The 57,671-nt window shown below is 39.2% G+C and carries 53 protein-coding genes and 1 pseudogene (2 of these 54 cut by a window edge); 28 read left to right on the top strand and 26 right to left on the bottom strand.

From position 1 onward, the window contains the following. Window positions 1-575: the 5' portion of a 4-hydroxy-tetrahydrodipicolinate synthase gene (gene dapA, locus J663_RS08875; RefSeq protein WP_002119253.1), read on the bottom strand. It extends 319 nt beyond the left edge of the window; the window shows 575 of its 894 coding nt (coding positions 1-575); it begins with the start codon at window positions 573-575; its stop codon lies beyond the left edge, outside the window. A gap of 328 nt (window positions 576-903) precedes the next feature. Between dapA and pncA the strand changes: the two genes are divergently transcribed. The 3 genes from pncA (at window position 904) to J663_RS08860 (ending at window position 4,060) form a co-directional block, all read left to right on the top strand. Then, window positions 904-1,548, top strand: coding sequence for a bifunctional nicotinamidase/pyrazinamidase (gene pncA, locus J663_RS08870; protein WP_033849174.1), 645 nt, complete (start codon window positions 904-906; stop codon window positions 1,546-1,548). 53 nt (window positions 1,549-1,601) lie between these two features. Continuing rightward, window positions 1,602-2,540 carry a bile acid:sodium symporter family protein gene (locus J663_RS08865; RefSeq protein WP_033849173.1) on the top strand — a complete coding sequence of 313 codons (939 nt, stop codon included), beginning with the start codon at window positions 1,602-1,604 and terminating at the stop codon, window positions 2,538-2,540. Window positions 2,541-2,716: 176 nt separating this feature from the next. Beyond that, a complete protein-coding gene (locus tag J663_RS08860; protein WP_033849172.1) occupies window positions 2,717-4,060 on the top strand; it encodes an MATE family efflux transporter in 1,344 nt (447 codons plus the stop codon). A gap of 15 nt (window positions 4,061-4,075) precedes the next feature. Here J663_RS08860 and J663_RS08855 read toward each other — a convergent pair whose 3' ends face one another. Further along, window positions 4,076-4,546 carry a DUF523 domain-containing protein gene (locus tag J663_RS08855; protein WP_033849169.1) on the bottom strand — a complete coding sequence of 157 codons (471 nt, stop codon included), beginning with the start codon at window positions 4,544-4,546 and terminating at the stop codon, window positions 4,076-4,078. A 528-nt stretch (window positions 4,547-5,074) separates the two neighbouring features. Between J663_RS08855 and hppD the strand changes: the two genes are divergently transcribed. Then, complete coding sequence (gene hppD / locus J663_RS08850) at window positions 5,075-6,130, top strand: 4-hydroxyphenylpyruvate dioxygenase (RefSeq protein WP_002119157.1); 1,056 nt, start codon at window positions 5,075-5,077, stop codon at window positions 6,128-6,130. 71 nt (window positions 6,131-6,201) lie between these two features. Here the strand turns inward: hppD and J663_RS08845 are convergent, their stop codons facing one another. The 4 genes from J663_RS08845 to fahA form a co-directional block, all read right to left on the bottom strand. Then, entirely contained in the window at window positions 6,202-6,981 is a 780-nt protein-coding gene (locus tag J663_RS08845; protein ID WP_005066619.1) for an IclR family transcriptional regulator, read from the bottom strand. A gap of 294 nt (window positions 6,982-7,275) precedes the next feature. Continuing rightward, window positions 7,276-7,824: a VOC family protein gene (locus J663_RS08840; protein ID WP_032036246.1), complete on the bottom strand. Its 549-nt coding sequence runs from the start codon at window positions 7,822-7,824 to the stop codon at window positions 7,276-7,278. A gap of 17 nt (window positions 7,825-7,841) precedes the next feature. Continuing rightward, window positions 7,842-8,474, bottom strand: a complete 633-nt coding sequence (maiA, locus tag J663_RS08835) for a maleylacetoacetate isomerase (protein ID WP_033849166.1) — start codon at window positions 8,472-8,474, stop codon at window positions 7,842-7,844. Beyond that, the gene (gene fahA / locus J663_RS08830) at window positions 8,461-9,768 is read right to left on the bottom strand and encodes a fumarylacetoacetase (protein WP_033849165.1); all 1,308 of its coding nucleotides are present in this window, start codon (window positions 9,766-9,768) and stop codon (window positions 8,461-8,463) included. The genes maiA and fahA overlap by 14 nt, the downstream gene beginning before the upstream one ends. Window positions 9,769-10,125: 357 nt before the next feature. Here fahA and J663_RS08825 point away from each other — a divergent pair, with 357 nt between their 5' ends. The 3 genes from J663_RS08825 to zigA all read left to right on the top strand — a co-directional run bounded on the left by J663_RS08825 (window position 10,126) and on the right by zigA (window position 13,772). Then, complete coding sequence (locus tag J663_RS08825) at window positions 10,126-11,514, top strand: amino acid permease (RefSeq protein WP_033849163.1); 1,389 nt, start codon at window positions 10,126-10,128, stop codon at window positions 11,512-11,514. A 163-nt stretch (window positions 11,515-11,677) separates the two neighbouring features. Further along, window positions 11,678-12,364, top strand: coding sequence for a YcbK family protein (locus J663_RS08820; RefSeq protein ID WP_033849160.1), 687 nt, complete (start codon window positions 11,678-11,680; stop codon window positions 12,362-12,364). Between the two features lie 142 nt (window positions 12,365-12,506). Then, window positions 12,507-13,772, top strand: coding sequence for a zinc metallochaperone GTPase ZigA (gene zigA, locus J663_RS08815; RefSeq protein WP_081404678.1), 1,266 nt, complete (start codon window positions 12,507-12,509; stop codon window positions 13,770-13,772). A gap of 33 nt (window positions 13,773-13,805) precedes the next feature. Here the strand turns inward: zigA and J663_RS08810 are convergent, their stop codons facing one another. Then, a complete protein-coding gene (locus J663_RS08810) occupies window positions 13,806-14,918 on the bottom strand; it encodes an acyltransferase family protein (protein ID WP_033849159.1) in 1,113 nt (370 codons plus the stop codon). 353 nt (window positions 14,919-15,271) lie between these two features. Here J663_RS08810 and hutC point away from each other — a divergent pair, with 353 nt between their 5' ends. The 11 genes and pseudogenes from hutC (at window position 15,272) to J663_RS08755 (ending at window position 28,474) form a co-directional block, all read left to right on the top strand. Next, the gene (gene hutC, locus J663_RS08805) at window positions 15,272-16,024 is read left to right on the top strand and encodes a histidine utilization repressor (RefSeq protein WP_014207981.1); all 753 of its coding nucleotides are present in this window, start codon (window positions 15,272-15,274) and stop codon (window positions 16,022-16,024) included. Further along, window positions 16,021-16,596 carry a HutD family protein gene (locus tag J663_RS08800; RefSeq protein WP_033849158.1) on the top strand — a complete coding sequence of 192 codons (576 nt, stop codon included), beginning with the start codon at window positions 16,021-16,023 and terminating at the stop codon, window positions 16,594-16,596. Before hutC ends, J663_RS08800 begins: the two co-directional genes overlap by 4 nt. Window positions 16,597-16,856: 260 nt before the next feature. Beyond that, window positions 16,857-18,524, top strand: coding sequence for a urocanate hydratase (hutU, locus tag J663_RS08795; protein WP_078210161.1), 1,668 nt, complete (start codon window positions 16,857-16,859; stop codon window positions 18,522-18,524). A gap of 87 nt (window positions 18,525-18,611) precedes the next feature. Further along, window positions 18,612-20,150, top strand: a complete 1,539-nt coding sequence (gene hutH, locus J663_RS08790; RefSeq protein ID WP_000421598.1) for a histidine ammonia-lyase — start codon at window positions 18,612-18,614, stop codon at window positions 20,148-20,150. Window positions 20,151-20,214: 64 nt separating this feature from the next. Further along, the gene (locus J663_RS08785; protein WP_033849156.1) at window positions 20,215-21,627 is read left to right on the top strand and encodes an amino acid permease; all 1,413 of its coding nucleotides are present in this window, start codon (window positions 20,215-20,217) and stop codon (window positions 21,625-21,627) included. A gap of 51 nt (window positions 21,628-21,678) precedes the next feature. After that, complete coding sequence (hutI, locus tag J663_RS08780; protein WP_033849155.1) at window positions 21,679-22,884, top strand: imidazolonepropionase; 1,206 nt, start codon at window positions 21,679-21,681, stop codon at window positions 22,882-22,884. 10 nt (window positions 22,885-22,894) lie between these two features. Continuing rightward, entirely contained in the window at window positions 22,895-23,815 is a 921-nt protein-coding gene (hutG, locus tag J663_RS08775) for a formimidoylglutamase (RefSeq protein ID WP_033849152.1), read from the top strand. 253 nt (window positions 23,816-24,068) lie between these two features. After that, entirely contained in the window at window positions 24,069-25,895 is a 1,827-nt protein-coding gene (locus tag J663_RS08770; protein WP_033849149.1) for a DUF885 domain-containing protein, read from the top strand. Between the two features lie 104 nt (window positions 25,896-25,999). Continuing rightward, entirely contained in the window at window positions 26,000-26,638 is a 639-nt protein-coding gene (locus J663_RS08765; protein WP_033849148.1) for an HAD family hydrolase, read from the top strand. Window positions 26,639-26,661: 23 nt separating this feature from the next. Continuing rightward, the gene (gene murI, locus J663_RS08760; RefSeq protein WP_033849146.1) at window positions 26,662-27,462 is read left to right on the top strand and encodes a glutamate racemase; all 801 of its coding nucleotides are present in this window, start codon (window positions 26,662-26,664) and stop codon (window positions 27,460-27,462) included. Between the two features lie 717 nt (window positions 27,463-28,179). Further along, window positions 28,180-28,474: pseudogene (locus tag J663_RS08755) on the top strand (hypothetical protein). A gap of 231 nt (window positions 28,475-28,705) precedes the next feature. Here J663_RS08755 and J663_RS08750 read toward each other — a convergent pair. The 10 genes from J663_RS08750 to J663_RS08705 all read right to left on the bottom strand — a co-directional run bounded on the left by J663_RS08750 (window position 28,706) and on the right by J663_RS08705 (window position 38,920). Further along, window positions 28,706-29,404 carry a hypothetical protein gene (locus J663_RS08750; protein ID WP_005804366.1) on the bottom strand — a complete coding sequence of 233 codons (699 nt, stop codon included), beginning with the start codon at window positions 29,402-29,404 and terminating at the stop codon, window positions 28,706-28,708. A 1-nt stretch (window position 29,405) separates the two neighbouring features. Beyond that, on the bottom strand, window positions 29,406-30,356 hold the full coding sequence (locus J663_RS08745; RefSeq protein ID WP_005804367.1) for a hypothetical protein: 951 nt from the start codon (window positions 30,354-30,356) through the stop codon (window positions 29,406-29,408). Between the two features lie 301 nt (window positions 30,357-30,657). After that, a complete protein-coding gene (gene glmS / locus J663_RS08740; protein ID WP_017386164.1) occupies window positions 30,658-32,496 on the bottom strand; it encodes a glutamine--fructose-6-phosphate transaminase (isomerizing) in 1,839 nt (612 codons plus the stop codon). A 12-nt stretch (window positions 32,497-32,508) separates the two neighbouring features. Next, on the bottom strand, window positions 32,509-33,873 hold the full coding sequence (gene glmU / locus J663_RS08735; RefSeq protein WP_017386163.1) for a bifunctional UDP-N-acetylglucosamine diphosphorylase/glucosamine-1-phosphate N-acetyltransferase GlmU: 1,365 nt from the start codon (window positions 33,871-33,873) through the stop codon (window positions 32,509-32,511). 16 nt (window positions 33,874-33,889) lie between these two features. Continuing rightward, window positions 33,890-34,405 (bottom strand): phosphatidylglycerophosphatase A, encoded by a 516-nt coding sequence (locus J663_RS08730; protein ID WP_016143831.1) that lies wholly within the window; start codon window positions 34,403-34,405, stop codon window positions 33,890-33,892. Further along, on the bottom strand, window positions 34,383-35,300 hold the full coding sequence (gene thiL / locus J663_RS08725) for a thiamine-phosphate kinase (protein WP_033849139.1): 918 nt from the start codon (window positions 35,298-35,300) through the stop codon (window positions 34,383-34,385). The genes J663_RS08730 and thiL overlap by 23 nt, the downstream gene beginning before the upstream one ends. 16 nt (window positions 35,301-35,316) lie before the next feature. Then, a complete protein-coding gene (gene nusB / locus J663_RS08720) occupies window positions 35,317-35,766 on the bottom strand; it encodes a transcription antitermination factor NusB (protein WP_002119137.1) in 450 nt (149 codons plus the stop codon). Between the two features lie 3 nt (window positions 35,767-35,769). Then, window positions 35,770-36,240 carry a 6,7-dimethyl-8-ribityllumazine synthase gene (gene ribE, locus J663_RS08715; protein ID WP_002119264.1) on the bottom strand — a complete coding sequence of 157 codons (471 nt, stop codon included), beginning with the start codon at window positions 36,238-36,240 and terminating at the stop codon, window positions 35,770-35,772. 11 nt (window positions 36,241-36,251) lie between these two features. Next, complete coding sequence (gene ribBA / locus J663_RS08710) at window positions 36,252-37,373, bottom strand: bifunctional 3,4-dihydroxy-2-butanone-4-phosphate synthase/GTP cyclohydrolase II (protein ID WP_002119278.1); 1,122 nt, start codon at window positions 37,371-37,373, stop codon at window positions 36,252-36,254. A 239-nt stretch (window positions 37,374-37,612) separates the two neighbouring features. After that, window positions 37,613-38,920, bottom strand: coding sequence for a hypothetical protein (locus J663_RS08705; protein ID WP_081404677.1), 1,308 nt, complete (start codon window positions 38,918-38,920; stop codon window positions 37,613-37,615). Between the two features lie 59 nt (window positions 38,921-38,979). On the opposite strand from J663_RS08705, the gene serB reads away from it, so the two are divergent. Continuing rightward, window positions 38,980-40,203, top strand: a complete 1,224-nt coding sequence (gene serB, locus J663_RS08700) for a phosphoserine phosphatase SerB (RefSeq protein ID WP_033849135.1) — start codon at window positions 38,980-38,982, stop codon at window positions 40,201-40,203. A 23-nt stretch (window positions 40,204-40,226) separates the two neighbouring features. Here serB and J663_RS19720 read toward each other — a convergent pair whose 3' ends face one another. Further along, window positions 40,227-40,499 carry a hypothetical protein gene (locus tag J663_RS19720; protein ID WP_025465982.1) on the bottom strand — a complete coding sequence of 91 codons (273 nt, stop codon included), beginning with the start codon at window positions 40,497-40,499 and terminating at the stop codon, window positions 40,227-40,229. Window positions 40,500-40,612: 113 nt separating this feature from the next. Here J663_RS19720 and aciT point away from each other — a divergent pair, with 113 nt between their 5' ends. Both aciT and J663_RS08685 read left to right on the top strand, forming a co-directional pair. After that, window positions 40,613-40,948 carry a ciprofloxacin tolerance protein AciT gene (aciT, locus tag J663_RS08690; protein WP_002119105.1) on the top strand — a complete coding sequence of 112 codons (336 nt, stop codon included), beginning with the start codon at window positions 40,613-40,615 and terminating at the stop codon, window positions 40,946-40,948. Window positions 40,949-41,200: 252 nt separating this feature from the next. Beyond that, the gene (locus J663_RS08685) at window positions 41,201-41,680 is read left to right on the top strand and encodes an SCP-2 sterol transfer family protein (protein WP_033849133.1); all 480 of its coding nucleotides are present in this window, start codon (window positions 41,201-41,203) and stop codon (window positions 41,678-41,680) included. A 43-nt stretch (window positions 41,681-41,723) separates the two neighbouring features. Here the strand turns inward: J663_RS08685 and dtd are convergent, their stop codons facing one another. Continuing rightward, window positions 41,724-42,167: a D-aminoacyl-tRNA deacylase gene (gene dtd, locus J663_RS08680; protein WP_033849130.1), complete on the bottom strand. Its 444-nt coding sequence runs from the start codon at window positions 42,165-42,167 to the stop codon at window positions 41,724-41,726. Window positions 42,168-42,335: 168 nt separating this feature from the next. Between dtd and pncB the strand changes: the two genes are divergently transcribed. The 5 genes from pncB to J663_RS08655 all read left to right on the top strand — a co-directional run bounded on the left by pncB (window position 42,336) and on the right by J663_RS08655 (window position 47,591). Continuing rightward, on the top strand, window positions 42,336-43,550 hold the full coding sequence (gene pncB, locus J663_RS08675) for a nicotinate phosphoribosyltransferase (RefSeq protein ID WP_033849127.1): 1,215 nt from the start codon (window positions 42,336-42,338) through the stop codon (window positions 43,548-43,550). Between the two features lie 148 nt (window positions 43,551-43,698). Further along, the gene (locus J663_RS08670; protein ID WP_033849126.1) at window positions 43,699-44,547 is read left to right on the top strand and encodes a sulfurtransferase; all 849 of its coding nucleotides are present in this window, start codon (window positions 43,699-43,701) and stop codon (window positions 44,545-44,547) included. Continuing rightward, window positions 44,544-45,395 carry an archaetidylserine decarboxylase gene (gene asd / locus J663_RS08665; RefSeq protein WP_032006660.1) on the top strand — a complete coding sequence of 284 codons (852 nt, stop codon included), beginning with the start codon at window positions 44,544-44,546 and terminating at the stop codon, window positions 45,393-45,395. Before J663_RS08670 ends, asd begins: the two co-directional genes overlap by 4 nt. A 425-nt stretch (window positions 45,396-45,820) precedes the next feature. Then, complete coding sequence (locus tag J663_RS08660) at window positions 45,821-47,041, top strand: acetamidase/formamidase family protein (protein ID WP_033849124.1); 1,221 nt, start codon at window positions 45,821-45,823, stop codon at window positions 47,039-47,041. A 130-nt stretch (window positions 47,042-47,171) separates the two neighbouring features. After that, window positions 47,172-47,591, top strand: coding sequence for a hypothetical protein (locus J663_RS08655; protein ID WP_033849122.1), 420 nt, complete (start codon window positions 47,172-47,174; stop codon window positions 47,589-47,591). Between the two features lie 71 nt (window positions 47,592-47,662). On the opposite strand, the gene J663_RS08650 is transcribed toward J663_RS08655, so the two are convergent. After that, window positions 47,663-48,421 (bottom strand): AcfC family putative adhesin, encoded by a 759-nt coding sequence (locus J663_RS08650; protein ID WP_033849119.1) that lies wholly within the window; start codon window positions 48,419-48,421, stop codon window positions 47,663-47,665. Between the two features lie 241 nt (window positions 48,422-48,662). On the opposite strand from J663_RS08650, the gene J663_RS08645 reads away from it, so the two are divergent. Beyond that, complete coding sequence (locus J663_RS08645; RefSeq protein WP_033849116.1) at window positions 48,663-49,859, top strand: alpha/beta fold hydrolase; 1,197 nt, start codon at window positions 48,663-48,665, stop codon at window positions 49,857-49,859. Between the two features lie 68 nt (window positions 49,860-49,927). Here J663_RS08645 and phoR read toward each other — a convergent pair whose 3' ends face one another. The 3 genes from phoR to J663_RS08630 all read right to left on the bottom strand — a co-directional run bounded on the left by phoR (window position 49,928) and on the right by J663_RS08630 (window position 52,932). Next, window positions 49,928-51,286, bottom strand: a complete 1,359-nt coding sequence (phoR, locus tag J663_RS08640; RefSeq protein ID WP_002121907.1) for a phosphate regulon sensor histidine kinase PhoR — start codon at window positions 51,284-51,286, stop codon at window positions 49,928-49,930. 9 nt (window positions 51,287-51,295) lie between these two features. Next, window positions 51,296-52,006, bottom strand: coding sequence for a phosphate regulon transcriptional regulator PhoB (gene phoB / locus J663_RS08635; protein WP_000650776.1), 711 nt, complete (start codon window positions 52,004-52,006; stop codon window positions 51,296-51,298). A gap of 254 nt (window positions 52,007-52,260) precedes the next feature. Next, on the bottom strand, window positions 52,261-52,932 hold the full coding sequence (locus J663_RS08630; protein WP_005066712.1) for a TetR/AcrR family transcriptional regulator: 672 nt from the start codon (window positions 52,930-52,932) through the stop codon (window positions 52,261-52,263). 210 nt (window positions 52,933-53,142) lie between these two features. Between J663_RS08630 and J663_RS08625 the strand changes: the two genes are divergently transcribed. Further along, the gene (locus tag J663_RS08625) at window positions 53,143-53,976 is read left to right on the top strand and encodes an SDR family NAD(P)-dependent oxidoreductase (RefSeq protein WP_002121857.1); all 834 of its coding nucleotides are present in this window, start codon (window positions 53,143-53,145) and stop codon (window positions 53,974-53,976) included. Between the two features lie 59 nt (window positions 53,977-54,035). Here the strand turns inward: J663_RS08625 and J663_RS08620 are convergent, their stop codons facing one another. The 3 genes from J663_RS08620 to J663_RS08610 form a co-directional block, all read right to left on the bottom strand. Next, window positions 54,036-55,403 (bottom strand): MATE family efflux transporter, encoded by a 1,368-nt coding sequence (locus J663_RS08620; RefSeq protein ID WP_033849115.1) that lies wholly within the window; start codon window positions 55,401-55,403, stop codon window positions 54,036-54,038. Between the two features lie 106 nt (window positions 55,404-55,509). Next, complete coding sequence (locus tag J663_RS08615) at window positions 55,510-56,664, bottom strand: pyridoxal phosphate-dependent aminotransferase (RefSeq protein ID WP_033849113.1); 1,155 nt, start codon at window positions 56,662-56,664, stop codon at window positions 55,510-55,512. Window positions 56,665-56,692: 28 nt separating this feature from the next. Beyond that, window positions 56,693-57,671, bottom strand: the 3' portion of a protein-coding gene (locus tag J663_RS08610) for a DUF445 domain-containing protein (protein ID WP_005078711.1). It continues 332 nt past the right edge of the window; only the last 979 of its 1,311 coding nucleotides appear in the window; its start codon lies off the right edge, out of view; its stop codon occupies window positions 56,693-56,695.

Raw genomic sequence — 57,671 nt, 5'->3', positions numbered from 1 at the left:
CCTGAGTACACAGCCATCTTGCCATTTAACGCCTCAATTAAAGCTTTACCACGAGGTACATCACCTGTTGCATCTTTAATACCAACAATATTCGAGATCTCTGCTAAGCGTACAGCTGTGTCGTTTGAAAGGTCTACGCCAGTACGACCAGGTACGTTATAGAGAATAAGTGGTAATTCAACAGCTTCAGCAATCGCTTTATAGTGTTGGTAGAGGCCTTCTTGGGTTGGCTTGTTATAATATGGTGTTACAAGTAAAGCAGCATCTGCGCCAAGCTCTTTAGCAGCTTTAGTTAATTCGATTGCTTCACGGGTTGAGTTTGCACCAGTACCGGCAATAATTGGAATACGTTTATTGGCTACACGAATAATTTCTTTAATAACCTGTGTGTGCTCTTCCATGCTCAATGTTGAGGCTTCGCCGGTTGTACCGACGGCTACAATACTGTTTGTACCTTGTTCTATGTGCCACTCAACCAGCTTCTCAAGACCCTTCCAATCTACACCACCGTCTTTCAACATTGGTGTGACGATTGCGACGATTGAGCCTTGAATGGTCTGTGCTTGCTGAGTCATTTTTAAAAATATCCTATTTATCCATCCGAATCTGAGGTAAGAAAAACAAAATGTGGGATGGTTGCAGTATTTTGATTGTCCAGTTCTAACAATAACAGATTGTTGAATGACAATTATGCAAATTATGACTGATCAGACGCATAAGAACAATACGCCTAACGGATAATCGCGATGTAAACTTGAGGAAAAGATAGGATGTTTTCGTTATTGTGCATTAAGAACACCCACTAAACACAACAATACAGTCGGATTCAGCTGAGCCTTACTTAATATCGGCTATTTTTGTGGCAAGATAGAATGCAATTTCCCAGTTGGGATTGAAGATGACATGAAAATGAATAAACAACCACAAAATGCGGTTTTAATCGTAGTTGATGTACAAAATGGTTTTACACCGGGTGGAAATTTAGCAGTTGCTGATGCCGATAGAATTATTCCAACTATTAACCAACTTGCTGGTTGTTTTGAAAATGTCGTCCTGACTCAGGACTGGCACCCGGATAATCATATCTCTTTTGCAGCCAATCATTTTGGCAAGCAACCATTTGAAACCATTGAACTCGACTATGGACAGCAGGTGCTTTGGCCTAAGCATTGTGTACAAGGTACTCAAGATGCCGAGTTTCATCCTGATTTAAATATTCCGACAGCTCAACTGATTATCCGAAAAGGCTTTCATGCTCATATTGATAGCTACTCGGCTTTTATAGAAGCTGATCACTCTACAACGACGGGTTTAACAGGTTATCTAAAAGAGCGCGGTATTGATACGGTTTATGTGGTCGGAATTGCTACGGACTTTTGTGTAGCATGGACTGCTTTAGATGCAGTTAAGCAAGGTTTTAAAACTTTAGTGGTTGAAGATGCTTGTAAAGGGATTGATCTGAATGGTTCTTTAGAACAAGCTTGGCAAACCATGCAGCAGCAAGGCGTTATCCGTATCCAATCGAATGATCTGTTGAGCGAGTTTTAAGTATATTGCTCTAGTTTTTAACTTTCATATTTTAATTTTTAGGGATAGAAAGTATGGATGCATTCCTGCGCTTTACCCAATTTATTCAAAAAACTTTTGCCCTATGGGTGATTATTTTTGCAGCATTGGCGCTATGGCAGCCTGAACTTTTTGTCTGGCTCAAAGCGTACATTCCATGGATTTTGGGCATTATTATGCTTGGCATGGGAATGACCATGACTGTAGACGACTTTAAAGGTGTATTACAAAGCCCTAAAGCGGTATTGATTGGCGTCGTAGCGCAGTTTGTCGTAATGCCTGGCTTAGCATATGTTCTATGTAAATTATTTAACTTACCGCCTGAAATCGCGGTTGGAGTCATCTTGGTAGGTTGTTGCCCAGGGGGAACCGCTTCAAACGTGATTACCTATATGGCCAAAGGCAATGTCGCTTTATCGGTAGCCTGTACATCGGTATCAACGCTTTTAGCTCCTGTATTAACGCCTGCGATTTTCTATCTGCTTGCTAGTCAATGGCTAAAGATTGACGCAGCTTCGATGTTTATTTCGATTTTGCAGGTGGTGCTACTACCTATTGTAGTCGGTCTAATTTTAAGAACATGGCTTAAACGTCAGGTCGAATCTTATATTCAAGTCATGCCTTTAGTTTCGGTCATTGCAATTGTCGCGATTGTGGCAGCCATTATTGGTGGAAGCAAAGCAGCAATTTTACAGTCGGGGTTGCTTATTTTAGCTGTGGTGATCTTACATAACGGGCTTGGATATTTATTAGGTTTTACCGCGGCACGTTTCTTTAAACTACCTTATGCGGACAGTAAGGCGATCGCTATTGAGGTGGGGATGCAAAACTCAGGTTTAGGTGTTGCACTTGCAGCAGTACATTTTGCTGCTTCTCCGATTACAGCTGTACCAAGCGCAATTTTCAGTCTTTGGCATAATATTTCTGGGCCTGCACTAGCGACTTATTGGGCAAGTAAACACAAACAAGAATAACCGTATAAACAACATACATGACAAAAGAAGGCCAAACGAATAGTTTGGCCTTTTCATTTAAAGCAGATTTTATAGGAGCTTAATTTAGAACTGGTATGTCTTTTGCTTTGGATTGATGCACTAAAAATAACGTGAATATGAGTATAAATCGTAAAGAAAAATAAGGCATTTCCTTGATGAACCAGATTTTTAAATTATTTATTCCCATGCTCTCAAGCAATTTAATTCTAGTTTTAAGTGGATTGGTTGATATTGCTTATGTAGGGCATTTTAGTAACGATCATGTAGCAGCATTATCGGTGACCTTATCTCTATATACAGTGATCTATGTCATTGGTATGGGGATTCTACAAGGTGTGATACTTAAGCTTTCAGAAGCTTATGGTTGCCATGACATACCACGTATTCGTCAAATTTTTATTCAAGGCATTTGGCTGATGTTATGTTCGGCATTGCTGAGTATTGGCTTGCTTTACTTGTTCCGTGATTTGCCCAAATTGTTTGGTGCATCTGAACATGTTGTTTCAATTACTAAAAACTGTATTTGGCTTTTGGTATTTATTTTACCCGCGCATTTATTAATGCGCTTATTTACAGCTTTGTCTCAGGTCACTGAAAATGCGCATAAGGTTTTATTATCAGATAGTGTTTTCTTCATTCTTAAAATTATTTTGTCCTATCTTTTGATTTATGGTGTCGCTTCATTTTCAATTCCGCCACTTGGTGCAATAGGGGCTTTGTTAGCCACTCTCATTGTACGGTGGTTTATGTTGGCTATTTATTACGTATTTTTCTTGGAAAAAGGATACCTCTTTATTGAGCATCCCGAACAGTCGATTGAAGATAGCCGAGAAAGTCTGCGGATGATTTTAAAAATAGGTATCCCGACAGCAATCATGGCATTGATGGACGTCGTTGCATTTTGTTCAGTTGCTATTCTGATTTTACCTTTTGGGAGTGTGGTGTCAGCAGCCCATCAAATTGTCGCGAGTACTGGCGGTTTCATGTTTATTTTCCCTTCATCGATTGCCTCGGCTTATAGCATTTTGGTATCGCGATCTATGGGCAGCGGCAACATGGAAGAAGCAGATAAAATTGCCAGACAAAGTATATGGGTCATTATGGCAGTGAGTGGCAGTCTGTCCCTGTGTTTATGGTTGGAACGGGATTTAATTGTCACTTTCTATTCAGACGATTTGGCCGTGCAGATTTTGGCTGCATCCTTGTTGTTGATTGTGTGTCTGTCTCACTTTCTAGATGGCTTAATGACGTTATTGACCTCTTTGTTGCGCTGTTGGGATGTGTCAATTTTACCGATGCTAATTTTCTTGGTCGTAGTGCTGGGTTGTGGATTGGGCGGTGGTTGGTGGATGGCCTATAAAGGCCTGCATTGGCAGGATATCTCGATTTCTGCGATGGGAATTTATGGTTTTTGGTGGATGGCCGCTCTGAGTTATTTAGTAGCTTGTCTATTGAGTGCCTTTTGTTTCCATTTTAGAAAGCAATTAAGAGGGTTTTGATTGAGCAGACAACCATTAAAGAGGATGGGTTGCTAACCAATCTTCAATCTCATTTTCAGAAATCACTTCAAAACCATGGCGCTGTAAAAGCGCTGTGGTGATTCCAACTCCCGTAATTTTTTCACCTTGAAAAGTACCGTTATAAATTTTTTGACTACCACAAGATGGACTATTCTCTTTTAAAACCAGACAAGTCGCTTTTATTTGCTGTGCAATTTCTAGAGTGCGGTAAGCACCTTTCAAATATAGCTCAGTCACATCTAAACCAGATGAATCGGTAATTTTTGCTTTGCCATCTAGCACATCTTGACCTGTTCCTCCCACAATTTCTGCGGGTAAACGGGGAGTGGTAAAACCACCTAATAGCTCTGGGCATAATGCTTGGGCTTTTTTATTGATTAATAGCTGCTTAAGTAACGTATTTGGACAGGATTTACCATCATATCGAACAGGTTCACCAATTAAACATGCACTGACTAAAAGCATAGTTTTCCAAACTCAAAGCAAGAGAGATTTTTGAAGATAAAGAATCATAAACAGAATATCGAATATGACAATTGATTTTAAAAACAGACAAATTAAAAGATTACTTAAATTATGCAATTCATAATTAAGTTATGTATTGCATAATTTAATTGTTTTTAGTAGCATCTAATTCAAGGTAAATGGCCATTGGAGATCCAACAAGGATGTTGGTCTCCATAAATCTATAAATGATTTTTAGGAAAAGACGATTTTTAAAGGTTTATTGAAAAATCTCAATCGTACTTTTAGATAACAAAGGACAGTGTGTATGGAAAATAAACACCACATGGAACGGAAATTAATCATCAAAGGCTCTACGCTCATCATATCTTCGTTTTAATGACTCGTTTTTTTCTCATAGGATGCGTTGGGTTAAGCCAATTTGACGGTTCAGGTCTTCACCCAATGATGACGTATTCTATAGAGAAAGGAGCTGAGTTCATCAGCAATAGAGATAAACGGAACAGGTAATCACCAGAGGGAAACTAGATGGATATTTTAGAGAACCCATTAGAATTATGCGGTTTTGCATTTATTGAGTTTGTTTCAAAAGAAAATGAATTAGATCCAGTTTTTGAAACAATCGGCTTTTCAAAAGTAGCCAAGCATAAATCGAAAGAAGCGTACTTATGGCGTCAAGGAAATATCAATATTATCCTGAATTATCAGCCAGAATCTTATGCTTCATTCTTCTTTAATGAACATGGTCCATCTGCTTGTGCGATGGGTTTTAAAACACGTGATGCAGCAAAAGCTTTCCAAAAAGCAGTAGAGCTTGGTGCTGAACCAATGTATTCAAAAGTTGGGCCAATGGAGCTTAACATTCCTGCAATTAAAGGTATTGGTGGTATGCCAATCTTTTTAGTTGACCGTGATATTTATGAAAATGACTTTGTTTTCTTTGATGATGCTGAGAAACGTCCAGTAGGGGCAGGCTTAAACGAGATTGACCACTTAACTCATAACGTCTACAAAGGCCGTATGGAGTATTGGGCAAACTTTTATGAAAAAATCTTTAACTTCCAAGAAATTCGCTACTTTGATATTAAAGGTGAATATACAGGTTTAACGTCTAAAGCATTAACTGCACCAGACGGTAAGATCCGTATTCCGTTAAACGAAGACTCTGACAAAGGAAACGGCCAAATTGCAGAGTTCCTATCTGATTTTAATGGCGAAGGTATTCAACATATCGCGTTTATTTGTGATGACTTAATTTCGACTTGGGATAAGTTAAAAGGTCTTGGTCTGAAATTCATGACACCGCCGCCAAATACGTATTATGAAATGCTAGAAGATCGTTTACCTGAGCATGGTGAACCGACTGATGAATTAAAACAGCGCGGTATTTTGCTTGATGGTAATACTAAAGACGGTCAGAAAAAGCTTTTATTGCAAATTTTCTCTGAAAACATGATTGGTCCAGTTTTCTTTGAATTTATTCAACGTAAAGATGATGATGGCTTTGGTGAAGGTAACTTCAAGGCGTTATTTGAGTCGATTGAACGTGACCAGATTCGCCGTGGTGTTTTAGAAACTAAATAAATAAGCTGAGCCTTATTCCTGATCTTAAAAAAACCAAGAGTTTGATCTCTTGGTTTTTTTATGGCTATTCATTAGCGGCTTTTAATATATTGATTGATGAGGTTCACTTCATTTTTTAAGATTTCAATCGTTTTACTATGAGGGTCGACTGGTAAAAACATTTCGCTATCCAGTGCGACAATACAAAACTCAATGCTCTGGTTTGAATTAAATACAGGTAAACCCACCGCATTAATTCCCGTCAGTAAATCACCTTTCGCTGCCGACATTTGTTGCTGGCGAATGGTGTCTTTAAGCTCTGTAAATGCTTGCCAGTTTTGTGGTGCGATGTTTAGACCAAGCTCTTGATGCTTTTGCCATTCTGCTTCCATTAATGGACGAACAAAATGTTCTGGTAGATAAGAAGCAAATAGACGTCCCGCAGCAGAATTGACTAAAGGCATAATCGAGCCGACTTTAGTAACAATCGAAATAGGGTGGTTTGATTCAATCGACTGAACCACGACAGGGCCTTTTGGTGACCATTTACTAATTTGTATACCGCAACCAATTTTGTTTTGTAGGTCGTAAATTAAATGCTGTACCAGCTGTAGTGTGTCGCTATGTTGAACACAGTTGAGACCTAAGCGCCATGCCTGATCACCTAAAGCATATTGTCCATCATCAAGCTGTTTTGCATATTCCATTCGAATAAGGCTAACCAGATAGCGGTGAACCTTGGCAGGATGCATTTCTAGCTTGCTAGACAGATCTTTGAGAATAATAGGTTGATTGTGCTCTAAAAGGGCGTTTAGTACAGATAAACCGACTTCAAGTGATTGAACTCCCCCAGATACTTTTTCTTCAATCATTTAAATACCCTTAATAAATTTACTTCAGCTGTTAAACAGTGACGATCAAAACATAAATTGAAATTGGCGCGTTTTACATCATGCCTGAGCCTAGTGAAAAATAGAAATCACCTTTTTCTATTAGCGAAATTGACATGTTTAATAACCAACAATTTTCTAAAATCACTATGCTCTTATTTATAGCGCAATTTTCTAGAAATTTAGCGGTTTTAAATAATATAAATCGGCATTGATATAGAACTGCTCTTAAAACAATTCTAATCAATGCCGATTTTTTATTACGCTCTTTAAAAATTAGGTTCCTAACTCTTCTTCATGCAAGAAATGAGTGTGGTGTGGAGCGCGTTTGGTTTTGCTCCATTCCTCTAGCATTTCAGTTTTCATTTCTTCAGTAATTTTTGCAATTTTTTCTTCAGCATGAGCATCGTTATAAGTTAGTTCTAAACGATGACCATTTGGATCGAAGAAGTAAATTGAGTGGAAAATGCCATGGTTAGTCACACCTAAGACTTTCACATCATTTTCTTCTAAATGTTGCTTGGCAGCCATCAACGCATTTAAGTCTTCAACTTCAAAAGCAATATGCTGTACCCATTGAGGCGTATTTTCATCTCGGCCCATTTCTGGTTGAGTTGGCAATTCAAAAAATGCCAAAACGTTGCCTTGTCCTGCATCTAAGAATAAATGCATATATGGGTCAAAGGCTTTAGTTGACGGCACATGGTCCTCAGCAAAAGCTAAAATGAAATCCATATTGAGCATTTTTTTATACCACTCAACCGTCTCTTTCGCATCCTTACAACGATATGCAACGTGATGTATTTTTTTAATGGCAAATGTCATATTAAAACTCCTTTTTACTATTCCCAATCTGGTTGTTGTTCTGGCGCCGCGTTATAGAAGGCTGGGATAGACAAACAATGGTGATAAATCGATTCAATTTTTGGAAACGCAGATAAATCAATCTTGAAGCGTTTCGCGTTGTAGACCTGTGGAATCAGACAGCAATCGGCAATGGTTGCTTGTTGTCCAAAGCAAAATTGTCCATTTGAATCTTGAAGTAGCTGTTCGAGATTTTGAAAGCCTTCAATAATCCAGTGCTGATACCAATAATTTTTCTGCTCATCTGAAAAATTTAAGTCATTTTTTAAATATTTCAGTACGCGTAAGTTGTTTAACGGGTGAATATCACAGGCGATTGCTTGGGCAAAAGCGCGAACTTTTGCTCTCTCTTGCACATCTCTTGGAAGTAATTTGGTTTCTGGATATTGTTCATCCAGATATTCCAAAATACTTAACGATTGAGACAAGGTTAAATCGCCGTCAATTAAAGTCGGAACTAGAGCACTACGGTTTAACTTTAAATAGTCTTCGCTTTGCTGTTCGTTTTTTACCAGATGAACTGGAACAGTCTCATAAGCTAAACCTTTAATGTTTAGACCAATCCGTACTCTGTAGGCTGCAGAGCTACGAAAGTAACTATACAGCTTCATAGTCAGGCTCCGAAGTTTCTGCAAAATCGAAATTTAATGCAGGAAGGACTGTATTTCGAACTTCACCGAAGCCAATGCGAATACCATTTTTCTCACAGTGACCTTTCATGATCAGGGTATCGCCGTCTTGCAAGAAACCACGAGTTTCGCCATTGGCAAGTGTTAAAGGCTTGGTGGTGTTCCATGTAAGCTCAAGCAAGCTGCCATACGAATCTGGTGTAGAACCTGAAATAGTACCTGAACCCATTAAATCACCAACCTGAACGTTACAGCCGCCAATGGTGTGGTGAGTAAGCTGCTGAGCCATAGACCAATACATATATTTGAAATTAGTTTTGCAGATCACGTCAGCTTGTGCCGATTTCGGGCTTTGAATTTCAACACTCAAATTAATGTCGTAACTATTCGCGATATTTTCTTGTAAATACGCTAAAGGTTTAGGCTCTTGTTTTGGGCCTTCCACTTTAAATGGCTCAAGTGCTTCAAGTGTGACTACCCAAGGTGAGATGGCACTAGCAAATGATTTTGAATTGAAAGGACCTAGAGGCACATATTCCCATTGCTGGATATCGCGTGCTGACCAGTCATTGAGTAATACCATTCCAAAAATATGGTCCCATGCATTTTCAATTGAGATTGGCTGGGCAAGCTCGGTTGGTTTACCAATAACAAATGCTGTTTCAAGTTCAAAGTCGAGTTTACGCGTAGCTGAGAAAACTGGACGCTCTTCATTTGGAAGTTTAATTTGTCCAGATGGACGCACGACTTGAGTGCCACTGACTACCACAGAGCTAGCACGGCCATTGTAACCAACAGGCAATTCAGTCCAGTTTGGAAGTAAGGCATTTTTAGGATCGCGGAACATACAGCCTACATTGGTGGCATGTTCTTTAGAAGAATAGAAATCGGTATAACCAGGTACTTGAAGTGGTAAATGCAAAGTAACACTGTCTTGCTTAACCAAAACTTCCTGGCGCAATGCTTCATTTTCTTGAAGCGTTAAATTTTCAACCGAGAGAAGAGACTGTAGTGTCTTACGAACTTTTGACCAGTTGGCTTTGCCAGACTCGATAAATTTATTGAGTGTTGGCTGGTTAAAATATGTGTCTTGTTCTGAAAGTTTTAAAAGACCGTGCTTTTCAAGAGCAGCGAGATCAATCACCCAATCACCAATAGCTACACCAACTTGACGCTCACTTTCGTTAGCTCTGCTAAAAACACCGTAAGGCAAATTATGAATAGTGAAATCTGATTGAGGTGAAACTTCAATAAAAGAGTTTAGTTTTTGTTCCATTTTCGCTTCCTTGTCTTTATCTCGGGTCTTATACAAATAAAAGTTCGGTCTAGGACTGAGCTACTCAATAAGTTTTAACCTTTGCTTAGATCATCTTTTGTCTTATGAGTTTGATATAGACCGAGCACAACCAATTGCTTCATGTCTCTATAATACTGAATTCATCAAATTACGCAATACATAATTTAATTACACATTTCATAATAATTGTCATTTCTTGTATTTTCTGTTTTCATTCGCGCTTATGAGAAAAGTCACGCAATTATTTTTTTCATGAATCTCTATGAAAATCTGATCAATTTATGATATACGTAATTTATTGGAAAAAAATTACGTGACACGGATGAGAATAATCATATGTCAGCACAAGAGCAAGGAAACCTGAAACATGGTTTGAGTAATCGGCACATCCAGCTTATTGCATTGGGTGGGGCGATTGGCACAGGGCTTTTTCTTGGTATATCACAATCGATTAAATTAGCAGGTCCATCGGTCATCCTCGGTTATGCCATTGCAGGATTTATTGCTTTTTTAATGATGCGTCAGCTTGGCGAAATGGTGGTTGAAGAGCCAGTTAGTGGATCTTTTAGTCATTTCGCCTACAAATATTGGGGACCATTTGCAGGGTTCATGTCAGGATGGAACTATTGGGTACTCAATGTACTCGTCTGTATGGCAGAACTAAGCGCAATTGGTCTTTACATTCAATATTGGTGGCCGCAAATTCCGACGTGGGCATCTGCTTTAGCCTTCTTTGTCTTAATTAATGGCATTAATCTGCTACACGTTAAGTTTTTTGGCGAAATGGAATTTTGGTTTTCTATTGTCAAAATCTTAGCGATTCTTGCAATGATTGGCTTTGGTTCATATCTACTTGCAACAGGCACAGCAGGTCCACAGGCAAGCATTTCAAACCTTTGGGCACTTGGCGGTTTCTTCCCGTTCGGTGTTGAAGGCTTAGTGATGGCAATGGCGGTCATTATTTTTGCTTTTGGTGGTATTGAGCTTTTCGGTATTACTGCAGCTGAAGCACGTGACCCTGATAAAACTTTACCTAAAGCTGTGAATCAAATTATTTATCGTATTTTGATTTTCTACATTGCGACGCTTTTTGTTTTATTCTCGCTGTTCCCATGGAACCAAATGGCACAAGGCGGAAGCCCGTTTGTAATGGTCTTTGCTTCTTTAGATAGCCAAGGCATAGCAACGTTATTGAACTTTGTGATTTTGACCGCTGCGGTTTCAGTTTATAACGGGACAAGTTATTGCAGTAGCCGTATGTTATTAGGCCTTGCACAACAAGGAAATGCACCAAAAGTATTTGCACGTATTAATAAACGCGGTATTCCAACCAACGCAGTGATCCTTTCTGCGGCAGTCACTATTTTATGTGTACTGTTAAATTATATTTTCCCTGAAAAAGCATTTGGTTTACTCATGATGCTTGTGGTTGCAGCGATTGTAATTAACTGGGTTGTAATTTCATGGACGCATTTAAAATTCCGCAAATATATGCAGCGCCAAGGGCAAACAACGAAGTTCCCAAGCTTTATATATCCGTTTAGCAACTATCTATGCATACTGTTTATGCTGGGTATTTTGGTCGTGATGTCTTTAACACCAGATATGCGTGTTGCGGTCATGATGATTCCTGGCTGGATCTTGTGTTTGATGGTGGCTTACCAATTTAAACGCCGAAAATTAAAAGCTGAGCAGTCTGTACCTGCCTTAGAAGCAGATATTTAATAAATTATTGAGTTGTATCTAAAAAGGGCGTCTGACAGGCGTCCTTTTTTATTTTTAAAATTTAGCAACAGAAATTAAAGGATTTTATTGTTGTTATAATATAACATTTCATTAATTTAATGATGAGCAATTTTCCCATTTTTGGTGAAGATAGAGCATATTTATGAAGCGTTATTTCGGTTTAATTTTATTATCTCTCACAGCATGTAGCACTCAAACACCCAAGCCAACAACCCCTCTGCATACCCAAACATCTTTACCTCAACCTACAAAAGCAGTGGTCAAAATAAGGCATCAACCCGAGGCGTATGTTGCGTGGTTAGCAACAGCAGACCATCGGCAGTCTGTGCAATCTTACAAGCAATTTCTTAAGCAAAAAGGGCTTGCGAATTTAGTGCCAGACCATGAATTATTAAGCTCAGCTCGAGATTGGCAAAAATGTGGAGTTGAGCCTTATGCGGTGCCACCAAGAGAGATTTGGTCCAATATTGTTCCGACGCTTAGCATTTTAAAAGCATTAGTTGATGATGGCGTAATTAATGATTTTGAAGTGACTTCGGTCTACCGAGCGTTGTCTCTAAACCGCTGTGCAGGTGGTGCTGATGCTTCTCGGCATGTCTTTAATGCAGCGCTTGATTTTCGAATTGGCCCAGAACAGCCTACCGATTTAGACCAATTCAGTATTCAGCAAACTAAAACCAAACTTTGTCAGTTTTGGGCCACAAAAGGCCAAGCGCTTAATATGGGACTAGGTGTTTATGCTTCAGGACAAATCCATATTGATAGCCAAGGATTCCGTGCATGGGGGCCTGACCATCACTACAAAACCTCAATTTGTCAGGGGCTATAAAAGCAATTTTTTCAACGACTAAGTAAATTGATTTAAATAAAAGCGGAATAAAAACTTGATCAGTAGTTATGTTATAACATAACATTATTGTGGTTTAGAAATAGATTACGCCTGTGATCTGGCCATACCTAGATGGCCAGCCATGATCAGTTTAAATATTATTCGAAGAGATCAAGCCATGCGCACTGCAATCGCCAACTCATTTGCCAAGCTTCCCGTCACTGTTTTATCAGGCTTTTTAGGTGCAGGAAAAACCACATTACTCAACCATATTTTAAATAATCGTGAAGGCCGCCGTATTGCCGTGATTGTCAATGATATGTCTGAGGTGAATATTGATGCGGCATTAGTACGCGAAGGTGGGGCGGAGCTTTCAAGAACGGATGAAAAGCTGGTTGAAATGAGTAATGGCTGTATCTGTTGTACGTTACGCGAAGATTTATTGGTTGAGGTGAGACGTTTAGCCGACGAAGGGCGCTTTGACCAATTGGTGATTGAGTCAACTGGCATTTCAGAACCGTTACCTGTAGCAGAAACGTTTACCTTTGAAGATGAAGATGGAAACTCACTCAATGAATTCGCTCGACTCGACACCATGGTCACGGTAGTCGATGCTTTTAACTTCTTTAAAGATTACAGTTCAGTTGACTCACTGCAACAACGTGGCGAATCATTAGGTGAGCAAGATGAAAGAACTGTAGTCGATCTTCTCATTGATCAAATCGAGTTTTGTGATGTGATTGTGCTGAATAAAATTGATCTGATTGATCGGGCTCAGCAAGACCAGCTTATCGCCATTTTAAGAACTCTAAACCCGCGTGCCCGAATTGAAATTGCTCAATTTGGAAAGATCGCTTTAGATAAAATTTTAAATACGCAATTATTCGATTTTGATGAAGCTGCCCAAGCACCAGGCTGGTTAAAAGAGTTACGTGGTGAGCATACGCCAGAGACTGAAGAGTATGGAATCAGCAGCTTTGTTTACCGCGCTCGCCGACCTTTCCATCCAGAGCGTTTTTATGATTTGGTTCATGCTGAATGGCCGGGAGTCGTGCGCTCCAAAGGCTTTTTCTGGTTGGCTGCTGAACCGACATTGGCTTATTCATGGTCACAAGCGGGAGCAATGGCTCGGCATGGCTTAGCAGGTTACTGGTGGGCCGCCGTTGCAGAAGAAGACTGGCCGAGTGACCTAGCCAGCATTGAAGAAATTAAGAAAAATTGGGATGTACGCACAGGAGATGCGCGTCAGGAACTGGTTTTAATTGGTATGCAAATGGATGAGCAAGCTTTAATACAACGCTTGGATCGCTGCTTGTTAAGTGATGAAGAAATGGCTTTAGGACCACAAGTTTGGCAGAGCTGGTCTAATCCTTTTAAGCAAGAAGATGAAACCATGTTGATTGCTTAATTAAAGAAGCCCCTATTTTAAAGGGGCTTCTTTTTATGATTTATCTTTAATAAAAATCTTTCGAATGTAGCTGTTGAGCGGTGTCGAATAATATTTTTCAATCGCTGCGCTGATAATAAAGGTCAGAATCAGATAGCCAATTAAAAGCATAATTTTGATGCTAGCGTCGGTTTGAGCCGGAACAAAAGCAACCTTCATAAGGCCCAATACAACCAGATGAAACAAATAAGTTTCGTAACTTCTTTGCCCCAACCAGACCATCACTTTGGTAAATAGGTTATGCGCTTGCGTTTCGGAAGGATGCTGAAAGCACAAAATGAGTAAACCTGTGGCAAAAGCAAATAAGCTGATACCCCATGTACTCACTTCTTTAATTGGCGCATATAAATATAGAGCGGTCATGCTCAAAATAATCAACCACGAAAGAGATTTTTTATAGTGCCAATTTGGCTGATATTTATGAGAGAAAATGGCAGTTAAACAGCCAATTGCTATACCATCAAAACTCGAAAAATAGTGATATAAATAAGCGCCGCTTTCTTCTCCAAAATGCAGAGACCTAAAATAAGGCCCATATAAAATCACGCCAAAAAGTACAGCAATAAAGACCTTATTACTACGTGTAAGTAGACACAATAATGGAAAAACAAAGTAAAAAACTTCTTCTACAGATAGCGACCACAACACGCCCAAAGCGTAGTTTACCCAACCGAATTTAATAATCAGGATATTCATCCAGAAGGTTAAGGCTGCAAATATGGTTAAAGGATAAGAGACCTCAATGCCATTCGGTGCTTGGTTCATAAAGGGTTTTAAGTCAAATGAACCAAGTACACTTATACCTAAAATGAGTAATACCAGACACGGTAAAATACGCGCTGCTCGTCGCATATAAAAATGCTTGAGGTTAATTGCAGAAAATTGTTTGTCTCGTTTTAAAGTGTGATGGGTAATTAAAAAACCCGAGATCACAAAAAACATGGTGACGCCATAATTTCCATTTCTTGCGATGACTGTGCTAAATGCTTCACCTAAAAAATCAAAACCTAACCATGTATCTTTGAGTTTATAGGGAATATTAAAATGATGTAAAAGAACCAAAAGGATAGAAATTCCTCGAAGAATATCTATTTTATAATTACGCATTCGATGTGCTTCCAGTTTTATTAATATACTGTGTGGCAGAAGAATACTATCGATCAGTTATTTTAAATAAAAGTTTTAAGCAGCGTTTCGTAAATTAGAAAAGACGATATTTTTTACATCCTTGAATTGAGCATAGACTTAGCAGACACAACTATTAAATAAATATTGATAAAATCCTAATATATTTGAATTTCTCTAAATAAAACTTTAAATTAGCTCTTACCGAACTATGTTTATTTTTTAAACTTTTTAAAATCTATTTAATTCATAAATTAACATGTTGTATGTGGTTGTATATACATAGCATGTCAACTAAAATACTTTTTTGCCTGCCGCCTTTTTGAGTATTTGTTATGCCCAGAACATCAAAACAAGAACATGCTGAGCTTTCGATTGAAGCTGATAGTCCAGTTCCTCTATACCAACGTGTAAAACAGCTGATTTCACAAAAGATTTATGAAGGCTCGTGGGCTGTAAATAAAAAAATTCCTTCGGAAAGTGAACTCGTTAATCAACTTGGCTGTAGCCGTATGACGGTAAACCGTGCGCTACGTGAGTTAACAACAGAAGGCTTACTCGTTCGAATTCAGGGCGTTGGTTCTTTCGTAGCTGAAGGGCAAGGCCGAACTGCACTTTTTCAAATTAATAATATTGCCGATGAGATTATTGCACGAAACCATAAGCACCACGCTGAAGTTTTAGTCCTAGAACAAGTTTATGCAAATGCAGAGCAAAGCGTGTTAATGCAGACTCGCGAAGGGCAAAGATTATTTCATTCGATTATTGTGCATTATGAAAATGATGTACCTGTTCAGGTCGAAGATCGTTTAGTTGATGCAGCACTGATTCCAGATTATTTAGAACAAGATTTTAAAACCATTACCCCGAATGCTTACCTCATGGCAAAAGCACCTGTGTCAGAAGGTGAGCATATTGTTGAGGCAGTTTTAGCATCTCCTCAAGAGTGTAAGTGGTTAAAGATTACCAAAGCTGAACCATGCTTACTGATCCGTCGCCGTACATGGTCAAACAAACAACTCATTTCAAGTGCGCGTCTGATTTATCCGGGTAGCCGCTACTATCTCGAAGGGAAATTTAACCCATGATTGAATTGATCAGGGCCGATCAATATACAAAAATGCTTTGGAAAAATGGTGCAGGTTTTACTTTAGAAATTGCCAGAAGCCAAGGTGAAGGAGACTTTGAGTGGCGTATTTCGATGGCAGATGTGACCACTTCTGGGCCATTTTCGCTATTTCCCAATAAGCAGCGCATTATTAGCGTACTCGATGGACAGGGCATGGTACTGCATGTCGATGACCTTCCTGCCAAAACGCTGAACCAAGGTGATATTTTTGCTTTCCATGGCGAGAGTCAGGTCCAAAGTGAACTGGTCGACGGTGCAATTCGAGATTTAAATTTAATTTATGATCCTGCAAAGTTTCATGCTCGTTTTCAGTGGTTGAATGATGCAGCGGATCAGGCATTTATCAGTTCGGCAGACCTGATTTTCATTTTTAATCAGGGTAGTGAAACGGAAGTGAACGTTGATGATCATTCCGTTCAGCTTGCTGCTCAAGAAACACTAAAAATTGAGAAAAAATCTGGTGTCACATCAATCAATTTTCCAATAAAACAGCTCAAAAGTTGCTATATCATTGAGTTAATTCAACGTTAAAAAGATATAATTTACTGATTAAAAAGCACATGTCTTGATAGAAGATATGTGCTTTTTTTATGTCAGATATAAAAATAAATTAATTTATTTCAAAAGCTTATTCAATTTTTTTAAAAAAATATAAGCAAGCCTCTTCACGTCGAAAAATATTTGTGTAGTATATGGATGTATATACAAGTTAATACATTACTATACAAATGCAGAGACAAGTGATGTTCTGCTGATGTAAGCTCAAAGGAAGGAGTCCGCCTGTGACAACAATGACAACAAAATTTCGTGATGTAGAAATTCGTGCGCCACGCGGCACTGAATTGACGGCTAAAAGTTGGTTAACTGAAGCTCCATTACGTATGTTGATGAATAACCTTGATCCGGACGTTGCAGAAAACCCGAAAGAGTTGGTTGTATACGGTGGTATTGGCCGTGCAGCACGAAACTGGGAATGTTTCGACAAAATTGTAGATACTTTAAAAAATCTTGAAACTGATGAAACGTTATTAGTTCAATCAGGTAAGCCAGTAGGTGTATTTAAAACTCATAAAGATGCACCACGCGTTTTAATTGCAAACTCAAACCTTGTACCGCACTGGGCAAACTGGGAACATTTCAACGAGTTAGACGCAAAAGCACTTGCAATGTACGGTCAAATGACAGCAGGTTCATGGATCTACATTGGTAGCCAAGGTATTGTACAAGGTACTTATGAAACTTTCGTTGAAGCAGGCCGTCAACACTACAACGGTGATTTAAAAGGCCGTTGGGTGCTTACCGCAGGTTTAGGTGGTATGGGTGGCGCTCAGCCTTTAGCTGCAACACTTGCAGGTGCGTGTTCTTTAAACATCGAATGCCAACAAGCAAGTATCGATTTCCGTTTACGTACGCGTTATGTAGATGAACAAGCGGCTGATTTAGATGACGCTTTAGCACGTATTGACCGCTATACAAAAGAAGGTAAAGCAATTTCAATTGCGCTTCATGGTAACGCTGCTGAAATTTTACCTGAGCTTGTACGCCGTGGTGTACGTCCAGATATGGTGACTGACCAAACAAGTGCACATGATCCACTTAATGGCTACTTACCAGTAGGCTGGACTTGGGATGAATACCGTGCACGTGCGAAAACTGAACCCGAAGCTGTTGTAAAAGCTGCAAAACAGTCGATGGCGAAGCACGTACAAGCGATGCTTGATTTCCAAAAAATGGGTGTTCCAACATTTGACTATGGCAACAACATCCGTCAAATGGCGAAAGAAGAAGGTGTAGCAAACGCTTTTGATTTCCCAGGCTTCGTACCTGCATACATCCGTCCATTGTTCTGCCGTGGTATTGGTCCATTCCGTTGGGCAGCACTTTCTGGTGACCCAGAAGACATTTATAAAACAGATGCCAAAGTTAAAGAGTTAATTCCTGATGATGAACATTTACATCACTGGTTAGACATGGCACGTGAACGTATTAGCTTCCAAGGCTTACCAGCGCGTATTTGCTGGGTAGGTTTAGGCTTACGTGCAAAACTTGGTTTGGCATTTAACGAAATGGTTCGTAGCGGTGAATTGTCTGCACCAGTTGTGATTGGGCGTGACCATTTAGACTCAGGTTCAGTTGCGAGTCCAAACCGTGAAACTGAAGCAATGCAAGACGGATCAGATGCAGTATCAGACTGGCCTTTATTAAACGCTTTGCTTAATACAGCAGGCGGCGCAACTTGGGTGTCTTTACATCACGGTGGTGGTGTAGGTATGGGCTTCTCTCAACACTCAGGCGTTGTGATTGTGTGTGATGGTACAGATGAAGCTGCTGCACGTATTGCTCGCGTACTGACCAATGACCCTGCAACAGGTGTTATGCGTCATGCCGATGCAGGTTATGAAATTGCGATTAACTGTGCGAAAGAGCAAGGCCTACACTTGCCAATGATCACGCAATAAAAATACACGGAAGAACTGGCGGTGCTTTTTGCAATTGTGAAAAGCACCGTCTCAGCAGAATATAGTGCAAAAAATTAGGAAGCCAACATGGAATTATTAATTCAACCGGGAAAACTGACCTTAGCCGATTTACGTCAAGCGTACCTTAACCCGATCAAAGTTAAATTAGATGAAAGTGCTTCATCTGCAATTAATGCAAGCGTGGCTTGCGTTGAGAAAATTGTAAATGAAGGACGTACAGCTTACGGTATTAACACGGGCTTTGGCTTACTTGCTTCAACCAAAATTGCTCCTGAAGATTTAGAAAAATTACAGCGTTCATTAGTTCTTTCACATGCCGCAGGTGTAGGTGAAGCACTTGATGATGCAATGGTTCGTTTAATTATTCTATTGAAAGCAAATAGCTTGGCGCGTGGTTTCTCTGGTATTCGTCGTAAAGTGATTGATGCTTTGTTGGCTTTAATTAATGCCGAAGTTTACCCACACATTCCACTAAAAGGTTCAGTAGGGGCTTCAGGTGACTTGGCGCCACTTGCACACATGTCTTTAGTGTTACTTGGTGAAGGTAAAGCGCGTTATAAAGGTGAATGGTTACCAGCAGTTGAAGCTTTAAAAGTTGCAGGTTTAGAACCTATTTCTTTAGCAGCTAAAGAAGGTTTAGCACTTTTAAATGGTACACAGGTTTCAACTGCTTATGCTTTACGCGGCTTATTTGAAGCGGAAGATTTATTTGCAGCTGCAACAGTTTGTGGTGGCTTAAGCGTTGAAGCAATGCTGGGTTCACGTGCACCATTCGATGCTCGTATTCACGAAGTACGTGGTCAACGTGGCCAAATTGATGTGGCTGCGGCTTATCGTGACCTATTAACAGACTCAAGTGAAATTGCACATTCGCACGAAGACTGTAGCAAAGTTCAAGACCCATACTCTTTACGTTGCCAACCACAGGTGATGGGTGCATGTTTAACGCAAATCCGTCAGGCTGCTGAAGTATTAGAAATTGAAGCAAATGCTGTATCTGATAACCCGCTTGTTTTTGCTGAACAAGGTGACGTGATTTCTGGTGGGAACTTCCATGCAGAACCTGTTGCAATGGCGGCTGATAATCTAGCTTTGGCAATTGCAGAAATTGGTTCACTGTCTGAACGTCGTATTTCGATGATGATGGACCGTCACATGTCACAACTTCCACCGTTCTTGGTGGCAAATGGTGGTGTTAACTCAGGCTTTATGATTGCTCAAGTAACTGCTGCTGCTCTTGCGAGTGACAACAAAGCGCTTGCACATCCAGCAAGTGTTGATAGCTTGCCGACCTCTGCCAACCAAGAAGACCATGTATCAATGGCTCCGAATGCGGGTAAACGTCTTTGGTATATGGCTGACAACGTCCGTGGCATTTTAGCTGTTGAATGGTTAGGCGCTTGTCAGGGTCTAGACTTCCGTGAAGGCCTAAAAAGCTCGCCTAAACTTGAACAAGCTCGTAAAATCTTGCGCGCTCAAGTGCCTTACTACAGTGAAGACCGTTTCTTTGCTCCTGATATTGAGCAAGCAAGTGAATTACTCTCAAGCGGCTGCTTAAACGAGTTAATTATTCCAAAACTACTCCCTAGTTTATCTGAAGTGTGATTGATAAAACGGTCACATGGAGTGGCCGAATCTAACTAAATATCCTCAAGGATTGGAGATTATAATGTCACAAAACTCCACACTACAGCGGGGTTTAAACACCCGCCATATTCGTTTCTTGGCATTGGGCTCAGCAATTGGAACTGGGCTTTTCTATGGTTCGGCAACTGCCATTAAAATGGCAGGGCCTTCAGTATTACTTGCGTATATCGTTGCAGGGATTGCAATTTATATCGTTATGCGCGCATTGGGTGAAATGGCTGTCCATAATCCTGTCTCTGGCTCATTCAGCCACTATGCATCACAGTACATTGGTCCATTGGCTGGTTTTACGACAGGTTGGACGTATGTCTTTGAAATGGTGATTGTTGCAATTGCCGATGTGACTGCTTTTGGTATTTATATGGGGTTCTGGTATCCCGATGTACCACGGTGGATCTGGATTTTATCCCTGATTATGTTCTTAGGTGCCATTAACCTCATTCACGTTAAAGTCTTTGGCGAACTCGAGTTTTGGCTGTCTATTGTCAAGGTGAGCGCCATTGTTGCCATGATTTTAGGTGGAATAGGCTTAATGTTCTACGGCTTCCATGCTGACCATAGCAGTGTAGTTCCGGGGATTCAAAACTTATGGATTTATGATGGCTTTATGCCGCATGGGATTGCCGGCTTAGTTGCATGTTTATCTGTGGTTGTATTTGCTTTCGGTGGTATCGAAATTATTGGTATTACAGCAGGTGAGTCACAAGATCCGAAAACCACTTTACCAAAAGCAATTAATGCAGTTCCAGTACGTATTTTACTTTTCTATGTACTGACCATTTTTGTACTGATGTCGATTTTTCCATGGAACCAGATCGGTAGCCAAGGTAGTCCTTTCGTACAGATTTTTGAGAATTTAGGCATTCAATCGGCGGCAACAATTTTAAATATTGTTGTTATTACAGCAGCAGTTTCAGCAATTAATAGTGATGTCTTTGGTGCAGGGCGTATGCTTTATGGCATGGCAAACCGTGGTCAAGCACCTCGAATTTTCCAAAAATTGTCACGTAATGGTGTGCCATGGATGACTGTTGTGGTTATGGCTGGGGTGCTATTAATTGGTGTAGTGCTGAACTATCTGATTCCTGAAAATGTATTCATGATCATTGCCTCAATTGCAACTTTCGCAACCGTTTGGGTATGGCTCATGATCTTGCTTTCACAAGTCGCGATGCGCCGTAAGTTATCTACTGCTGAAATTAAAGCACTTGATTTTCCTGTAATTGGCTGGCCGTATGCTCCTGCTTTTGCAATTGGTTTTATGGTGTTCATTTTAGTCATGATGGGTTATTTCCCAGACTCGCGTCCTGCAATTTATGTCGGAATCACATGGCTTGTTCTGTTAATGATTGCTTATCGTATTTGGGTAAAACCTCAGCAAAATTTGGGAAAGCAAAATAATTCAGTCCCGCAAAATATTGAGATAGAAAGCTAACAAATGAACTGCCCAATGGTTTAACGATTGGGCAGTTTCGAGGATAGGCTAATGAAAAAACTCTGGCAAAATTGCCACATTGCAACCATGCAAAATGGGCAATATTCCTACATTGAAGATGCTGCAATCGTTACAGATGGGCAGCTCATTCAGTGGATTGGAAAACAACAAGAACTTCCTGCCGATACTTATTCCGAAACAGTTGATTTAAAAGGCGCTTGGGTAACCCCGGGGTTTATTGATTGTCATACACATAGTGTATTTGGTGGCAACCGTAGTGTTGAATTTGAAAAGCGTTTACAGGGCGTAAGTTACGCTGAAATTGCTGCAAGCGGTGGCGGTATTGCTAGTACTGTTCGTGCAACGCGTGAAGCAAGCGAAGAACAATTACTGAAATCAGCTCTTAAGCGTATTCGTTGTATGCAACAAGACGGTGTGACCACCATCGAGATTAAGTCTGGTTACGGACTTAATTACGAAAATGAACGCAAGATGCTGCGTGTGATTCGTCAAATTGGTGAAGCTTTACCAATGACGGTAAAAAGTACCTGCCTAGCTGCGCATGCTTTGCCGCCAGAATACAAAGACCAAAGCGATGCTTATATCGAGCATATCTGTATAGAAATGCTGCCTAAACTGCATGCTGAAGGTTTAGTCGATGCAGTTGATGCATTCTGTGAGCATTTAGCCTTTTCACCTGCTCAAGTTGAACGTGTTTTTAAAACAGCACAGTCTTTGAATCTACCGGTTAAGCTTCATGCTGAGCAGCTCTCATCGCTAGGTGGCTCAAGTTTGGCAGCACGTTATCATGCTTTGTCGGCTGACCATTTAGAGTACATGACCGAAGATGATGTTAAAGCCATGGCAGAGTCGGGCACGGTTGCAGTGTTATTACCAGGTGCCTTTTATTTATTGCGTGAAACACAATATCCACCGATTGAAAGTCTCATTAAACATGGCGTGCGTATTGCGCTGTCGAGTGATTTAAATCCGGGAACATCTCCAGCACTTTCTTTACGTTTAATGCTCAACATGGGCAGCACACTTTTTCGCTTAACGCCTGAGCAAGCATTAGCTGGTGTCACCATTCATGCTGCACAAGCGCTCGGTTTAGAGCAAACACACGGCAGTTTAGAGCAGGGTAAAGTCGCTGACTTTGTGGCTTGGGATATTGAGCATCCATCTGAAATAGTTTACTGGCTGGGCGGAGATTTGCCTAAGCGAGTCGTTCAGCATGGAAAAGAAGTTATTTTTTAGACGGTGGCACATGAATCACACATTTAAATGGCAAGGCCGACATGATGGCGAGGGTGAAGCACACCAACGTATTCACCATATTATGAATAAAACCCAACCTGCTGAATTTGCCCTGATTGGCTTTAGTTCTGATGAAGGTGTGAAGCGTAACAAAGGCCGAGTCGGAGCTGCCGATGCACCAGATGCAATCCGTACTCAACTTGCTAACTTACCTATTCATCGCCCAGTCAGTATTGTCGATTTGGGTACGGTGACCTGCGAATCTGAGAATTTAGAGCAAGCTCAAACTGAGTTGGCTGAGCAAGTCGCAAATAGCCTACAAAATGGTTTAAAACCGATTGTTCTTGGTGGTGGACACGAAGTCGCATTTGGTAGCTTTAGCGGTTTATTCCAATATGTACAAGCACATGCGCCAGATAAAAAAATAGGCATTATTAATTTCGATGCCCATTTTGATTTGCGTGAAGCAGAGCATGCAACCTCTGGTACACCTTTCTTACAGGCAGCTCGACTTTCAGAACAACATCAAAAACAATTTAATTATTTATGTATTGGTGTGGCTAACCATGCCAATACTAAAGTTTTGTTTGATACAGCCGATGCGCTGAATTGTTCATATTTACGCGATCATGAGGTGAATATTTTTAACCTAAACAACGTGCTTGCAGCGGTTGATGCTTTTATTGAAAAAGTAGACTGTTTGTACGTTACGATTGATTTAGATGTCTTCGCGGCTGCGGTTGCACCGGGGGTCAGTGCGCCAGCTGTAAAAGGAATTGATTTAGCGACTTTTGAAGCGATTTTTAAGCATATTCAAGAGACTGGCAAAATCCAACTGTTAGATATTGCCGAGTGCAATCCAAAATTTGATTTGGACAATAGAACTGCAAAGTTGGCTGCCTATATTGTTTATCAATATTTGTTTTCTTGAGAAACAATTTTTAATGTAGAAATTCAAAAGTGCACTGAGATCGTTCATGTGCACTTTTTTTAAGTTCTTGGTCTATTAAAGTCAGATGTGGAATATAGATAGCAACTATAAATAATATAATTAAAAAGAAAATTAATTTATAAAATCATCTAGTTAAAAAAATACTCGATTTTTACACCATTTTATATGCTGCTTGGCACGTAATTTGTTTTGTCTTTATTTTAACCTTTGTTAAATATTTCTGGATAATTAAATGAAAAACAGAACCTTACAATTGGCTTGTATCAGTGTTTTATTTTGGATGTCTCATTCTTCTAATGCTACACCCCCCGAAATAAATACAAATACCATCGAAAAATCACAATCTAAACAAAAGAGTGATATCTCTGTTCGGGTGAAAGCTTTAAACCAACTTTTACAGGAACAGTGGGAATATAATTTGAAAAATAGTCCTGAAACTGCAACCGTTTTAGGAGATTTACGCTACAACAATCGATGGACAGAGCTTTCAAAAAATCAGATCGAGAAAGATAAAAAAAGTACGCAAAATTTTTTAAAACGTTTTGAAGCAATTGATAGCACAGGGTTTTCAGCAATTGATCAATTAAATAAAGATTTAATGATTTATCAGTTGAAAGAAACACTTAAAAATTATGATTTGAAATTATATGAAATGCCTTTTAATCAAATGTGGGGGCTACATTTACAATTTCCGGGATTTATTAGTTCGATTCCCTTTGATAATACTAAACAATATCAAGACTATATTTCTCGTTTAAAACAAATTCCTCTTATTCTTGATCAAGGTATTCAGTTAGCGAAACAAGGCCAAAAAGATGGTTTGATGCCACCCAAATATTTAATTGAAAAGGTGGCAAAGCAGATTAATAGCATTGTGACTCCCGCAGGGAAGGACAGTGTTTTTGCCTCTCCATTAAAGCAATTTCCAAAAAATATTTCGAAAGCAGAACAAGAGCGTTTAAGCCGTGAAGTGCTACAAGCCATAGATCAGAATGTTCGGCCTGCCTATCAAAAACTCGGAACGTTTATTCAGAAAGATTACTTACCCTATGGACGACAACACGAGGGTATATGGAGCTTGCCAAACGGTGACGAGCTCTATCGCTTTTATGTAGAAAATAATACGACCACGTTGGAAAGCCCTGAAACTATTCATCAGCTCGGGTTAAAAGAAGTGGCTCGTATAGAAGCGGAAATGCTGAAAATTGCCAAAGCACAAGGTTTCAATGACTTAAAAAGTTTCCAACAATCCTTAAAAACAAATCCCGCTGTTTTCCCAAAATCTCGTGAAGAAATTTTAGAGATTTATCGGGGATATATTGCCCAAATGCAACCAGAGTTGCCGAAGCTATTTGGTTTATTACCCAAAAATAAAGTCGAAGTTTTGCCTGTAGAGCAATATCGAGAAAAAGAAGCGGCAGGTGCGGAGTATCACCAAGGCACGCCTGATGGTTCACGCCCCGGACAGGTATATGTGAATACTGGGGACTTCTCTGAACGTTCCAAAATATCAATGGAATCGACCGCTTACCATGAGGCAATTCCCGGCCACCATATGCAGATTGATATTGCCCAAAACTTGCCAAATTTGCCGATGTTCCGAAAGCAACCCAACCACACCGCCTACATTGAAGGATGGGCACTTTACGCAGAGCAATTGGGTAAAGATGTTGGTTTCTATAAAGACCCGCTTTCAGACTATGGAAGACTATCGAGTGAGTTGTTCCGTGCTTGTCGTCTAGTGGTTGACACTGGGGTACATTATAAAAAATGGACCCGTCAGCAAATGATTGATTTTATGCGAGAACACTCTGCTTTGGATGAACCTGATATTCAGGCAGAGACAGATCGCTATATTGCTATTCCTGCCCAAGCATTAGCATATAAGATGGGCCAACTCAAAATTTTAGAGCTACGGGAGCTTGCAAAACAGGAGCTTGGAGACCGTTTTGATATCAAAGCATTCCATGACATGATTTTAAATGCAGGAACATTGCCTTTAAATATATTGGATGCCCGTATTAAAAATTGGATAAAGGAACAAAAAGCAGCAGCTTAAAACAAAATTCGAAATTTAGGTCAGGTCCTCGTTGGGCCTGATTTAAAAACCAATAGAAAACAGAATATAATTATAAAAAATATATTTTATTTCAGAACTTTAAAATGGAAAAATCTTTAAAAGAATACCAAGCTATTATTTTTGATATGGACGGTACTTTAGTCGACTCCTTTAGCTTTTTTTTAGGTGCTTTAAATCAGCTTGCCAATAAGTATAAATTTAAATCTGTAGAGCTAGATGAAGTAGAGCAGTACAAACATCTTTCACCAAAAGAAATTATGAAAGAGATGAAAGTCTCCAAATGGAAACTACCTTGGATTGCGAAAGATTTTATTCGGTTAATGAAAGAAAGAGATGAAGAAATTCATCTGTTTGAAGGTATGCGGGACCACTTAATTGAACTACATAAGCGGGGATATACGCTCGCAATTATCACTTCAAACTCTAAAGAAAACTGTCAAAATATTCTTGGTACAGAACTATGTGAGCTTTTTAGCCATATTGATGGCGGCTCGTCTATATTTGGCAAAGCTAAACGAATTAAGCATGTTCTCAACATTTTAGATGTAAGTAAAAACCAAGCAATTTATGTCGGCGACCAAACCACGGATGGCGAAGCTGCACATAAAGCAGGCATTGATTTTGCTGCGGTAGGTTGGGGGTATACATCGGCTGAAAAATTAAAAACCATTCAACCCAAAGTCGTGCTCAACGACTTGGCAACCATGAAAGAATTTTTCTAAATATATGAAATGCAGGATAAACCATGAATAACAATAACAACCCGATTGGAATGATTGATTCTGGTTTAGGCGGGTTGTCTCTCTTTAAGCATATTCGGGAGGCGCTTCCGAATGAAGACATTATCTATTTCGCCGACTCGAAATATGTCCCGTATGGAGACAAAGAAAGCGACTGGATTGTTTCACGAACCACGCATTTAATTTCAAATCTAGTTGAACAGGGTAAATGCAAAGCGATCGTTGTTGCTTGTAACACCATGACGGCTGTAGCGATTGAAACAATCAGAGCGCAAATTAATGTGCCACTTATTGCCATAGAACCAGCGGTAAAACCAGCTGTGGCAATGACCATGAGCAAGCATATTGCGGTTTTGGCAACAGCAACGACGGTTAAGGGAAAAAATCTTAAGAATTTAATCGAAACTTACGCACAAAATATCAAAGTGTCTTTAGTACCTTGTATTGGTTTGGCCGAAAAAATTGAAACGGGCAAAGCGCATACCGCGGAAGTTAAGGATTATTTAAAAAATATTTTAGCGCCGTTGGTCGAGCAAAAAGTCGATACGATTATTTTAGGATGCACACACTATCCATTTGTCTCAGACACGATTCAGGAAATTGTAGGTCGTGATATCCAAATTATTGAGCCTTCGGAAGCTGTAACAGCGCAATTAATACGGCAGCTCAATCAATATCATTTAGGTTCTGAAAGTCCAAATGAGGGGAATCATATTATTTGGACCAGTTCAGACCCGTTGGAAGTCGCAGACGTGACTTTTTCTTTATTAGGTACGCGTTTACCCGTAAAAGCTATAGAAAAGTAAACTCTAGAAAAGATGATAAGAGGTATATACTTATCATCTTATATATCTATACAAACTGTTAAATTAAAATTAACGATAAATCTATTTTATTAACTAAGTATATACAACTCAATTTTATATTTTAAATTTAATTAAAAGCCATAAATATAATAGGGAGAATAATATTATTTAAACATGAATAAAATTATTATATTTAAACTTTTTTATTAAAATAAATTGACGTTCTTTATTATACCAATTATGATTTCGTTGCTGGCCTACATTGCCAGCCGGTTTTAGCAGACCGACCCTAGCGTAGCGGGTTATACTTTTTAAGTATTTCCCGTGTGGAACCTTTGTGCCCCCTTTTCTCTATGGTAGGGCGGAAGGGGGACGCGTTCGCGCGTGCTGGTCGCTAGGTCAGTCTGCTAACCCTCTTTCGTTCTACCACCATAAATTAATTCGCGGTGATCTGGTGGTAGGACTCCATTTTTAAGGAGTTGGCCATGCCATTATTCAAACTCATTTTCTCTCTCAGTTAATAATTTTATTTATTTAAAATATGGATTTTCTATGTCCTGATTTTTTAAATATATAAATTATTTTTATTTTATAATCTTAATTATTTTATTTTCCTGTATTTATGGGAGGGCTAACTATTATTTAAAAAATTATTTTAATATTTAAACGAATAATATTTTTATTTTATTTAAAGATATAAATAATCATGAGAATAATATGAAACTTCATAAATTTATATTAGTTTTAAACCTTGTGGTCGGTGCTTACGGTATTACAAATGATGAAGCCAATGCTCAGCAGGAATTTAAAAGAATTTGCTTGTCAGGTGAACACATGCAAGCAAGTTGCGATTGTATTTGCCAACAGCTCGCGCAGGTGTATTCATCTCAAACCGTACAACGTTTAAAACACACCAGTTTGCAAAGTCCTGTTCTCCCACAGGACTTTGCCCCTAACTTGTTTAGCAGCATTCAACGCTGCGAAAAAACTGAAATGGGCTAAGTTCGCTTAGCTCCTTTATCTCTGTGTCGCAATGATCTCTCAAACTTTAAATCAGCGCAAAAGTAAAAGTCTATTGTGACATAGGGTCCTAGGAGAGTTCTCTACTATCAAACTAGATTCTCTTTCACGTAAAAGCCTCTGTGTAGCGGTATGAAGTCAATAAAAAAGCCCGATATGTAGTTATACATATCGGGCTTTAATAAATGATCTGTTCTAATAAGGATTAGAGCAATTTAAAAACTTAAAGATTGAAGGCCAATTTTTCTACTACTTTAGGCATATAATTTGTTAAAGCTGGTTGCTTAACAAGACCTAATAATTCATAAACTTGCCCACCAATACCTGGAATTACTTCACCACTATAACTATCCTTTTGAGCATCTTTTGCAAAATACACAAAATTAAATTTGGATGAAATATCATGAGGAAATTCTTTAATTAAAGATGCCTCTGAATTTTTATGAACTACAGGAGCTACAATAAAAATTTGTTTAGCATTTTTAATTTGATTAAGCATAGCAATCAAATTAGTACGAACAACACAGCTACCTGACATTACAGACTTAACAATAATTATGTTATCAGCTTGTTCAAAGCCAGGTTCAATGAATTTATGTACAATTGGCGCTACACTACCTTTTGTTGGTAATTGATAATGATTATTCCAAAAAACAGCAAGTTTTGTAGAAATTAAATTTTCCTTCAATACAGATTCAACACCAGCTTGTAAAAAATCAGCATCTTCAGCTGTAGATATAATCAAACAATTCTTTTCTGATTTTTTTATGCTTGGTACCAAAGACTCAGCTAATAACTTACCTAGCTCTTTCATATGCTCACGATAAGCCCTTGGATCTGTTTTAGAGTCCAATAAACCTTGCAAATGATCTTTTGCTAAATTATTAGCAATATTACTGTAGGTACGGTTGTTCATGCCCATTCTAAGCTCCTCCTAAAGGAGAAGAATCTAGAGATGTGTCTATGCTATTTAACTCTTCACTGGTTAAACTCATAAATAACATCGCTAAATCTTTAGTGTTAATTATTTCCTGATATTTTGATTCAGGAACTTGTAGGATTAAATCTAATGAAGCACTGACTTCAATGCCAGTACCTATAGATAAATATACCCTACCAGATTTTAATCTATAAGTTGTGTTGTTGGAAGATGTTGTTACAATTTGTTCAATCCACTCAGGTATTTTTGAATTAAAAGAACTATTATTTCTAAATTTAATAAATACATTAGGATGTGCAGTTGAGCAAGCTTGTTCAAAAATACTTTTAATATCTTTTGAGCTTCTACCCTGTAAAACGCCTAAAATTAAATTTGCAGCGTAATCGATCTGAGAAGGATCATCATTTTCAATTAAAGTTGATATGTGATGCTTCAAATTAGTTTGATCCAGCAATTCCACTAGATTTTGACAATATGGAAAAAAGATACATGTGTTAAGTTTATTTAATTTTACAGGTACTTTTTTTAGATTATTAATTCTTTTCTTTTCACACGAGACTAATAGGTAATTCTTTGATTTAGCTACCTTATGAAATTTTGTATCTAAAATAGTTTGGCGTTTACATCTAAGAGTGATTTCACTAGTCCAATCTGCCGCTGATCCAGAAGAATTTTTGGCTTGGAAATTATATTTAATAGAATTCTCCAAATCCCAATGGCAAATATCATCAATAAATGCTAACTCTTGACAGCTTAATAAATGTTTTTCGTGATCTATATCTTGAGATGCTAATTCGAATGCTTTGAATAATTGGAAGAAATTTTCATAATCTCTTCCTTTTTTATTATTATTACCTCCAACATAAATTCTTTTTAAGTTTGAAAGAACAGCTTTCCCTAATTCGTCCTTTACAAATGATTCAATGTCACTCAAGATAGAAGATCCTATTTATACCTATAATTTATATAATAAAAATATCTTTAAATTAAATAATAATCAAGAGAGCTAAGATATAAAAGATTTATAAAGAAAATTTTAAGATCTTTAATTATCAGTTGTATATTATTAAAATATTCGTTGAGACGTAATTACTCAATTATAGTGATTGATATTCTAATTAAACTATATTTTTACTGAATTTTAGCAATAAAAAAGCCCGATATGTACTTACACATGTCGGGCTTAATCAATCAGTTATTAAAGCAGGTGATGCCTTAATAATGATCTTTTTGAATTACTCTACAGTTACTGACTTCGCCAAGTTACGTGGTTGGTCAACGTCTGTACCACGTAATACAGCAACGTGATAAGACAACAACTGAACTGGTACGCTATAAACGATTGGAGCTAACCATTCGTTTACTGCTGGAATATGTACAACGTGTTGACGGTCTTTTTCATTGATTCCGCTATTTTCATCAGCGAAAACAAATAATTCACCACCACGTGCCTGAACTTCTTCCATATTTGATTTTAGCTTATCAAGCATTTCATCATTTGGAGCAAGAATTACGATCGGCATTTCATTATCAACAAGTGCTAATGGACCGTGTTTTAACTCACCAGCTGCATAGCCTTCTGCATGAATATATGAAATTTCTTTTAGCTTTAATGCACCTTCCAATGCGATTGGATAATTCGTACCACGGCCTAAGAATAAGCAGTGATTTTTTTCAACGAATAATTCAGACAAACGCAAAATTTCTGGATCATGTTTAAGCGTATCAAGAATAACTTTCGGGCTGTGCCATAACTCACGTGTAATTTCTTCAAGCAGAGCAGGGCTAATACGTTGTTTAACTTGACCAATTTTCAAGATTAACAACATAAGCGCAGCGAGCTGAGTCGTGAACGCTTTAGTTGAAGCAACACCAATCTCAGGACCAGCAAGCGTCAATAAGTGATGATCAGTTTCACGAACCATTGAAGACGTCGCAACGTTACAGATGGTTAAAGTCTGAATATCGATATTGTTTGCTTTAGCACGTTTTTGAGTTTCACGTAGTGCAGCTAAAGTATCGGCAGTTTCACCTGACTGTGAAATACAAATATAAAGTGTATTTTCAACAATTACAGGGGTGCGATAACGGAATTCACTTGCGATTTCAACTTGGCAAGGCACACCAATCAGTTGCTCAAACCAATATTTCGCAATCATTCCTGAATGGTAGCTTGTACCACACGCAATGATTTGTACGCTTTGAATTTTGTTGAAATCTGCATCAGCATTTTTCAAGAAATCATCACGTAAGCTATTGCCATCAAGCGCTTGAGAAATTGTTTGCTTGATTGCTTCTGGTTGCTCATAAATTTCTTTGAGCATGTAGTGCTTGTATTCACCTTTTGATGCACTGCTTACGGTTGCATCAAGTTCTCGCACTGGACGTTCAACGCGTTCGCCATTTGCAAATACTTCAATTGAAGTACGAGTAAGACGTGCAATATCGCCTTCTTCTAGGTACATAAAGCGGTTAGTTACAGGCAAAAGTGCAAGTTGGTCTGAACTAATAAAGTTTTCACCAATACCTACGCCAATCACGAGTGGTGAACCTTCACGTACAGTAATCAGTTCATCTGGATAATCGCTATGGATAATACCTAGCGCGTAAGCACCTTTAAGCTGAGGTACAACAGTTTCAACAGCATCTAAAAGGCTATCTGTGCTTTTTAGAGCTTCAGCAACTAAGTGTGCAACAACTTCAGTATCTGTTTGAGAAGTAAAAACATAACCTAAAGCTTGAAGGTCGTCTTTTAATTCTTGGTAGTTTTCAATGATACCGTTATGTACAACAGCAACCTTACCAGACATATGCGGGTGAGCATTATTTTCAGTTGGTTTACCATGTGTTGCCCAACGGGTATGTGCGATCCCGATAGCCCCTGTAAGCTGGTGTTCAGCAACTGCATCGGCAAGATTAATAACTTTACCTACACGACGCTCACGTAAAATTTGTTGGTTATTCAGTAAAGCAACACCCGCAGAATCATAACCGCGGTATTCAAGACGTTTTAAACCTTCAATTAAAATCTCGGTTACACAACGTTCTGCAACGCCTCCGACGATACCACACATACTTCAATCCTCTTATTTTTTAACCTTTTGGGGACGTTGATAATTTGCTTTTGAAATTTGTTGCGCACGTTCAAAGGAGAGACTTTGTTCGGCTACATCTTTCGTAATCACAGAACCCGCACCAACTGTTGCGCCATTCCCAATGGTCACCGGAGCAACCAGCGAGCTATTAGAACCGATAAAAACGGCATCGCCAATAGTGGTTTTGTGTTTATTTGCACCGTCGTAATTACAAGTAATCGTACCTGCCCCAATATTCGATTCAGCACCGATTTCTGCATCACCTAAATAGGTGAAATGGTTAGCTTTACTACCCAATCCAATTGTTGTGTTCTTAACTTCAACAAAGTTGCCGATATGTACTTCATTTGCCAATTTAGCGCCTGGGCGTAAGCGTGCAAATGGTCCAATTTGAGCATTTTCGCCTACAACTGCGCCATCAAAAACGCTATAGGCTTGAACTTTAGTGCCTGCTGCAATTTTGGTGTTCTTTAAAATACATCCAGCGCCAATTTCTACAAAATCGCCCAGTTCACAGTCACCTTCAATAATCACATTGACGTCAATACGAACGTCATGTCCAACTTTCACAGAACCGCGTAAGTCAAAGCGTGCAGGGTCTGCAAAAGTTACGCCTTGTTGCATAAGCTCTTTTGCTTGCTGTTGCTGGAACTCACGTTCAAGTGCAGCAAGTTGTAAGCGGTCATTGACGCCTTCAACTTCAAAAGCGAGTTCTGGTTGAATAGATGCGATTTCTAGGCCATCTGCAACAGCCATTGCTACGATGTCAGTTAGATAATATTCGCCTTGCGCATTTTCATTTGAAAGTTTAGGCAACCACTCATGAAGTTTTGCGTTGCTAACACAGTAAATGCCTGTGTTGATTTCTTGAATCTGACGCTGAGCTTCTGTTGCATCTTTATGCTCAACAATCGCTTGAATCTTACCTTCTTGACGAACGATACGACCATAACCTGTTGGGTTATCGACATGTAAAGTAATCATGCCAATGCCCGTTTTACTTGAAACGTCAACAAGTTGCTCTAGCGTTGTTTGACGTACTAAAGGTACATCACCATAAAGAATTAATGAAATACCGTCTTTAGGAAGTACGGGTAAGGTCATTTGTACTGCATGACCTGTACCTAGTTGTTCTGCTTGTTCAACCCATTGAATCTTTTCTTGTGCAAAAGTTTGTTTGACGTGGTCACCACCATGTCCATAAATCGTAATAATATTTTCTGCGTGTATTTTTTTTGCTGTTTGAATGACATGTCCTAAAAGTGGGCGACCCGCTAAAGGTTGTAATACTTTAGGAAGCTGAGAACGCATACGCGTTCCTTTGCCTGCAGCAAGAATAATGACGGTAGTTGACATGAATAACTCTAATGATTTAACTCAAATGGATAATAATTAGTGTACAAAGAGCAGCCCATACACCGGCAATAATATCGTCAAGCATAATACCAAAACCACCATGCACTTGACGATCAATAACGCGTATAGGCCAAGGTTTCCAAACATCGAAAATCCGAAATAATATAAATCCCCCAATCACCCACATCCAATTCATTTGTTGTAAATAAAGCAGAGGAAGAAAGGTAATAGATTGACCTGCAAACTCGTCCCACACAATTCGACCATCATCGTGTACATCAATAACTTTTGCTGTTTGACCACAAATATAAATTCCTACCAAGGACATGATGAGGATAGCGATCAAGCTTAAGTTAAAGCCAAGTGATAACCAGATTGGAACGAAAAGTAGGGCAAAGGCAGAGCCAAAAGTACCGGGAGCTTTAGGTGCGAGACCAGATCCGAAACCAACTCCACAGAAAACGATGCAGCGGTTGAACCAAGACATGTCCTTAAAATGAATCGGTGGCTTATGCAAAGTGTTGGTATCCATGAATTTGCAATGGGTAATCTGAACCCAAATGCTCAAAAGTTAGTTGTGTTTGCTCAACGATCTCTCCGATCATTGTAATCTTAATGTCTAGTTGTTTTTGCAAAAGTTTTTCATAATTTTGCGGTGTTATTGTAAAACATAACTCGTAATCATCACCACCAGCTAAAGCATATTGCCAGCGCTGCTGTTCGGGTAGTTCTTGTAGTGTTGAATCAATTGGTAATTTTTCTAAAAGTAACCGAGCACCGACCTTTGAAGCTTTTAAAATGTGACCTAAATCTTGTGCTAATCCATCAGAAATATCAATCATACTAGAGGCTAATCCCTTCAATTGTTGTCCAAGCTGACAACGTGGTGTTGGGTAGTCTAGTCTTTCTTGTAATGGATGACCTAGGTGCTGTAAACCATACGCGGCATCACCAACTTGACCGCTCACACAAACATAGTCACCGACTTTGGCACCTGAACGTAACACGGCTTGTCCGGTTTCAATCCAGCCCATGGCCGTAACAGTAATGGTGAGATGAGGGCCTTGGGTCGTGTCTCCACCAATGAGAGCAACCCCAAATTGATTACAGCAGTCATAGATACCCTGACTGAATCCTTCAAGCCATTCATGATCAATTGTAGGTAGGCTGAGCGCAAGTAAAATACTATGCGGTTTTGCCCCCATGGCAGCAATATCTGAAAGATTGACAGCCACACTTTTCCAGCCAATCGCATGGGCAGAAGTATCAAGAGGGAAGTGACGTCCAGCAACTAGCGTATCTGCACAGATCACTAATTGTTGGTTTGCGGGAGGGGTAATTAAGGCTGAGTCATCTCCAATACCCAAGGTGACATCTGTGTAAGATTGTCTGTTAAAGTATTGGTCAATAATAGAAAACTCAGCCATATCAACTTCAAACCTATTAGTTTGCTTGTTGTTTTTCAGCACTACGTAGTGTTGAACTTAAACGATCTAGAACGCCATTAATGTATTTATGGCTATCTGCTCCACCAAAGTGTTTAGCGAGTTCAATAGCTTCATCTAGAACGACACGATAAGGTACTTCTAAATGATCACGTAACTCGTAAGCACCCAAGCGTAATGTTGCTAGCTCTACACCATCAAGTGCACTAAGTTCACGGTCAAGAACCGGAATAAGTAATGCATCAAGATCTTCGTGCTGTGCAATCACTTGTGTTAACAGTTCGTGATAGTAGTTTAAGTCTACCTTGTGCATTGCATTTTCCGCACGGGTACGTGCTTCGATTTCATGTACAGGGTTGTGACTCATTTGCCACTCATAAATACCTTGTACAGCAAAACGACGTGCTTTGCGTTTTGCTGCATAAGCGGCTTGCAGTGTTTGAGACATGCTTTAAATTGCCTTTAATAAATTAACCATTTCAATTGCAGTTAAAGCAGCTTCGCTACCTTTGTTTCCTGCTTTTGTACCTGAACGTTCGATGGCTTGCTCGATGCTATCAGTAGTTAATACACCATTGATGACAGGCAAGCTGCTTTCTAACGCGACTACACCTAAACCTTTTGCACATTCACCAGCAACGAAGTCAAAGTGTGGTGTGCTACCACGAATAACTGCGCCAAGTGCGATGATTGCATCAAATTGATTTGATGTAGCTAATTTTTTAGCAACAATCGGGAGTTCCCATGCGCCAGGAGCATGAATAACAGTAATGTTATCTTCATTTACACCATGACGTTTTAATGTGTCGATTGCACCATCCAATAAGTGTTCAACAACAAAACTGTTGAAACGACCCACTAAAATCGCATAACGACCTTCGCTTGCGAGATGTAATAAACCTTCAATACGGCGAATTGCCATAGCAACCTCGATTATTTCGTTGTGATTTGATCAGCAGTGACATATTCCACTACTTCTAAATTAAAGCCAGATAAAGCATTGAAACGTAATGGTGAGCTAAGAAGCTTCATTTTTTCAACACCTAAGTCACGCAAAATTTGAGCACCGACACCAATGGTTTGATATTGATGTGAAAGTGCTGCATTGGATTTCACCGGTTTTGGCTTATTTAAATCATCCAACGCTGGTCCCAAGTCTTGCAAATGATCTTGTCCGATCCAGACTAAAACACCGCGATCACTCGCTGCAATCGTCTGTAGGGCACGGTCTAAGTTCCACGCAGGTTCACCATCAGCTTTATTGAGCTTAAGCAAATCGCGAATTGGACTAAAACCATGCACACGTACTGTTGTAACACCTTCTTTTGGCTCGCCTTTAACTAAAGCCAAATGAATGTCCGGGTTACCAATCTCACGATAACGATAAAGTTCAAATGAACCATATTCTGTTTGAATGGTTTTTTGATCCAGACGTTCAACCGTTTGCTCATTGGTCATGCGGTAGTGAATCAAGTCCGCAATTGTACCAATTTTTAAGCCATGCTTCTCGGCAAAAATTTCTAAATCTGCACGGCGTGCCATTGTGCCATCTTCATTAATGATTTCACAAATGACAGAAGCTGGTTCAAGACCTGCTAAACGTGCTAAATCACAACCTGCTTCGGTATGGCCTGCACGATGTAAAACACCACCTGGTTGTGCCATTAACGGGAAAATATGACCCGGCTGTACGATATCAGTTGGTTTTGCATGTGCTGCGACAGCAGCTTGAATTGTATGTGCACGCTCTGCTGCTGAAATACCTGTGGTAATCCCTTCAGCGGCTTCGATTGATAAGGTAAAGTTTGTACTGTGCTGAGCACCGTTTTGGTCAACCATCAATGGAAGGTTTAACTGTTTACAGCGCTCACGGCTTAGCGTTAGGCAAACTAGACCACGTGCATGGGTAATCATGAAGTTAATATCTTCAGGACGAACATGCGTTGCTGCAATGACAAGATCACCTTCATTTTCGCGATCTTCGTCATCCATCAAGATAACCATTTTGCCTGCACGAATATCGGCGACAAGATCTTCAACACGACTCAGCGGCATTCGCTTTCACCTTTTTTTGTCGTAAGACAATTTCTATTTAATAAATTTTGCATAGTTTACGCTGTTTAGAGAATTTTGCCTATGATTCTGATTTATCCAAATTTGTGAACTCTAAGAATAGATCGAGAGTTATTTATACAAATAAATCATAAGAAAATGGAGTAGTTTTAAATAAAAGCTATGAATTTAAATAAAAAAACCTAGCCAAAAGGCTAGGTTCTGATGCGCGTAGTTACTTTTTATGAAGCTGCACTACTTGGACTATCATTTTGTGGAATTGATTTTTTCCCCATTAAAATTTCAGTCCGGATATTTTGAGCAAGTTCAGCACATTCTGCATTCATACCATTGATCATAAATGCATGACGTGTCATCACATTGCTTGGGTTTGGCATTGCAACAAGTTGGTAGCTGTCTTGAATTGCTTTGAGCTGTTCATTTTCGAGATATAAAGCAGACTCTTTAGCGTGAAGATGTTGTGCTAAACGTTGAGCAGCTTCTTTTGCATCGATTTGCATAGCTTCTACAGCATTACATGTTGCACTACGAGTTTGCAGCGCAAAGCGTTTATCTTCACGATAACGTTTATATAAAACATCTGAAAGTAGTTGGAATACGGTTCCAATCATAAGCAGACATTCTACGGCATGCGTATGAGAAGTTGAAATCGCAAGTGTCGCGCCTTCGGCATTAAACTCATCTACTACTTCAATATCTGTGAGCTTCAATTGATAATGCTTAACGCATAACTCAATACTCTTGTTTAAAAAGAGTTGGCAGAGTTTGAAATAAGGAACAGATACCGATTGGTTAACACTGCTTAATAACTGTTTAGGGTCATAAAACTGAATATTGAGTGCCAACGTATGTTGGTCAGCTGAATCTGAAGTTTTCTCGGCTTGTTGGCGAACTGCTGGTTTCGCTTTAGCTTGTTGCTGAGCTTGTGCAACCAAGGTTACCGTATTTTGTTTTTCTAGAGCCAATGCTTGAGTTAACTGCTGAATTTCATGCTTCAAGCGGTTTTCTTCATTAATGCGTGCCAAATATTCGCTTCGTGTTGGACGAGCAATCGCGCGATAGGAAAGCCATAATAAAACATGCAAAAACAGAGAAGCTAAAATTGCAAGCCATTGAGTACGAAGAATTTCTCCAATACTTGGCTGAATCAACGTAACTTCGATAGATCCGACTTTCTTTTCATTTTGAAGGGCATCACGAGCAAAAATTTCGCCTTGGCGGGTTTTTGAAATTCCGCTTGTTGCTAGAACCTGTTTGTTCGCATCAAGAATGCGAATAGACGCAACACTTGGATTGGTCGCATAGCGATTGGCAATCAGAGCTAAAGACACCGTATTAGCAGGTTCAAGCTCAGATAAGCTGTCTGCAACGAGCTGACTGGTCATGAGCTGACCTTGACTCGCACGGTTTTCATTAAGCTGGTGTGTCGTTGCAATGACCAATAAAAAGGTATGCAATGCAAAACTAACGATCAGTAGGCTAGCAAATAGCCCTTGTCTAGGCGCAATCAAGTTAAACTTCCAAGGCAATTATATTGAAATTCGATTATGATTCTTACAATAGTTGTCACTCAGACTAGAGTCAATTCATGCGAGAAATCATTCTTATATCCTTTTTAGGACCGGACCAACCAAACCAGTTTACCCGATTAATGCAAGTACTATCCGTACATTCATTGCAAATACTGGATGTAGGTCAGGCTGTTATTCATAATCAACTTACATTAGGCATTGTGGTCGCTTCTAATAATGAAACTGCGACCGCATTGGCAATGAAAGAGATTCTGATTTTAGCACATGATATTGGCTTAACAGTGCGCTTTAAACCAATCACGGGCGCAGAATACGATCAATGGGTAAGTGAAGGCGGACGTACTCGTTATATCGTCACGGCTTTAGCCCCAGAACTCACTGCGGCACACTTACAAGCAGTTACAAAAATTGTGTCTAGCCAAGGCTTTAACATCGAAACGGTAACACGTTTATCAGGTCGTGTAGACTTCGAAGGAGATAACAAATTTCCACGTCGTGCCTGTGTACAGTTTGGTTTAAGTAGCGGCCCAACTTTAGATGCACAAGCCATGCGTGCTGCATGTTTACTTCTTTCAAGCGAACTAAATATCGATGTTGCTGTTCAAGAAGACAACGCTTATCGCCGTAATCGCCGTTTGGTGTGTTTCGATATGGACTCAACATTAATTGAACAAGAAGTGATTGATGAGTTGGCGATTGAAGCAGGGGTAGGCGCACAAGTTGCTGAAATTACTGAAAGAGCGATGCAAGGTGAGCTTGATTTCCAGCAAAGCTTCCGTGCACGTGTTGCATTATTAAAAGGGCTTGATGCTGCTGTTTTACCTAAAATTGCAGAGCGTTTAACCATTACCGAAGGTGCAGAACGTCTTATCTCGACCTTAAAGGCACTTGGTTATAAAACAGCAATTTTATCTGGTGGATTCCAGTATTTTGCTGAATATTTACAAGGCAAACTCGGTATTGATGAAGTTCACGCTAACATTTTAGATGTGCAAGACGGCTTCGTAACAGGCGAAGTAAAAGGTGCAATTGTTGATGGTGCCCGTAAAGCTGAGTTATTACGCGAACTTGCAAATAAGATGGGAATTTCTTTAGAGCAAGCGATGGCCGTAGGCGATGGTGCAAACGATTTACCGATGCTTGCGATTGCAGGTTTAGGCGTCGCTTATCGTGCAAAACCATTAGTACGCCAAAATGCAAATCAAGCGATTTCAAGTGTTGGTTTAGATGGTGTGCTTTATTTACTCGGTATGCATGATAAAGATTTAAATCGTGCTTAACCTATATGGATAAGCTTTAAGCGCTACTTCAGAGTAGCGCTTTTTTTATGTAGAATAGTCATAAAAACAAGCAAGTTATGACAAAATTTTGCACAGAAAAAAGGCAATAAAAAAATCTGAAAAAAACTTATTTTGGTCCTTAAAAACAGCATATTTTTTTGTAATGACACGCCAGAATTGATGCCATATAGGGAATCGAACTTTTTGAATTTTACAAAAATGTAATGACAAAAGAATGTTGCGACAAAGTATGTCGCATTAAGAAAAAACGGGTCTTTTTTTCTAAAAAAAAACATCCATAATGCATCGTAAGCTTCAACACAAATCATGAATTAAAGTTGTTTTTGGAATGAGGTCGGGTATTAAAGACCGAATGTTTTTAGACGTTTTCATTAAGACGGAGGTTTCTATGGTAACAGCGAATTTTGCCGCTATCGCCGGATTCAGCTTAATTGCTGTCGCGCTTGTTGCTGTTTTCTTTTCTCCTTACCGTCGTTGGCTTGGTTTTATGCTTGCAGGGATGTTCTTTTGGGGGCTATTGGAAGTGGTCCGTTTTGGAGTTCAAGTCACTTTTGAAATGCCAGTCACATATAGTTATTTAACTGCATTAAGTCTAGCGATGGTAATGGTTACATTTATTTTGTTACGTGAGGATAAACAAGCACAAAAGGCATTGGCAAATCGCCAATATATAGAACACACGCCAGTATATGAAGATGATCAGCAGCAATGTTCTAGCCGATAATTAAATTGTTATCTAAAGGTAAAAAGGTATGCACAGCATGCCTTTTTCATTTACGAAACGTGATTTTTATTATACAAAGCATTTATTAAAAAATAGCCAGTTATGCTACGATAGATGCGTCTGTTGACGTTTCATCTAGATTGCGTTGCCAGCTAAAAAATTATCAATTGATGCATAAAACACAGGCAATGGTATGTCGTTGCTAAGTTTTGCTCTAAAGTTTTCATAAAAATACAATAGGCGTGAATGTTCATGAAACTTTCTTCCATACCTGTAGTCAAGTTACCTCTCGTTGATGTCAGTACAGACCCGTTAGATTTATTGGTAGCAGGTTTAGTGCTGCGTATGAAGCAGTTGGCGCGTACTAGCCCTAAGTTTATTGAACTGATTCATGACCGCGCGTTCCGTATTCAGATTGGTACAGATCTAGGCGTTGCACGTCAGATCATTATTAATAATGGTCAAATTGACACGGTTGCAGGTGCACCTGAGAAAGCTGATTTTATTTTGCAATTCGCAGACAGTGAGCAAGGCGTAAAAACTTTGATTAAAGGTGACCCAACAGCATTTATGACGGGTATGCAAGACGGCAGCATTAAAATGGAAGGTGATTTCAGCCTATTGGTATGGTTTAACCAAGTCGCTAAGCTCATTCCACCTAAGTTACCAAAACCAGTAAAAGAAAAAGTACGTCAGGCGCGTGCTTTCATTAAAGAGAAAACTGGACGTTAATTGCCAGACATAAAAAAACTCCCATTTGGGAGTTTTTTTATGTCTATGCTTCGACTTCCAAATTGAAAGTTACTGGCCCATCATTAATGAGGTGTACTTTCATATCCGCAGCAAAAATTCCGGTTTGAACGTTTTCAAATTGAGAATGTGTATATTCAACCAATTGTTCGTATAATGCTTTTGCGTCGCTAGGTGGCATCGCTGGGCCAAAGTCTGGACGCAAACCTTTTTGTGTTTGTGCCATTAAGGTAAATTGCGACACAAGTAGGATTCCACCATTTGCTTGAGATACATTCCAGCCCATTTTGCCTTGCTCATCATCAAAGATTCGATATTTCAAAATTTTATCAATAAGCTTTTGGCCAATAGCCAAATTATCATTTCGGCCAATGCCTAAAAAGACTAATAGGCCTTGTTGGATTTCGCCTGTAGTTTCACCGTCTACCACCACTTTGGCTTCAAGAACTCGTTGTATTAAAGCGCGCATAGTTAAAGCAAATTTCTTTAATTAATTGAATTAACGTAGTTTAGCAGAATTTAAATTAAATGATTTTTAAAAGGAAATTTCATGGAACTGCAACAATGGTATAAAACCTCGCAATTCATCCATAAAAATATGCTTTAATGCTAAGAAGCAAGCGAATAATCATTGACTATGTCTCCAATTATCCATTCTTTACTAGATACAGACTTGTACAAATTTACGATGTTACAAGTGGTTTTGCATAAATTCCCGCAAACCCATAGTGTCTATCATTTTCGCTGTAGAAATTTAGAAGATACTGTCTATCCACTAGTAGATATTTTGGATGATTTAAATCAGCAACTCGACTATTTGTGTAGCCTTAAATATAAAGAAGATGAGCTTCAATATTTACGTAAATTACGCTTTATCAAAAGTGACTTTGTTGATTATTTAGAACTATTTCAACTGAAACGACGTTTTATTCAGGCTAGCATTGATGCAGAAGGTCGTTTGGATATTCGTATTGAAGGTCCAATGGTCCAGGCCATGATGTTCGAGATTTTTGTTCTGGCAATTGTAAACGAGTTATATTTTAGCCGTATCAAAACAGACCAAGTTTGGGCTGAAGGCGAACGCCGTTTACAAGCAAAACTTGATTTGATTCAGCAATATGAAAAATCTCAACAGCCGAATGATCCACCGTTTTTAGTTTCTGATTTTGGTACACGCCGTCGTTATAGCTTTGCATGGCAAAAACATGTCGTAGCGGCATTTCATAAAACTGTACCAAATGTGTTCCGTGGTACAAGTAATGTGTTGCTGGCTAAAGAGCTTAACATTACACCGATCGGAACTATGGCACATGAGTTCCTACAAGCTTTTCAGGCACTTGATGTACGTTTGCGTGATTTCCAAAAAGCTGCTCTGGAAACGTGGGTACAAGAGTACCGTGGAGATTTGGGAATTGCCCTAACCGATGTGGTAGGGATGGACGCCTTCTTGCGTGATTTTGACCTATATTTTGCAAAACTATTTGATGGGTTACGTCATGACAGTGGCGACCCGTATGAGTGGGGCGATAAGGCGTATGCGCACTATCGTAAATTAAAAATTGATACTAAAACCAAAATGTTGACCTTTAGTGATGGTCTTAATTTGCCAAAGGCATGGGAATTGCATCAATACTTTAAAGATCGTTTTCAGGTGAGTTTTGGTATTGGAACTAACCTAACCAACGACATGGGGCAAAAGCCGCTGAATATTGTGTTGAAACTGGTTGAGTGTAATGGTCAGTCAGTTGCGAAGATCTCTGATAGTCCGGGTAAAACCATGACTGACAACGATACTTTCTTGGCCTATTTACGTCAGGTTTTTGAAATCGAAGAACTTGAAGAGGTGGTTTAAGTAAAAAGTAGTCTCGCTATTTTTTATTTTGAAAAGTGAGAATGCTGATATCTGATTTTCTGCTAAAGCGTAGCAGAAAATCAGAGTTTGTTAGATATATGCTTATGCTAAGATTGAAAATAAGCTGGTATAAAAAGAAACCATGACGATGACACTCCCTGATTTTAAACTCGATTTATTAATAGAAGCAGAAGAATTAGTGCCTTATTTAGGCAATGAATATATTCGCATTATAGATTTGAGCCGTGCATCGGTTTATGAACAACTCCATATTCCACATGCCATTCATTTACAGCCTAAATGGTTAGTGGCTCAACAAGAAGAAGCCACTGGTGTTTTGCCGGATGAAGCGGGTTTGCAAGCACTGATTGAAAAATTGAATATTTCACCTAATCATCATGTTGTGGTTTATGACGATGAAGGTGGGGCATGGGCTGGGCGTTTAATCTGGAATTTGCATTGCCTAGGATTTACCCGTACCAGTTTAATTAACGGCGGTATCCATGCATGGTTAGGTGCAGGCTTACCAACTACAGCAGAAGTTGAAAAAATTTCTCCTGTTACAGACTTAATTCAAATTGATTTATCACATGCCACTCAGTTCCGTGTGAACTATGAAGAGCTACGCAAACAAGTTGAGCAAGAAAGTGTGCAACTGTGGGATTGCCGGACGAGTGATGAATATAGTGGTGTCCGTTTAGCAGCGCGACGCGGCGGTCACATTCCAAATGCCCTCCATTTTGAATGGAGTACTGCACTTAATCGTCAAAATCATCTAAAATTGCATCCGCTTGAACGCACGCGGCAGCGCCTTGAACAACTTGGGTTCGATTTACAACAACCTGTAGTTGTGTACTGCCAGTCACATCACCGTTCCGGTTTGGCCTATATTCTGGCTAAACTCTTGGGCTGGGAAGCAAAAGCCTATGATGGTGCGTGGAGTGAATGGGGCAATCGCCTCGATAGTCCTATTATTACTGGAGAATCACCGTCGTGAGTTTCACATCTCGATTAAAAAAAGAATTATTTATTAAGGCACAAAACCTTGTACCACAGCATCAATTGAGCCGTGTGGTAGGTAAAGTTGCTGCGAGTGAAAATCCAGTTGTGAAAAACGCTGTTATTCATGCGTTTAAAGCTAAATATGGGATTGATTTATCGATTGCTGAACAAGGCAATGCACTGAAATATAAATCTTTTAATGACTTTTTTACCCGTGCATTAAAAGAGGGTGTACGTCTGATTGATGAAAATACAGATAGCATTGTCTCACCAGCGGACGGCGCAATTTCCCAAATTGGTAAAATTACTGCGGGTGAAGTCTTTCAAGCAAAAGGTCAAAGTTTCTCTGTAGAGAAACTCATTGGCGATCCACAACTTGCTCAACCATTCCAAGACGGTGAGTTCGCGACAGTTTATTTATCACCGCGTGATTACCATCGTGTTCATATGCCGTTTGCCGGGACATTAACAGAAACGTTATACGTGCCAGGCGAGCTATTTTCAGTAAATCAGGTCACTGCTGAAAATGTACCGGGATTATTTGCTCGTAATGAACGCATGGTGTGTTTGTTCGATACTGAACTTGGCCGTATGGCTGTTGTTCTAGTAGGTGCGATGATTGTTGCTGGTATTGAAACTGTGGCAACAGGCAAGGTAAAACCTTCAGGCCGTATCGAATTACAACATCATCAGTTAAAGCTAGAGAAAGGTGCTGAGCTTGGACGTTTTTATTTAGGTTCTACAGCTGTTATTTTATTTGAAAAAGATAAGATCGAATGGGAACAACGTTTTAAAGCTGAGTCTGTAGTTGTAATGGGCGAGCGCATGGGACATACCGTTTAGTCCATTAAATAGCTCCTTAAAAACAAGTAAACCCTGACTTTAATTATTCAGGGTTTTTTTGATTTAAATTATATAAACCTAAAATATATAATTATGTTTGGATTTATATTATATGGAAATATAATTATTATTAAGTGATCTAAATGAGTACGTTATATAAGCTAGTCTATAAATATGTATCTGAAGAGAGCAAAAATATTAATATGATTAAAAATTAATAAATAAAAATAGAATGAAATACTTAAGTTAGACTTAAGTCGAGGTTTTAATTTCATTTGAAGATAAGTTATTAAATCTAAAAAATTATTTATTTTTTTATAAGCAAGAAATGCTTTTTAGATATTACACAACTTTAGCCTTGGCACAATGCTTGCTACTTGTTCAGGACTTTACTGTAACTTTCATATTTTTTAGGTTCTGAAATCATGTTAAAAGTTAAACGCCTGACAGCTTCGGTTTTATCTGTACTTTGTATTTCACTCACCCATGCCAATGATTTTAAAGTTTTAAATCAAATTTCAAAACAACCTACTCAACTTCAAAATGGAGAATATAAAGGTAATTATTACGTTCCATCTACTTTAAATACCATTACATGGGGCTATTTACCAAATCGAGATGCTAAACCCGTGCTTACTGTTCCGTCGGGTAGTGTTGTGACATTTGATACGGTTTCTCATGAAGGTTTGCTTGAAGACCAAGGGCGTAATGCTGAAAAGTTCTTTCAATCGAAAGGTGTCAAATCTAATGAAATCTTGGAAGATGCAAAAATAATTACGCAGTCAAATTTAAAGCATGATTTTCATAAAGATGGGCCGCATATTGTGACAGGCCCTGTTGCAATTGAAGGCGCACAGCCCGGTGATATTTTGAAAGTTGAGGTACTTAAAGTTGAGCCGCGTGTTCCTTACGGTGTGATTTCAAATCGACATGGTAAGGGAGCTTTAGTAGGGGAGTTTCCTAAAAAAGCAAAGCAAGAAAATGCATCGGCTGAGCATCCTGAACGCTATGGAAATGTATCGATTTTCACTCCAATTGAAAAAAATGCTAAAGGTGAATACGAAGGTGTATTAAAAACAGAATCTGGTAAATCAATACGTTTTCCGCTCTATCCTTTTATGGGAATTATGGGGGTAGCAGCCAATACGTCTGAGCCTGTTCACTCTGTACCCCCTGCAATGTATGGCGGAAATATTGATATTAATGAACTAGGTGCAGGTTCAACTGCGTATTATCCTGTTCAGGTTAAAGGTGCATTATTCTATACGGGTGATAGTCATTTCGCGCAAGGAGATGGAGAGGTGGCATTAACGGCACTAGAAGCTTCAGCCCGCGCCACGCTGAAATTTACCTTACTCAAAGCAGGTAAGGACAAAATACCGGGCAAAGATTTAAAACAACCTTTAGCTGAAAATGCTGAGTTTTGGATTACACCGGGTCTAGATGAAGATCTTGATGAAGCGATGAAGAAATCTACACGTGAAGCCATTCGTTTCTTAAACCAAGAATACGGTATTGATGAAGCGACAGCGTATGCTTATTTAAGTGCCGCAACTGATTTTGAAGTTTCACAAGTGGTAGATAAAACTAAAGGTATTCATGCAAAAATCAGAAAAGCTGATTTTAAAGAGTTTGATCGTAAATAATTGAGATGACCTGAGCTTGGTATTTAAAATATTAAATACCAAGCTAATCTTATTTTAAATATTTATCAGTTTTATATAATTTATAATTAAGTATAATAAATCTCACATATATTGATTAGTATAAAATCTAATGCAATCACTTCCGAACGTTCTACTATATCTTGCTGCTTTATTAACATTCTGTGCCGCATTACTTCATTTTGTGTGTGTGTTCTGGGGAGCAAATGGTTTTCGGTTTTTAGGGGCTGGTAAAAGTATTGTCCAGATGGTCGAAAGAGGGCATTGGTATCCTAATTTTACAGCTATAACTGTGGGGTTAATTCTAACTGTATGTGCTACATATGCCTTGTTTGCAGCAAAGGGAATACAGATATTACCTTTTACCAAAATTATTCTGTCGCTTGTTGCAGCGGTTTTTCTTATCCGTGGTTTTGCTTTTCCATGGTTAAAGTCAAAATTTGTGGGTAATAGTGATTTATTTTGGTATGTCAGCTCAGCCTTTTGTTTAATACTGGGCGCTTTATATGCCGCAGGTGTATATTTAATTTGAAACGAATATATTCTAGGTGAACTAGAGTGAATAATTTTAAAAAATAAAAGGGAGCTGCGCTCCCTTTTTAATTATTTAGTCCAACCATATTTTTTGAAAATAGTATTGCCTTGTTGTGAAGATAGAAAATCTACAAAACGTTTAGCCTCGGCATCTTTTAAACTATGTTTAGTCAAGGCTACACCTGTGTCGCGATAGACAACTAGCTCTGGTTCGATAGGAATAATTTGTCCAACATCTGGATTACTGATTCCCCAAATATTAAAGACTAACCAAGCATCATAGCTGCTATTTTCTTCCCATTTTTTCTTGGCAATACCTGTGTTGGCTGCATAGGTGGCAATATTTTTTCGAAAAGCTTTTGTTAATTGAATATTTCCGGTTCTGCCAGCGATATCTTCCCACATACCGACTTGACCCGCCCCATGAGTAACTAAAACTTTAACGCCAGATTTAGCTAGATCTTTAAATCCTTTAATATTTTTAGGATTTCCTTTGCGTACTAAAATGGCTGCAGGGCGTAAATATAAAGGTTCCACCGAGTCTTTTATAATTTGTTCAGAAAAAGCATTTTCGAAATCAGACATCATGGCTTCGGAACCACTATATATAACGTCAGCATCTAGTTTCGCTTTTTCAGACCATTGAGCAGTAGGTCCAGAAGTCACATGAACTGCTATTCCTGTCTTATTGGTGAATTGTTTGGCGGCTTCTTTCATAGCGGGTGCTGGCCCACCTGGACCATATACTTGTACATCTGCAAAACTATGGATAGATAGAGAACCGAGAATAAGAAAAATCAGGTAGGGTATAAATTTTTGTTTTGGCATTTTAATCGCTATCGTAATTAAGAAAATATCAGCATATATTTTTTATTATTGAAATTGGATTAATTTTTGCAACGATATTTATAATACATTTATTTAAAATATATTTTAATGAGATTTTAAGAGACTATATAAATGTAAATTATTTTGAGTTGAATATAAATATAGATAATTTTATGGTAATTTATATTTTATAAATTAATTATTTAAATAGATGTAATGTAAATAATAGAGGAGTAATCCCTTGATTAGAAAAAGTAATTCTTTATTAAAAATTTTATTTAGCAGTATTTGTTTGGTATCCGGTTCTGCTATGGCTATTCCAATTACAGATTTGAGTAGGCAAATTGTGAGCGAAAAACCGGGTTCAATACTTTCTATAGCGCAGCAAGATGTGACGGATTTATTTCCTCATGCAGATCAGCGTTTGTTGGTCAATTATCGTAGTCGAGGTGTGAATGGCGAGCCTATCGTTGCCTCAGCGTTTATTTTATTACCGAAAGGAACACCACCAAAAAATGGCTGGCCGATCCTGGCTTGGGCGCATGGTACGACAGGAGTTGCTGATACTTGTGCACCTTCGGGTGATTATGTCGGTGGGCCCGTTCATTCATATCAAGAAGTTGCTTCTAAAGCTTTAGATGGTTGGCTTGCACGTGGCTATGCAGTTGTTGCGCCGGATTATCAGGGCTTAGGTACATTAGGCGCACATCCTTATATGAATGCAAAGAGCCAGCTGCATACGGTGGTCGATGCAGTGCGGGCATTACATATGCTTAAGCCTAAGAATTTTAATAAACAGTGGTTGGTGATGGGACATAGTCAAGGCGGGGCTGCAGCAATTGTAGTGTCTGCCTATGGTCAAAAAGATGCTCCCGAATTAGATTTAAAAGGGGCAATCGCTCTTGCGCCAGGCGGCTATCAATACGAAGGCATTGCAGAATATGTGAAAACTAATCCGAACCCAGAACCTAGTGTGGCTGCTTTTTTCCCAATTGTGTTATTGGGAGCACAAGCAGCAGAACCAAGCATTGTTCCTGAAAACTTAGTCAGTTCAGAAATGAATACGGTGCTAACTCAAGCGCGTAGCCGCTGTTTATCTGAACTTCAATCTGATTTGAAAAAATCGCCTTCGAGCATATTTCGTTCTAATGCTGACTTAAAACCTCTTTTGGCTTATCTTAAAAAGCAGTCCATTGAAAATATGGTGCCTACCGTACCATTAATGATTGTTCAAGGCTCTAAAGATCATTTAGTCGACCCTAGAGGGACATCTGCTTATTACCAACAGCTATGTAAATTAAAAAAACCAACTATTTATCAAACGATTGATGGTGGCGATCATCGTGATGCACTGCGTCAAAGTAATACTTTTGCCACTCACTTTTTAAATGTCATAGAAAAAAACCAGACAAAATCGTATTGCTCTAATTTTAAGTAAATTGGTTTAAATAATACAAAAAAGCCGACTTTTCATGAGTCGGCTTTTTAAATGTGAGAGGGCCAAATTTAGGTCATGTTATAGAGTCTTTCTTTTGGAAAAACTGCGGTAAATGTTGATCCCTCATTTTCTTTAGATTGAACATCTAAATACGCGCCGTGTTGCATCAGCACGTGTTTTACAATGGCTAAGCCTAAACCTGTACCACCTGTTTGACGACTACGGTCGCTATCAACACGATAGAAGCGTTCAGTCAGTCGTGGCAAATGTTTAGGGTTAATTCCGATGCCTGTGTCTTGCACACTAAAGTATGCATGTTCACCATCATCATGCCAGCCAATGGTAATGGTTCCACCTTTTGGCGTGTACTTGATGGCATTGGTAATTAAATTACTAAATGCGCTGGCAATTTCCATGTCGGAACCAATCAGGTCACAGTGGCTATCAATATGTAAATTGAGCGTGTGTCCATAATCGGCATTGTAGGCCTGAGCATCATCAAACAATTGATTCATTAAACTCGGCATTTCAATAATCTGGTTTTTTGCAATTTTCTTATTATTTTCTAAATTTGATAACAGTAGTAAATCATTGACCAACGCATTCATACGTTTGGTTTGTGATTGCATCTGGTCAAATGCACGTTTCCAGCGTGGGCTAATATCTTCCTGATCGGTAAAGGTTTCGATATAACCACTGAGCACCGTTAATGGCGTACGAAGTTCATGCGAAATATTATCGACAAAGTCTTTACGCATTTGCTCAAGGTTGTGCATACGAGTCACATCGTAAGCCACCAATAAACGACTTTCTCCACCAAATCTTGTGAGTTTAACCTGCACATAACGGTCATCATCAAAATTGGAATGGAGTTTAATTCCATCAGGTGCCTGATCAATATTGTTAAAATATTCAATAAAAGTAGGCTGACGTAAAATGGTTAATAAGTTGCGGCCACGGTCGAGAGGACTGATTCCTAACAAACGTTCGGCAGCAGGGTTCCACCACTCGATTTGATGTTGGTCATCAATGAGTACAACCGCTTCAGCAAGAGCAACTAATGAAGACTGAGCCCGGTCAATTAAACCGACCATTTCGGCCTGAACAATTCGTTCCTGACGCTGAGCACGGTAAACATTAAATAACAATGCCCCCCAAATCCCGTTAAGGTTTGGAGGAACGTCATAAGGTTTATTCGCAATCCAGTCATTGACCAGATATAAAGAACGCAACTGGAGTGTAAAAAACACCACGAAGGCGATAAAAATACAGCTCCAGAAATACCCAATACCGAAACCGACTAAACCGGCAATAATTAGAAAAAATAATAAAAGCCGTAAATCTTGTTTGGCAAACGTCCATAAACTACTGTAACGAGAAAGCTTTTGTTCACGTACCTGTTCAGGGACGGGGTAGGGTTCATACATAAATCTTGGTTAACCTGCGGCTAAATCTGCACGTGTTGAGAAACGGTAGCCAGTTCCACGTACAGTCTGAACAAATCGGTCAACACCAAAAGGTTCTAACACTTTACGTAAACGACGGATATGCACATCGATAGTGCGGTCTTCAATATATACATTACCGCCCCATACCTGATCGAGCAACTGGGCACGCGTATATGCACGTTCTGGATGGGTCATAAAAAACGCAAGTAAGCGATATTCAGTTGGGCCCATATCTAAAATGCTGTTGCCAAAGCTAACACGTTGGCTTACAGGATCAAGAATTAAACCATTGGCATCAATTGTTTTTTCGCCACTTAATGCATTAGCACGACGCAGAACTGCCTTAATACGTGAAACCAGTTCACGTGTAGAGAAAGGCTTAGTCATGTAGTCATCTGCACCTGCGTCAAGACCTTGTACTTTGTGGTCTTCTTCTCCGCGAGCGGTCAGCATAATCACTGGAATTTCTGCTAGGTTCTCATCGCGTTTTAAGCGGCGACATAAATCGACACCACTTACTCCTCCAGGTAACATCCAATCAAGCAAGATAAGCGCCGGACGTTGGTCGACGATAATTTGATGAGCTTGTTTGGCATCTTCTGCCTGTAAACACTGAAAGCCTGCCATGTCCAAAGAAGTATGGATCATTTCACGAATAGGAAGCTCATCATCGACAATTAAAATATAGTCATCTTTCACAACGCAATATCCTATAGATTTAACGGTGAACCGTTTTGTAGTTATGACAGGCTTATTACAAAGATTAATTATGACAATTTCATTGCAGAAAAGTCTATAAAAATGAATTTAGCAATAATTTGTGACAAAACTAAGGCAAAGGTATGACCAAATTATGACATCTCAGCCTCAAACTTTCTAAAATCATTCAATAGGTTATCACCTTAATTGCTTAGCTATTTTTTCACATTTTTAGCTGTCAAAAAACTTTAATATTATTTTGAAACTTGAGCTAATAAAGATAAAAAAACGATACGGCATGCAGTTAAAACCTGTTCAAGAGACTGCTCAAACCCGCCCATCACCCATCGAATCGCAATTTGAGTGACATATCCATTTAAACCCGTTGCGATTAAAGAGAGCTCATTTTCGTGGTGTTGAATTTGCGGCATGGTCAGCATAACAAAGGCTTGAATCATGCGATCAAATTGCGCAAGTGTTTCTTGAATGGTGGCCTGATTATGTAATTCTTGTACCAAGACTGCGTCGACATAGACAATACGAGCTAATCTCGGGTCATCTTTTAATGTCGTCAGCAGTGCTTTTAAACCTGCATCAACCATTTTTTCTGGATCGGGGGCAGCTTTAATCACGGCTTGCATCAGATTTTGCTGTAATTCTTCAATCATTTTTAAAAAGATGGTTTGAAATAAATCTTCACTCTTTTTAAATGATTCATAAAAATAACGTTCGGTGAGTTTTGCCTCTTGGCAGACATCTTTTACCGTCACTGAAAAAAAACCAAGGGTTCCGTAGGTTGCAATACCCGCTTCAATCAGTTTTTCACGGCGTGCCTCTTTACGTTCAGATAGAGATAACCCTTTGAACTGACGTTCTTTACTCACACTTTTTGTTTTCTTTTTACTGGTTGAGTCGTTAGTCGCCATAAATAAATTGTTTCCTAAAGAATGGTTTCCTAATTTATAGGTTTTGGCCAAATATACTCACTATGATAAAGCCCTCTGCATAATTGTGCCATTCTATCTGAAATTACAGTGTACTATATTGACAATGTGTATTGTCAAAATTATATTGAAGGTGTCTAAAGTGCACATGCAATGAACCGATTGTGCAAATCGAAAAACAAAGGATGGACAATGAAAAATTTTAAAAACAAAGTCGCTGCAATTACGGGCGCGGGTTCTGGCATTGGGCAACAGTTAGCAATTCTTTTGGCAAAACAGGGCTGCCATCTTTCGTTGAGTGATATTAATGAAAAAGGATTACAACAAACTGTCGAGCTTTTAAAGCCGTACAGCAATATTACTGTTACCACCAAAAAGCTTGATGTGTCTGACCGTGAAGCGGTAAAGCAGTGGGCGCAAGAAACTGTGCAAGATCACGGTTCTGTTAACCTGATTTTTAACAATGCTGGCGTAGCATTAGGTTCTACTGTTGAGGGTGCGACCTACGAAGATTTAGAGTGGATTGTTGGGATTAACTTCTGGGGCGTGGTTTACGGGACTAAAGAATTTTTACCGTTCATTAAGCAAACTCAAGATGGGCACATTATTAACATCTCGAGCTTATTTGGTCTGACTGCTCAACCCACTCAATCTGGCTATAACGCAACTAAATTTGCTGTGCGTGGCTTTACCGAATCATTACGCCAAGAGTTAGATATTGAAAAAAGTGGTGTGAGTTCTTTATGCGTACATCCGGGGGGAATTCGCACCAATATTGCTAAAGCTGCAAAAATGAGTGATAGCTTGAGTACTTTAGGTATGGACCCAGCTAAATCGATTCAAAACTTTGATAAGTTCCTACGTACTCCACCAGAAGAAGCGGCTCGTCAAATCTTGGATGCTGTTTTGAAAAATAAACGCCGTTTATTGATTGGTAGTGATGCAAAATTTCTTGATGCATTGCAGCGTTTGTTCCCAACAGGATATCAACGCGCTTCAACCGTTGTGACCAAATGGATGAAATAAGATTTAAGTTAAAAAAAAGCCATCAAATGATGGCTTTTTTTTATATGGCTTGGATGGTTCTAAATAAGAACTTTGATCGTCTTTTTTTTCCAGATAAATTGATAATACAAGCCTTGAATAATACATAAACTCACAAATGCCAGGGCATACGCAACCCAAATGCCTTTAAGGCCCCACATTGAGCTAAACCAATAAGCACATGGAATTTCAATAAATAAAATGGCAGAGATGTTAATCAGCATTGGAACAGTCACAGTACCGCTCGCACGCATGATAGATGCAAAAATGGCACCTGCACCAAAGAATAAAATTGCCCAAAGTACAATAAATAAAAGCTGTTGACCTAACACCACCACAGTTGGGTCGGTAATAAATAGAGCCATTAAATACTTTGAAAATAGATAGCCAAGTGCAATTAAGGCACCTGTAAATAAAAAGTTCATTCCCAGAGCCGTGCGAGTTACTCGCGCTAATAGATCTGATTTACCCGCACCAATCGCTTGCGCTGCAAAAATTGAGGCTGCGATGGAGATCGAAATCGCTGGAAACTGAATGTAGTTGAGCACCTGATTCACTGCACCATACGCTGCTGTAGCATGTGAACCATAATGGTTAACCAATCCAACAATAACTAAACCCGCCATTGAGGTCGTAATCATTTGAATACCCGTCGGGACGCCTAAGCGTAGAATGATTTTACTTAGTTCTGGATTATGACGGATATGTTGCAGCAGCTGACAATTCGGGCGAAGTGAATGATTTTTCTTGTTAAGATAAATCGCGAGAAAAATTAATATTGCGATATAACTAATAATTGATGCTATAGCAGGAGCAATAATCCCTAGGGCAGGAAAGCCAAAATAACCTTTGAGAAGAATTGGTGTAATAATTACACCGATGACACTGGTTAAAGCTAGGGCCAGTAAAGGGGTCGTACTGTCTCCCACACCACGTAAAATTGAGGTATAGATAATATAAACGAACAGAAGAGGGCTACCCGCTAACATCCATTGTACATAAGGCAAAGCAAGATGCATGACCTTCGGGTCAGTACCTAAAAGCTCCAAAATATCATGGGCGAAAAACACACCGATAATCGCGGTAATAATTCCACCAATGATGGTCATAAACAGGGTAGAACCGACCACACTTTGGACTTTCTCTATATTTTGCGCACCCCATGCTTGCCCTACTAAAACAGTCGTACCTGTTGAAATCCCGATAATAAAAGCGAGTAGCAAAAATAAGATAGGGAAATATACAGAAACTGCCGCAATTGCATCTACCCCCATCATTTGACCAACAAAGATGGTATTAATAGTTCCCGACAAGTTCTGCAAAATATTGGTTGCAATCAAGGGTAGCAAGAAAACAAAAAATGTTTTCCATAGATTTTGCTGTTGAATTAAGGACTGTCTTGGTGGCATGTATTCTCCATCGCCCATCTCTTTGTTGAGCTGGGCGGATATTCAACTTAGCATAGTTGGAGCGAATGGCTTGTAGTATTTTTACAGCGCTAAGTGGCTAAATTTATTAACATTGATTTAAAATTTCTCCTGCTTTTTGCAGAGTCTCATCATTTTTAGCAAAGCAGAATCGAATCAAGCGTAAAGACTCAGGCGCTTGCTGGTAGAAAACCGAAACTGGAATTGCCACAATCTTGTGTTGCTCGGCAAGAAACTGGCACATTTCCACATCGTTTAAGTCAGGTCTAATTTGACTGTAATCAAGGTTTTGGAAATAAGTACCTTGAGATGGTTTTAGTAAAAAACGGCTATTGTGAATTGCCTGATTAAATCGATCTCTTTTCGTTTGGTAAAACTGAGAAAGTTCTTGAATATGTTCTGGATGTTGCTCCATATATTGCGCTAGCGCAATCTGACAAGGAGTCGTGCCACAGAAATTCGCATATTGATAAATCTGGCGGAATAAACGCATTAGCTCAGGTGAAGCGACGCAGTAACCCGTTTTCCATCCTGTCACGTGAAAGGTTTTTCCAAAAGAACCAATCACAAAACTACGCTCTCTGAGCTCTGGAAAATGCAATGCGCTAAAGTGTTGTTGACCATCAAAAACTAAGTGTTCATAGACCTCATCGGATAAAACCAGAATATTTTTATCTTGAATCAGTTCAATGAGTTCTAACCAGTCTTGTTTTGCCCAGATCGTACCGGTTGGATTATGGGGCGTATTCACCACAATCATACGGGTTTTGTCATTAATCAAATCTTTAACTTGTTGCCAGTTCACCTTAAAGTCAGGTGCTTGCAACGCAATATGAACAGCTTTACCGCCTGCTAACTCGACAGAAGGGCCATAGCTATCATAACTTGGGTCAAAAATAATGACTTCATCACCTACATTGATGCAAGCTTGTATGGCACAAAAAATTGCAATGGTTGCACCGGGAGTAATCGTGATTTGAGTAACAGGATCAAGTTGAATTTGATCACGCTGCTGAAATTGTAAAGCGAGTTGCTCCCTTAAACCGAGAATACCATCGCCAGGCGGGTACTGATTATGTCCAGCTAAAGTCGCTTGAGATAAGGCTTCAAGTAGGGCTTGTGGCGCCGGAAAATCTGGAAAGCCTTGTGACAGGTTGAGTGCACCTAGACGATGTGCCAGTGCCGTCATGGTACTAAAAATAGTCACGCCTTGAGTGGCCAATTTTGACTGTAGCTGAAACATATTGTTCTCTTATTAAAAATATTTAAAGTTATAAAATTGATTCAATCACTGCCCGAATTACACCGAGTGTCAAACCAATAAATGCACCCACTACCACACCATTTACTCGGATCATATGCAAGTCGCCACCGACTTCATTTTCAATTTTCCCGATCATTTCACGTGAATCCCATTCATGAATGCGTTCACTCACATAGCGTATGATTTTATGGCTATATTGATCCGTAAAATTCATGGCAAGTCCTGTCATTTCTTTGTTGAGAACTTCACGTACTTTTACATTTTGAACAAGGTTTTCACCGAGCTGCTGAATGGCAGCTCGCAGATTCATTGCAATGCCAGAGTCTTCTTTCATTAAATCTTCTTTAATGGCATCACACAAAATGGTGACAGCACCACTAATAAAATTTAGAACTTGAGGACTATCAAGGAGCGCATCTTTACCGCTGTTAAGGCGTTGACTGGCAACACTATCGGGTTTCGCTAGCTCCAGCATGAGTGAATGCGCAATGGTTTCAATTTCTTGTCGCCATGGGTGTTCATGGTCGGCCAGCATCGATTCTACTTTTTCAACCAATGAGTCGATGGTACGTTGTTGAACATCAATACCAATCCAGCTTGCGCCTCTTGCAAGAGACCATACACCTAACGCTTTAAACATTTTTCTGGTTAGTTCACGGGTTTTATCCGGGTTTTGTACCACCCACTCATGGGCAATATCGAGACCACGCTGTAAAACGTCTTGGTGGAAATCATTTTCCAATACTGCACGTAGCATTTCACTGGCAAGTTTGTTGACTTGGGTATTACGTACCCATTGCACACTGTTGTTTTGCACGAAATTAGCAATTTGCTCTTGGCTCACAAATTCAAAAATTTTCGGTACAGTTTGCTGAATGAGCTGCACCACTTGCGTATTGTTTTGCGGACTTGCCAACCATTGACCAATTGCGAGGCTTAAGTCAGTTTTTTCTAAGCTTCTTTCGACCACTTGAGGCGAAAGAAAA

The organism is Acinetobacter sp. 826659, from assembly GCF_000588515.1.
Classification (GTDB): domain Bacteria; phylum Pseudomonadota; class Gammaproteobacteria; order Pseudomonadales; family Moraxellaceae; genus Acinetobacter; species Acinetobacter pittii.
The sequence above is the reverse complement of the archived record's forward strand: the minus strand, read 5'-3'. Positions and strand labels throughout refer to the sequence as shown.

Bases quoted from the DNA above. Each gene is read 5' to 3' on its own strand.
- ribE (WP_002119264.1), bottom strand. From the start codon at position 36,240: ATGGCAATTCGCCGTATTGAAGGTTTATTACATCTCGCAAGCGAAGGT.
- pncB (WP_033849127.1), top strand. From the start codon at position 42,336: ATGTCTCCAATTATCCATTCTTTACTAGATACAGACTTGTACAAATTT.
- hppD (WP_002119157.1), top strand. From the start codon at position 5,075: ATGGATATTTTAGAGAACCCATTAGAATTATGCGGTTTTGCATTTATT.
- J663_RS08820 (WP_033849160.1), top strand. From the start codon at position 11,678: ATGAAGCGTTATTTCGGTTTAATTTTATTATCTCTCACAGCATGTAGC.
- J663_RS08800 (WP_033849158.1), top strand. From the start codon at position 16,021: ATGATTGAATTGATCAGGGCCGATCAATATACAAAAATGCTTTGGAAA.
- J663_RS08845 (WP_005066619.1), bottom strand. From the start codon at position 6,981: ATGATTGAAGAAAAAGTATCTGGGGGAGTTCAATCACTTGAAGTCGGT.
- serB (WP_033849135.1), top strand. From the start codon at position 38,980: ATGCGAGAAATCATTCTTATATCCTTTTTAGGACCGGACCAACCAAAC.
- hutG (WP_033849152.1), top strand. From the start codon at position 22,895: ATGAATCACACATTTAAATGGCAAGGCCGACATGATGGCGAGGGTGAA.
- murI (WP_033849146.1), top strand. From the start codon at position 26,662: ATGAATAACAATAACAACCCGATTGGAATGATTGATTCTGGTTTAGGC.
- hutC (WP_014207981.1), top strand. From the start codon at position 15,272: ATGCCCAGAACATCAAAACAAGAACATGCTGAGCTTTCGATTGAAGCT.
- J663_RS08620 (WP_033849115.1), bottom strand. From the start codon at position 55,403: ATGCCACCAAGACAGTCCTTAATTCAACAGCAAAATCTATGGAAAACA.
- J663_RS08855 (WP_033849169.1), bottom strand. From the start codon at position 4,546: ATGCTTTTAGTCAGTGCATGTTTAATTGGTGAACCTGTTCGATATGAT.
- J663_RS08615 (WP_033849113.1), bottom strand. From the start codon at position 56,664: ATGTTTCAGCTACAGTCAAAATTGGCCACTCAAGGCGTGACTATTTTT.
- J663_RS08750 (WP_005804366.1), bottom strand. From the start codon at position 29,404: ATGGGCATGAACAACCGTACCTACAGTAATATTGCTAATAATTTAGCA.
- aciT (WP_002119105.1), top strand. From the start codon at position 40,613: ATGGTAACAGCGAATTTTGCCGCTATCGCCGGATTCAGCTTAATTGCT.
- J663_RS08660 (WP_033849124.1), top strand. From the start codon at position 45,821: ATGTTAAAAGTTAAACGCCTGACAGCTTCGGTTTTATCTGTACTTTGT.
- glmS (WP_017386164.1), bottom strand. From the start codon at position 32,496: ATGTGTGGTATCGTCGGAGGCGTTGCAGAACGTTGTGTAACCGAGATT.
- hutH (WP_000421598.1), top strand. From the start codon at position 18,612: ATGGAATTATTAATTCAACCGGGAAAACTGACCTTAGCCGATTTACGT.
- pncA (WP_033849174.1), top strand. From the start codon at position 904: ATGAAAATGAATAAACAACCACAAAATGCGGTTTTAATCGTAGTTGAT.
- J663_RS08770 (WP_033849149.1), top strand. From the start codon at position 24,069: ATGAAAAACAGAACCTTACAATTGGCTTGTATCAGTGTTTTATTTTGG.
- J663_RS08625 (WP_002121857.1), top strand. From the start codon at position 53,143: ATGAAAAATTTTAAAAACAAAGTCGCTGCAATTACGGGCGCGGGTTCT.
- glmU (WP_017386163.1), bottom strand. From the start codon at position 33,873: ATGTCAACTACCGTCATTATTCTTGCTGCAGGCAAAGGAACGCGTATG.
- J663_RS19720 (WP_025465982.1), bottom strand. From the start codon at position 40,499: ATGTTTTTTTTTAGAAAAAAAGACCCGTTTTTTCTTAATGCGACATAC.
- J663_RS08865 (WP_033849173.1), top strand. From the start codon at position 1,602: ATGGATGCATTCCTGCGCTTTACCCAATTTATTCAAAAAACTTTTGCC.
- zigA (WP_081404678.1), top strand. From the start codon at position 12,507: ATGATCAGTTTAAATATTATTCGAAGAGATCAAGCCATGCGCACTGCA.
- J663_RS08765 (WP_033849148.1), top strand. From the start codon at position 26,000: ATGGAAAAATCTTTAAAAGAATACCAAGCTATTATTTTTGATATGGAC.
- hutU (WP_078210161.1), top strand. From the start codon at position 16,857: ATGACAACAAAATTTCGTGATGTAGAAATTCGTGCGCCACGCGGCACT.
- thiL (WP_033849139.1), bottom strand. From the start codon at position 35,300: ATGGCTGAGTTTTCTATTATTGACCAATACTTTAACAGACAATCTTAC.
- J663_RS08785 (WP_033849156.1), top strand. From the start codon at position 20,215: ATGTCACAAAACTCCACACTACAGCGGGGTTTAAACACCCGCCATATT.
- J663_RS08670 (WP_033849126.1), top strand. From the start codon at position 43,699: ATGACACTCCCTGATTTTAAACTCGATTTATTAATAGAAGCAGAAGAA.
- dtd (WP_033849130.1), bottom strand. From the start codon at position 42,167: ATGCGCGCTTTAATACAACGAGTTCTTGAAGCCAAAGTGGTGGTAGAC.
- hutI (WP_033849155.1), top strand. From the start codon at position 21,679: ATGAAAAAACTCTGGCAAAATTGCCACATTGCAACCATGCAAAATGGG.
- J663_RS08810 (WP_033849159.1), bottom strand. From the start codon at position 14,918: ATGCGTAATTATAAAATAGATATTCTTCGAGGAATTTCTATCCTTTTG.
- J663_RS08655 (WP_033849122.1), top strand. From the start codon at position 47,172: ATGCAATCACTTCCGAACGTTCTACTATATCTTGCTGCTTTATTAACA.
- nusB (WP_002119137.1), bottom strand. From the start codon at position 35,766: ATGTCTCAAACACTGCAAGCCGCTTATGCAGCAAAACGCAAAGCACGT.
- maiA (WP_033849166.1), bottom strand. From the start codon at position 8,474: ATGAAGCTGTATAGTTACTTTCGTAGCTCTGCAGCCTACAGAGTACGG.
- fahA (WP_033849165.1), bottom strand. From the start codon at position 9,768: ATGGAACAAAAACTAAACTCTTTTATTGAAGTTTCACCTCAATCAGAT.
- J663_RS08685 (WP_033849133.1), top strand. From the start codon at position 41,201: ATGAAACTTTCTTCCATACCTGTAGTCAAGTTACCTCTCGTTGATGTC.
- J663_RS08650 (WP_033849119.1), bottom strand. From the start codon at position 48,421: ATGCCAAAACAAAAATTTATACCCTACCTGATTTTTCTTATTCTCGGT.
- J663_RS08630 (WP_005066712.1), bottom strand. From the start codon at position 52,932: ATGGCGACTAACGACTCAACCAGTAAAAAGAAAACAAAAAGTGTGAGT.
- J663_RS08860 (WP_033849172.1), top strand. From the start codon at position 2,717: ATGAACCAGATTTTTAAATTATTTATTCCCATGCTCTCAAGCAATTTA.
- J663_RS08840 (WP_032036246.1), bottom strand. From the start codon at position 7,824: ATGACATTTGCCATTAAAAAAATACATCACGTTGCATATCGTTGTAAG.
- J663_RS08730 (WP_016143831.1), bottom strand. From the start codon at position 34,405: ATGGATACCAACACTTTGCATAAGCCACCGATTCATTTTAAGGACATG.
- J663_RS08825 (WP_033849163.1), top strand. From the start codon at position 10,126: ATGTCAGCACAAGAGCAAGGAAACCTGAAACATGGTTTGAGTAATCGG.
- phoR (WP_002121907.1), bottom strand. From the start codon at position 51,286: ATGTATGAACCCTACCCCGTCCCTGAACAGGTACGTGAACAAAAGCTT.
- ribBA (WP_002119278.1), bottom strand. From the start codon at position 37,373: ATGCCGCTGAGTCGTGTTGAAGATCTTGTCGCCGATATTCGTGCAGGC.